Here is a 55,178-nt window from a genome sequence, read left to right on the forward strand (position 1 = left end):
GAGGGCACGCTGGCGGGTTCCCACCTCGACATGGCCGGAGCGGTCCGCAATGCCGTGAACATGCTCGGTGTGCCGGTCGCGACGGCGCTGCAGATGGCGAGCGCCAATCCGGCCGCGTATCTCGGGATCGCCGCGACGCACGGGCGGATTGCAGCCGGTTTTCGCGCGGATTTCGTCGCGCTGGACGCGGGGCTGCGGTGCGTCGCGACGTGGGTTTCGGGTGAAATGATGTCGACATGACTGCAGCCAGGTGAGGGCCGCCATCGGCACTGAATAGCTGGGGCCTATTCCGCTGGCGGGATTAGGCTTCCATCGTGACGAGCGATCTCCGATTACCGGCCTATCTGATAATCAGTCGCAATAATCTTGCGTCCGCGACGCAATAGCGACTAAGGGCGACCCCTGCCGTCTGCCTGGCACGAGGATATCTGCCGATGAAGTCGCTGGCTTGCCGCCTGCTCGTGTCCACTGCCTTGCTGGCTCCGGCCGCTCGTGCCGTGGCTGCGGACGCCGCCGATGCGGCCGCGAACAGCGACATCGTCGTGACGGCGGCCATCGACGAGGTGACCTCCGCAACCGGCCTGGCGCTGACGCTCAAGGAGACGCCGCAATCGGTCACTATCGTCGACCGGGAGCGAATCCGCGACTTCGCCCTGACCAACATCAACGACCTGCTCGATCATGTGCCCGGCATCAACGTCGAGCGGGTCGAGACCGACCGCACCGAGTATAATTCGCGCGGTTTCGACATCACCAACTTCCAGGTCGACGGCATCGGCCTGCCGCTGATCTCGGCGCTGCAGTTCGGCGACCTCGACACCGTATTGTGGGAGCGCGTCGAGATTGTCCGCGGTGCCAACGGCATGATGGCCGGTGTCGGCAACCCGTCGGCGACGATCAACTATATCCGCAAGCGACCGACCGCGACGCTGCAGGCGTCCGTCACCGCCCAGCTCGGCTCGTTCGACGACAAGCGCGTCGAGGCCGACGTCTCCGGGCCGCTCAACGCGTCGGGCACGGTCCAGGCGCGCGCCATCTTTGCGCACGAGGATCGCAATTCCTACCTCGATTTCAACAAGGTCAATCGCAACGTCTATGGCGTCTTGCTGTCGTGGGACGTGGCGCCGCGGCTAAAGGCGACGGTCGGCTACAGCCGCCAGCAGAACGACTCCGACGGGGTGCTGTGGGGGGCGCTGCCGCTGAGCTATTCGGACGGTTCGCAGATCAAGGACTACCCGGGCTCGGCCTCGACCTCGGCCCCGTGGACCTACTGGAACATCCGGGACCAGACCGCTTTCGCCGAGCTCGCCTACAACTTCGACAACGGCTGGGCGGTGAAAGGCATCTACACCCGCCGCCGCTTCGAGGAGCATGCCAAGCTGCTGTACGCCTTCGGTTATCCTGACCGCGACACCGGCCTCGGCATCGTCGGCATGTCGGGCATCTACCCGTCGGACTACAAGCAGAACCTCGCCGACCTCTACGCGTCGGGCCCGCTCCACCTGTTCGGCCGCGAGCACCAGCTGGCGTTCGGCGCTTCGTACGGCCGGTCGGTCGGCAAGGATTACGAGGCCTTCTCCGAAACCACGATCGACTATCCGGACTACCGCACGCTGGGTGGTCATACGCTGATCCCGGAGCCGGATTATCCCGACGCGACGCTCCAGTCCAACACCACCGACAAGCTGCTGCGTGGCTATGCAGCCGCCCACCTGAACTTCAGCGACCGGCTGAAAGGCGTCGTCGGTGCCAGCGTCGCGCAGCTCAAGTCGAGCGGCTCGTCCTACGGCACCGACCAAGCGCGCAACAATTCCCAGGTCAGCCCGTATGTCGGCGCGCTGTACGACCTGACGAAGAACGTCACGCTGTATGCGAGCTACACGGGCATCTTCAATCCGCAGGTCGAGGTCGATGTCACCAACCGCAAGCTCGCGCCCGCCAAGGGCAATAGCTACGAAGCCGGCATCAAGAGCGAGTGGTTCGACAACCGACTCTATGCCACCGCCTCGCTTTTCCACGTCAAGCAGCGTGGGTTGGCGACCTACGCCGGCACGTTCGAGGACGGCGACCAGGGCCAGATCGGGTCGAGCTATTACACCGGCGTCGACACCACTTCGAAGGGTTTCGAGATCGAGATCGCCGGCAAGATCACCGACCGCTGGTCACTCAGCGGCGGCTACACCGGCTTCAAGCTTTCGGGCGGCGAGACGACCGGAAGCCCGCGTCCGTATCTCCCGAACCGCACGCTGAAACTGTCGTCGACCTATGCCGTACCGGAGCTACGCGACCTCAAGCTCGGAGCCGAACTGCGCTGGCAGGATGCGATTCACTATGTCGACGGCGGCGTGCAGGATAGCGACGGCAACGACGCCGTGGTGCGCCAGAAAAGCTATGCCGTCCTTGATCTGATGGCCGGCATCCGGGTCGTCGAGCATGTGCGGGCAACGCTCAACATCCGCAACGTCACCGGCGAGAAGTATCTCGGCAGCTTGCTCTGGGGGCAAGCGTTCTACGCCGCGCCACGCAACCTGACCTTTGCGCTGACGGTGGCGTACTGAGCAAGCCGGGCGAAACACCGCCGTAGTTGCTGGTCTCATCGACGACGGGCGGCGGGTTGGGTCGCTATGCGTCGGCGACGACTTCGAAGCCGCCGAGGATCATGCGCCTGCCGTCGAGTGACATCGGCTGTCCGTCAGGCGCCATGCGCGGGTCGTGCCTGACCTTCGCCATGCCGGCGTCGCGCGTCGCCTTATCGGGCCAATCGATCCACGAGAACACCACCGTCTCGCCGTCGCCGGCCTGAACCGCGCAGCGGAAATCGGTCAGTGTGCCATCGGGAATGTCGTCGCCCCAGCAATCGACGACGCGGGTGGCACCGTGGTCCTTGAAGATCGGCGCGGTCTTGCGTGCAAACGCGGGGCGTCAATGGCGGGCGTCAGTGTCCGATCGGCTCCGCCATCAGCTCGACCAGTACGCCGCCCGAGTTCTTGGGGTGGACGAAGATCACCGGCACGCCGTGGGCGCCGATCCGCGGTTCGCCGGTGCCGAGCACGGTCGCGCCCTTCGCCCGCATCGCGTCGCGCGCGGCGATGATGTCGGGAACCTCGAAGCAGATGTGGTGCTGTCCGCCGCTCGGGAATTTCTTGAGGAAGCCCCACACCGGCGAAGCCTCGCCGAGCGGCTCGATCAGCTCGAGCTGGCTGTTCGCAAGGTCGATGAAGGCGACCGAGACGCCCTGCTCGGGCAGCGCGAACTTGGGTCGGCTGACGGTCGCTCCGTAGAGGTCGCGGTACATCGCCAGCGTCGCGTCGATGTCGGGCGTCGCGATGCCGACATGGTTCAGGCGTCCGATCATCGAGCCTCCAGCTGCAAGAGCAATTCGTCCATCGTCGAAACCACCGCGGCGGCACCGGCGTCGTGCAGTTCCTGCGGGTCGTGATAACCCCAGTCGACGCCGATCGCGCGGACGCCAGCGTTGCGGGCCATCGCGATGTCGAACACCGTGTCGCCGATCATCACCGCGTCCTCGAGCGCACATCCGGCTTCTGCGAGCGCGGCGTAAAGCATCGCCGGGTGCGGCTTCGAGGGGTGCCGGTCGGCGGTCTGCAGGGTGACGAAATGATGCGCGAGGCCATGATGCTCGAGGATCAACGCCAGCCCGCGGTCCGACTTCCCGGTCGCAACGCCGAGCAACCAGCCGGCCTCGCCAAGTGTCGCCAGCCCCTCGGCGATGCCCGGATACAGGGGCTCAGGGTCGAGGCGCTTGTCGCGCCGCCGGTCCCAGAACGCCTGCTTGTAAGCGGCGGTCAGGCGCGCGTGGAGCGCGGGTGAAGCTGCCGGAACCAGCACTTCCATCGCCTCGATCAGGCTGAGCCCGACGATGCGTCTCGTGGTGTGGGCATCGGGCGGTGCAAGCCCCGCCGCCTCGAACGCATCGACCATCGCCAGCAGGATGTTCGCCTGGCTGTCGACCAGCGTCCCGTCGCAGTCGAAGACGGCAAGGCGTACGCTGGACGTTCCGGGGCTCACTATTCGCGCTGGCCCCGGGACCGGCGCTCGCCGCGGTGGGCCTTGCGCCGGGCTTTGGCGTCGGCGGTCGCGAGCTTCTTCTTGCCCTCCGGCGTGTCGGAGAACTTGACCGGGTCGAGGATTGCGCCATCGCCGTCGGCGGCGTCGAAGCCGAGCATCTTGAAGCTCTCGACGAAGTGCGAGGGCAGGTCGGCGACAATATCGAGGTGGCCGCCGTCGGGGGCCTCGATGCGCAGCCGACGGGCGTGGAGGTGGAGCTTGCGGCTGATCCCGCCGGTGAGAAAGGCGTCGCGGCCGCCGTATTTGGCATCGCCGACGATCGGGTGGCCGAGTGCGCTGGCGTGGACGCGAATCTGGTGGGTACGGCCGGTCTGCGGCTGGAACTCGACCCAGGCGGCCTGCGTCGCGGCGTGGTCGATGACCCGGTACAGGGTCCGCGCGCTCTGCCCGGTCTCGGGGTCGACGTGCATCTTCTCGCCGCCGGTGCCGGGTTGCTTCGACAGCGGCGCGTCGATTTCGCCCGCTTCCGGCTCGGGCTGGCCGACGGTCAGCGCCCAGTAGACCTTCTTGGCGGTGCGTCCGGCGAACGCCTTGGAAAAGAACGCCGCGGCGCGAGCGGAGCGGGCCAGCAGCAACACGCCGCTGGTGTCCTTGTCGAGACGGTGGACGAGCTTGGGCCGGGTGTTGGTGTCGAACATCAGCGCATCCAGCAGCCCATCGACGTGGCTAAGCGTGCCGGTGCCGCCTTGCGTCGCGAGGCCGGGGGGCTTGTTGATGACGATGGCGTGCGCGTCCTTGTGGATCACCAGGCTCTGCGCGAACTCGATCTCGGCGGGGCTCAGTGGCTTCGCGGGCCGCGATACAGGGGCACCCTCGGGGGCGTCCTCGGCGGGCGGCAGGGTCAGGACCTGGCCCGCAACGAGGCGTGCGCCGGGGTCGGTCTTGGCGCCGTCGAGGCGGAGCGTGCCGGTTCGTGCCCAGCGCGACACGACGTTGAAGCTGGTGCCGGGCTCGTGGCGCTTGAACCAGCGGTCTAACCGAATGCCCTCATCGTCGGGCTGGATGGTGATGCTGCGCGTCATGTGGCTACGGCCCGGATCAGGTAAAGGCCGGCGAACAGCGCCAGCATACTGCCGGCGACCGACGAGACTGCATAAGCAGCAGCGAGCGCGAAGTCGCCCTGCACCGTCATTTCGACCATCTCGAGGCTGAACGCCGAAAAGGTCGTGAAGCCGCCAAGGACGCCGACGCCGAGCAACAGGCGCAGCGGCTCGTCACCGGCGGTGCGTGTCGTCAGCCAGCCGGCCAGCAGCCCCATCGCGAAGCCGCCGAGGATGTTGACCGCCCACGTCCCGAACGGCAGGCCGGGGCCGAGCGTCGTCACTGCCCAGCGTCCGACGCCGAAGCGCAGGCCGGCACCGATGCCGCCTCCGAGCATGACCAGGACGAGCGGGGGCAGGGCGGCAAGCGGGAACATCGGCGTCGTGTAGCGGTCGCGGGCCGATTTGTGAACCGCGGGGCTTCACGCCAGGCCGAAGGTCCAGCCCTCGGTCGCGGCGATCGCCGGGGTCAGGCCCGGCGGCGCCCAGGTGAGCGGGTCGGTAGCCACCACGCGCATGCCCGCCGCGGAGATCAGTGCATCGCCGATGTGGTCGTCGAAGTGCTCGGGGACCGTATCGCCGCAGGGCGGGCTGCCGAGCTTGAGCAGCGCCGTGTCCAGCGCTGCCCGACTGCGCAGCTTGCCGCGCGCTCCCCCGAGCTGCGCGAACAGGCGGCAATAGATCTCGACAAGCAGCGGGCCTTGCTCCGGCCGCGGGTCCATCGGCCAGACCTGCACGTTCTCCAGCTCCGCCAGCAGCCGCATTCCCGACAGGCTCGCCTTGCCGCATTGTGCTGCGCCGAGCAGCACGAACATCGACGAGGGCGTGTTGCCGCGCGCCTTGTCGGCCTGCTCGACGACCCGCAGCCGAGCCCGGTCCGCGCGTGGCCCGTCGCCAGCACCAAGCCAGAAGTGCCGGCGGCGATGCTCGACGTAGCTGTGGGCGGCATGGTGCGGGTCGGTGGCAGCGGCCGTCTCGACCTCCTGCCAAAGTGAGCGGGCGTCGCTGGGGCTATCGGGATCACCGGGGAAGTATGTCCCCGCATCGGCGAACGGCAGCCCGAAGCACATGTCGATCCCGAACAACGCCCGCTCGCCTGCATCGCGCGCGGTCGCGACCAGCGCAAAGACCTCGGCACGGGACCAGCGGTGCCCGGCACGGACGAGGCGTGGCGGACCTGAGGCGCCGGCTTCGGCGACCGCAATCGCGCGATGCCGCTCGCCGACCGCACCGGTCCAGTCGATGGCGACGAAGCGGTCGAAGTTCATACGAGCAGACTTAGCCGCGCGTTACGCCCGCTGATACGTTGCCGTCAGCAAGCCCTTGGCGATCCCGTGCTTGACGACCGCGGCATCGACAGCGTCGCGGCCGGGGTGCTCGCCGAAGCCGGGGTCGGCGCCGAGGGCGTAGACCTGGAACAGATAGCGGTGGACGCCGTGTCCGGTCGGCGGATCGGGCGGCAGCCAGCCGGTGCGGAGATAGGAGTTGCGCCCGGTCGGAAAGCGCGGCGGGTTGGCCGACAATGCGCGCTCGGCAAATCCGCCGTCGCGGCCGGGCAGGTGGTGCGCGATAACGTGGACCAGCGGGCGCGGCGTCGGCGAGTCCGCGTCCTCGACCAGCACCACGACGCCGACCGCGTTCAGCGGTACGCCGCGCCATTCGAGCGGCGGCGATACCCCGGCACCGTCGGCGGTAAACCGCGCATCGAACGCGCCGCCGTCGAGCAGCGCCAGGCTGGTTACCGAAATGCTCGCCGGCACCGCCGCCAGCCGCTCGTCGTGGAACAGCGTCTTCTCGACGCCGGGACGAATGCTCTTGAGGGCGCGACCGAAGACGTGGGGTAGTTTTTCAAGCATCCTCCCTCAACCCCTAACGACGGCAAAGGGTTGCTCGCAGTGCCGGACGTTACGGCTGCTTCATCGCACGGAGCTGTCGCCAGTGGTCGATCCGTTCGGCGATGCGCTTCTCGTGGCCGCGGTCGGTCGGGGTATAGAAGTCCTGCGGCTCCATCTCGTCGGGCCAGTAGTTCGACCCCGAGAAACCGCCCTCGGCATCATGGTCGTAGGCATAGCCCTTGCCGTAGCCGATGTCCTTCATCAGCCGGGTCGGGGCGTTCAGGATGTTCGCCGGCGGCATCAGCGAGCCGGTCTCCTTCGCCGACCGCCACGCGCTTTTCTGCGCCATGTACGCGGCGTTCGATTTGGGCGCGGTCGCGAGGTATAGGCAGGCGTGCGCGATCGCCAACTCGCCCTCGGGGGAGCCGAGGAAGTCGTAGCTCTCCTTCGCCGCCAGCGTCACCACCAACGCGTTCGAATCCGCCAGGCCGATGTCCTCGCTGGCGAACCGCACCAGCCTACGCAGCACGTACAGCGGTTCCTCGCCCGCCGTCAGCATCCGCGCCAGATAGTAGAGCGACGCGTCGGGGTCGGAGCCGCGCAGGCTTTTGTGCAGCGCCGAGATCAGATTGTAATGGCCCTCGCGGTCCTTGTCGTAGACGGCGACGCGGCGGTGGAGCAGGTCGCGGAGCTGCCCTGGCTCGAGGGGCGCGTCGACGTGGATCGAGAACAAGGTCTCGGCCTGGTTGAGCAGGAAGCGGCCGTCGCCGTCGGCGCTGGCGACCAGCGCCTCGCGTGCGTCGGGAGTGAGCGGCAGAGGGCGTTCCTCGATCGCCTCGGCCCGGTCGAGCAGCTTTTCCAGCGCCGCCGCATCGAGACGGCGGACGATCAGCACCTGCGCGCGGCTCAGCAAAGCCGCGTTCAGCTCGAAGCTCGGGTTCTCGGTCGTCGCGCCGACCAGCGTGATCGTGCCGTCCTCGACATAGGGCAGGAAGCCGTCCTGCTGGGCGCGATTGAAGCGGTGGATTTCGTCGACGAACAACAGGGTGCGCTGGCCGGCACGGGCGGCGGTGCGCGCCTCGGCGAACAATTTCTTCAGGTCGGCGACGCCCGAGAATACTGCCGAGATCATCACGAAGCGCAGCCCCACGGCGTCCGCGAGCAGCCGTGCGATGGTCGTCTTGCCGGTGCCGGGCGGTCCCCACAGGACCAGGCTGGCGAGCTTGCCGGCAGTCACCATCCGCCCGATCGCGCCATCGGGGCCGGTCAGATGCTCCTGCCCGACAACCTCGTCGAGGGCGCGCGGGCGCATCCGCTCGGCCAGCGGCTGGCCGGGCAGGGGAGCGACGTCGGGGCCTGGGTCGGCGGCAAAAAGATCGGCCATGCCCCGACTTAGGCGCAGCAGCGAGCAGCGCAAGCCGCGGTCGCGGAACGAATATCAGCGGGCTGCCGTTCGGGACGCGAAGGGAATTTGCATGGCGCGCCAGTCGCAGGGTCGGAAACCGCAAGCCGCGCCGCCGACGAAAGGCGCCGCGCCCGGCACGCCGGCATCGAAACTGTCGCCTGAGGAGGAGCGGGAGGTCGACAAGCGCGGCCTCGCCAACCCGCGTATCGTGCATGAAGTCGTGCGCCTGCAGGGCGAGGAGGAGCTCGACCGGGGCTGGACGTCGCTGGTCGCGTCGGGCGTCGCGGCGGGCGTGTCGATCAGCGCCTCCGTGCTGGCGAAGGCATTCCTGCTGGCCGGTCTGCCGAAGGACGCGGCGTGGACCCCACTCGTCGCGGCGTTCGGTTACACGGTCGGGTTCGTCATCGTCATCATGGGGCGGCTGCAGCTGTTCACCGAGACCACGGTGACCGCGGTGCTGCCGGTCGCGACGCAGCCGACACTGGCCAACCTGGGCCGGCTCGGGCGGCTATGGGGACTGGTTCTGGTCGCGAACCTGACGGGCTCGCTTTTCGTCGCGTTCCTGATCGCCAAGGGCTTGATCCTCAGCCCGGAGCACCGGACGGCGGTGCTGGAGCTGTCCCGCGCGGCGCTGGCACACGACGTGCCGACGCTGATCCTGCTCGGCATTCCGGCCGGATTCCTGGTTGCGTCGATCGCATGGATCCTGCCGAATGCGCAGGGACAGGAGATCTGGATCATCATCCTGATCACCTGGGTCGTCGGCATCGGCGACTTCAGCCACGTCGTCGCCGGCTCGACGGAGGCGTTCGTGTTGTGGTGCAGCGGCGAGATCGGCTTCGGCCAGACCTTCGGCGGGTTCATCCTGCCGGCCCTGCTCGGCAACATCATCGGGGGGACCGGGCTGTTCGCGGTGCTCGCGCACGGTACGGTGCGCGGGGATCTTTAGCAGGGTGCCACGACTGAGTTGTCATCCCGGGCTTGACCCGGGACCCAGCTAACCACGGAGTCCGAGCCCGGGGTTAACTGGGTCCCGCGCGGGATGACAATTTGGCCTGCGCGCGGTTCAACCCGACGTGAACGTCAGCCCTCGACGTCCTTGAACCACGGCTCGACGGTGCCCTTCTGCTTCAAGGTGATCGGGTTGCCGTGGCGGTCGCGGGTCTTGCCGACGGTCATCCGGACCCAGCCTTCGGAGACGCAATATTCCTCGACCGTGGTCCGCTCGATGCCGTTGAAGCGGATGCCGATGCCGCGGGCCAGGATCGCCTCGTCGTAGAACGGCGTGCCCGGGGTCGCGCTGAGCCGGTCGGGAGGCGTCTCGCTGGCGGCTACGGGGGCAGCGATGTCGTCGGGCATGTCGTCGTCGGTCATCGGGATCGACCCTATCTCTAACGTGTCATCCCGGCGAACGCCGGGACCCAGATTTTCCACATACTCGATCGTCGAGCTTGCGATGCAACTGGGTCCCGGCATGCGCCGGGATGACAAACGTGTACGTGAGCGTGTTGAGCGTTAAGCCTCGTCGTCGTCCGGCGTTGCCTCGGCGATACCCTCGGGAGCCTGGGCGACCGGGGCGTCCGACTGGATGCCGGGTTCGGCATTCGGGTCGTAGGCCTCGGTGAAGCCGGCGTCGTCGCGCTCGAACATGTCGGCAGTGACGTCGACGCCCTTGGCCTGCAGTTCGGCCTCTTCCGGCGAACGCGCGATGTTGACCTTGATCGACACCGTGACCTCCGGGTGGAGGCTGACGCGGACTTCGTGGATGCCGAGCGCCTTGATCGGCTTGTCGAGCACGATCTGGTTGCGGGTCACCTTCATGCCGTCGGCGGCGAGCGCGTCGGACAGGTCGCGAGTGGCGACCGAGCCGTACAGCTGGCCGGTGTTCGACGCCTGACGGATCAGGATCACGGTCTTGCCGTCGATGCCCTGGCTGTCGGCCTTGGCTTCGTCGCGACGCTTGGCGTTATCGGCCTCGATGACCGAGCGGTTGGCTTCGAAACGCTTGCGGTTGGCTTCCGACGCACGGAGCGCCTTGTGCCGTGGCAGCAGGAAATTTCGCGCGAAACCGGGCTTAACATTGACGACGTCGCCGATGTTGCCGAGCTTTTCGACGCGCTCGAGCAGGATCACATCCATGGACTCGCTCCCTTACTTGACGAGGTAGGGCAGGAGCCCGAGGTGACGCGCGCGCTTGATCGCCTGGGCGAGTTCGCGCTGCTTCTTGCCGGAAACGGCGGTGATGCGGCTCGGTACGATCTTGCCACGCTCGGACACGAAGCCCTGCAGCAGGCGCACGTCCTTGTAGTCGATCTTCGGAGCATCGGGACCCGAGAACGGGCACGACTTACGGCGGCGGAAAAATGGACGTCCCATGGTCTCAGCCCTTCCTTAAGCCGTACGCGGGCGGAAACCGCCACGGTCGCCGCCGCCGCCACCGGCACCCCGGTCACGGTCGCCGCCGAAGCCACCACCGCCACGCGGACGGTCGCCGCGATCGCCACGGTCGCCGCGGTCACGGTCGCCGCCGCCGCGGCCATCACGGTCGCGCTCGCGGCTTTCGTTGCGACGCATCATCGCCGACGGCTCGGTCTCGTGCTCGTCGACCTTGACGGTCATGTAGCGGAGGATGTCCTCGTTCAGCGCGACCTGGCGCTCGAGCTCGGCGACCGCGGGGGCCGGAGCGTCGATGTTGAACATCACGTAGTGCGCCTTGCGGTTCTTCTTGATCCGGTAGGCGAGGGTACGCAGGCCCCAGTATTCGTTCTTGGTGACGGCACCCTTGCCGTCCGAGATGATGCGGGTGAAGGTCTCCGTCATCGCTTCGACCTGGGCTGTCGCCAGGTCCTGTCGCGCGAGGAAGACATGCTCGTACGCCGGCATGTTTTGCTGTCCTTGTCGGCCGATCGTTGACGCCGCACCGTGCGACGCCCCTCCGGCTGGCTTAAAAGCAAACGGCGAGGGACTTGCCCCCGCCGGTGCTTCGAGTGGCGGCTGTTAGGTCAGTCCACCCTAGACGTCAAGGAAACTCCGCATCTTGCGTGAGCGCGACGGGTGCTTCAGCTTGCGCAGCGCCTTCGCCTCGATCTGCCGGATGCGCTCCCGGGTGACCGAGAACTGCTGGCCGACTTCCTCGAGCGTGTGGTCGGTGTTCATGCCGATGCCGAAGCGCATGCGCAGGACGCGCTCCTCGCGCGGGGTCAGCGACGCCAGCACGCGGGTCACCGTCTCCTTGAGGTTGGCGTGGATCGCGGCATCGACCGGGATGACCGCATTCTTGTCCTCGATGAAGTCGCCGAGGTGGCTGTCTTCCTCGTCGCCGATCGGGGTCTCGAGACTGATCGGCTCCTTGGCGATCTTCATCACCTTGCGGACCTTCTCGAGCGGCATCGACAGGCGCTCGGCAAGCTCCTCCGGCGTCGGCTCGCGGCCGATCTCGTGGAGGATCTGGCGGCTGGTGCGGACCAGCTTGTTGATCGTCTCGATCATGTGGACCGGGATGCGGATGGTCCGGGCCTGGTCGGCGATCGAGCGGGTGATCGCCTGCCGGATCCACCACGTCGCGTAGGTCGAGAACTTGTAGCCGCGGCGGTACTCGAACTTGTCGACCGCCTTCATCAGGCCGATGTTGCCTTCCTGGATCAGGTCGAGGAACTGCAGCCCGCGGTTGGTGTATTTCTTGGCGATCGAGATCACCAAGCGCAGGTTCGCCTCGACCATTTCCTTCTTGGCGATACGCGCCTCGCGCTCGCCCTTCTGGACCATGTTGGTGATGCGGCGGAACTCGCCGAGGTCGACGCCGGTGGCGTTGGCGATCTCGGCGGCTTCGGAGCGGATGCGCTCGACGGTCTCGGTCTCGGCGACGGCAAAGGCGGCGAAGCGCTTGTCGATCGCGCCGACGCGGACCATCCAGCCCTCGTCGAGCTCATGCCCGACATACTCGTCGAGGAACTGCTTGCGGTTGATCTTGTGCTTGTCGGCAAGCTTCATCATGCCGGTGCCAAGCACCAGCAGGCGGCGGTTATAGCCGTACAGCTGGTCGACGAGATATTCGATCTTGCCGTTGTTGAAGTGGATCGCCTGGACGCTGCGGGTCAGGTCCTCGCGCAGCTTCTGGTAGCGACGCTCATCGGAAAGCGAGAACTCGCCAGCGTTACCGAGAGCATCGAGGCGGCCGGCCTGCAGCTTCTGGAACTTCTTGTAGGTCGCGGTGATCTCGGCAAAGCGCTCCAGCGCCTCGGGCTTGAGCTGCTCCTCCATCTGCGCCAGTGACAGGGTGTTGTCCTCGTCGTCGTCGTCGGGGATCGCCAGCTGGCCGTCGGGACGCAGGCGTGGCGAGTCGCCGCCCGACTCGTCGTCGGAATCCTCGGCACCCGCCTTGTGCTCGGGCGCCTCGTCGTCCTTGTACGCAGCACCGGTCGGAAGCTCGGCACCGGTGACCGGAGCATCGGCATTGGCGACGTCGGCATCGGTCGGACCCTTGGCGAGCATCGCGTCGAGATCGAGGATCTCGCGCAGCTGCATACGTCCTTCGTTGAGCGCGTTCGACCAGTCGATCATCGCGTGGAACGTCATCGGGCTCTCGCAGAGCCCGGCGATCATGGTGTTGCGGCCGGCCTCGATGCGTTTGGCGATGGCGATTTCGCCTTCGCGGCTGAGCAGCTCGACGGCGCCCATTTCGCGCAGGTACATGCGCACCGGGTCGTCGGTACGGTCGAGCGGCGCGGCCTTGGTGACGGGCGCAGCGGCGACTGCGGGGTCGGCCTCGGCCTCCTCCTCGTCATCGTCGGCAGCGGCGGCCGCTGCGGGCTCGGTACCATCTTCGGCGGGCTCGTCGTTCTCGATGACGTTGATGCCCATCTCGCTGAGCGACGCCATCACGTCCTCGATCTGCTCGGACGACATCTGGTCCTGCGGAAGTGCCTCGTTCAGCTCGTCATAGGTGATGTAGCCGCGTTTCTTGGCGCGAACGAGGAGCTTCTTGACCGACGCCTCGTTGAGGTCGAGCAACGGCGCGCCGTCACCCTCGGGCTTGGCTTCGGTTTCGACTGTCGCACCGTTCGTCTTCGCCATATGTTTCGTTCCTACCCGCGCTTGCGCGCTGTTCTTGCGATCCAACAACGGCGTTTGCGCGCCGCCTCATCAATGCGTCGCGACGCCGAAGCGCCGCTAGATATCGAGCTGCGCCTCGCGCGCATCCTCGGCCAATTTCATCAGTGCCGCGTCGACTTGAGCCCGCTCGGCGCGCAACCTTTGCTGCGCGTTCCAGTCGGCCTCACTTGCCGTTTGAGCGAAGCGGGCCGTGGTGGCCGCGAGTTCGCCCTCGATACGCGTCCGTGCGAGCACGGTGTCGACCACGGCCGCGAAATCGCGTTCGACCTGGGCGACATGGCCGGAACCCTTGTCCGGAGGCGTCGGCCTGGTAAACGAGAACCCGAGGCGGTTCGAAGCACGGACCTCTGCCGCGATGGCTGACAATCCGTGAGCCTGCAAATCGGTGGCAAGTGCAGCTTTGTCAAGGTCTGGTTCGTGCGTCAGCGCCGATAGAATCGCGTCGAGCAAGCGGGTTAGCGGCGCTTCGCCGGCATCGAGTGTCGCCAGTTGCTCACCATGCCGGTCGGCCAGCCCCGGGTGCTCGAGCAGCCCGACGATCACCGCGAGGATTTCGCCCGCCCCGGCCCCGCGCGCGTGCAGCGCCTTCAGCCCATCCGAAGCGTGGGGCGACACAAATACCTGCCCGCGCTTGCCGCCCGTTCGCGCCCCAAAGTCGCGCTTCGGCAGATACAGCGTATCGAAGCGTGACCGGAACTCGGCATCGTAAAGCGCCCGCACCGACCCGTCCTGGATCGCCTGCGAATGTTCGCGCAGCCGCTCGCGAACACCGGCGCGACGCTCCGGCGTGCCGGTGTCGATGCCCTCGGTCTCGGCGCGCCACAGCCGGTCGATCAGCGGCTCAGCCTTGGCCAGCAGCATCTCGAACGCCGCCGACCCTTGCGTCCGCACGATGTCGTCGGGGTCCTGCCCGGGCGGCAGCGTCGCCAACCGCAGCGAACGACCGGGTTCGAGCAAGGGCAGGGCGCGCAATGCTGCCCGCAGCCCCGCCCGCTGGCCCGCCGTGTCGCCGTCGAAACACAGCACCGGCTCCGGCACCACCCGCCACAACAATCCAAGTTGTGCCTCGGTCAGCGCCGTCCCGAGCGGCGCGACCGCCTCGACGAACCCCGCCTGCGCCAGCGCGATCACGTCCATGTAGCCCTCGACGACGATCAGCCGCCCCGACTTCCGCGCTGCCGGCCCCGCCTTGTCGAAGTTGTACAGCGTCCGCCCCTTGTCGAAGAGCGGCGTGTCGGGCGAGTTCAGGTACTTCGGCTGCCCGTCTCCCAGGATGCGCCCGCCGAACGCGATCACCCGCCCGCGCGGATCGCGGATCGGGAACATCAGCCGCCCCCGGAACCGGTCGTAGGTGTCCCCCTCGTCCGGCGTGACCAGCAGCCCCGCCTCGACCAGCTTCGCCTCGCCGACACTGTCGAGCGCCGCCTTGAGCCTGGTCCGCGCATCCGGCGCCAGCCCCAGCCCGAACGCAGCGACGGTCGCCGCCGTTAGCCCTCGCTTTTCCAGATATCCCCGCGCCGCCGCGCCGCCCGTGCTCGCCAGTTGCTCCCCGAACCACGAGGCCGCCCGCGCGCAGACCTCGTGTAGCCCCGCGGCAGCCTTGGCGCGCTCCTGCCCCTCCGGCGATTCGAGCGGCATCTCCAGCCCCGCCTCGACCGCCAGCGTCTCGATCGCGTCGCGGAAAGCGAGCCCGTCCTGCTTCATCACCCAGTCGATGACGCTGCCGTGCTCGCCGCAGCCGAAGCAGTGGTAGAATGCCTTGTCGTCGTTGACGTAAAAGCTCGGTGTCTTCTCGTTGTGAAACGGGCAGCAGCCCTTCATCTCGCGCCCCGCGCGGGTGAGTTTCACGCGCCGCTGGACGACCGAGGACAGGGTGACCCGGGCGCGGAGCTCGTCGAGGAAGGCGGGGGGTATGGTCAATACGGCACTTCGAAATCGAGGGAGTGTTCCCCACAAGGGGGTCCCCCTCCCGGTACGGGAGGGGCTAGGGGTGGGCACTGTAGGCAAGCGACCACAATAATCCGAAGCACCCCGTCGATATGGTCGAGAACATCGCGGTTGGTGAACCTCACCACGGTGTGCCCCTCGCGCTCCAGCCACCGCGTCCGCCGCTGATCCTCAAGACCGCCATGCTGGCTGCCATCGAGCTCGATCACCAGCTTGCGCGACCGCGCCACGAAGTCAGCAATAAACGGCCCGACCGCGATCTGCCGACTGAACTTCACGCCATCCAGCTGGCTGTTCCTCAGGTGCCCCCAAAGCTTCCGCTCAGCGGGTGTAGGCGCGCTGCGCATGGCGCGGGCGCGTTGCTTCTGGAGGTCGGGAATGGTGCGAACGCCCACCCCTAACCCCTCCCGTACCGGGAGGGGGATCCGCTTGCGGCGGCTACTCCTTTCACTTCACTACCCCAGCGCCGCCTTCACCATCGCGCTCGCGCTCCCCATGTCGAGCTGCCCCGCGAACCGTTCGCGTACCACCGCCATCACCCGGCCCATGTCCTTGAGCGACGTCGCCCCCAGCTCCGCGACGAGCTCCCGCACCTTGGCCTGCGCCTCGCCCGCGGACATCTGCGCCGGCATGAAGCCCTCGATCACGCCGAGCTCCGCACGCTCGGCATCCGCCAGCTCGGGCCGCCCGCCGGTGACGTACATCTCGATCGATTCGCGGCGCTGCTTGGCCATTTTGGACAGCACGTCGGCGACCAGCACGTCGTCGTCGGTCGGCGCGGTGCCGGTGCGCAGCTCGATGTCCTTGTTCTTCAACGCCGCCGAGATCAGCCGCAGCGTGCCCAGCCGGACACTGTCGCGGGCCTTCATCGCGGTGATCGTCGCGGCCTGGATGTCGTCGCGGATCATACGCGCCCCTCGCTTTTTGTGAGCCTCTAGGCTAGGCCATCGGTTCGCGAATGAACAGATTGACGGGCGGCGGGCCAACCCCTACCTCGCCCGGCGTTTGCCTGCCCGAAACGCTCCCAAAGGAACCGCCTTGCCCGAAGCCACCGCCCCCGCGCAGCCCCTAGGCGCGACGGGAGTATTGGTTCTGGCGGACGGCACGGTCGTCTGGGGCCGGGGCTGCGGGGCCGAGGGCTCGGCGGTCGGCGAGGTCTGCTTCAACACCGCCATGACCGGCTATCAGGAGGCGATGACCGATCCCTCCTATGCCGGTCAGATCATTGCCTTCACCTTCCCGCACATCGGCAACGTCGGCGCGAACGGCGAGGATGTCGAGGCGACCAACCCCTACGCGCTCGGCTGCATCCTGCGCGAAGACATCTCGGAGGCCGCCAATTTCCGCGCCGAGCGCAGCTTCGACGACTGGCTCAAGTCCTGGGGCCGCATCGGCCTGAGCGGTGTCGACACCCGCGCGCTGACCCGCCGCATCCGCGTCCTCGGCGCACCGAACGCCGTGATCGCGCACTCCGCAACCGGCGAGTTCGACCTCCCGGCACTTCTTTCCGAGGCGCAGGCGTGGCCCGGCCTCGAGGGCATGGACCTCGCCAAGGAGGTCAGCGCCACGCAGAGCTACGGCTGGAGCGACGGCCTGTGGACGCTCGGGCAGGGCTACGCGACCAGCGCCGCCAACCCTGAGGGACCGCACGTCGTCGCGGTCGACTACGGCATGAAGCGCAACATCCTGCGCAACCTCGTCGCCGCCGGCGCGCGTGTCACCGTCGTCCCCGCCACCGCGACCTACGACGAGATCATGGCACACGAGCCCGACGGCATCTTCCTGTCGAACGGCCCCGGCGACCCTGCCGCGACCGGAGTCTATGCGGTCCCGACGATCCAGGCGCTGCTCAACTCTGGCAAGCCGCTGTTCGGCATCTGCCTCGGCCACCAGATGCTCGGGCTGGCGGTGGGTGCGAAGACCTTCAAGATGCACCAGGGCCACCGGGGGGCGAACCACCCGGTCAAGCGGCTGGACGACGGGCGGGTCGAGATTACATCGATGAACCATGGGTTTGCGGTCGATGCGGAGACGCTACCGGCGAATGCGAAGGCGACGCACGTGAGCCTGTTCGATGGGTCGCTGGCGGGGCTGGAGCTGACGGACCGGTCGGCGTTCAGCGTGCAGTATCATCCGGAGGCGAGCCCGGGACCGCAAGACAGTCACTATCTGTTCGCGCGGTTCGTTACGAGTTTGAGAAAAGTAGGATGACCTTCACTGATTTCGAGGAAAAGATACTGATCGGCCTCTATCAAGAAAGAACAGTATTTGGTGTATCGGACATGCTCCCTTTCCAGGACCTTGTTGATAAATATGGTCTGGATAGTCAGACGGGATGGCTAATCGAGGCGCAAAAGAACCTCCTTACTCAGGGACTAATTACGGGTCCACGAAACGGATATAACGACCAGATGGCGCTTGGTCTAATTGCAGGGCCTGGCATGAAGCTGATCGAGCAGAGATACGGCGATAAAGATGGTGTCGGGATGATACTCGGACCCATCACCGCTGTTCGAACTGGCGGGGGCGTTAGAGATACTCCGACGACAGAGCCATCGTTTCTCACATTAGAGACGGGTGGTCTCATCGAACTTGAGGGACAGAATCTTGCAATCGATAGTACGGCTTGGACCGGTGTATCAGAGAGGCTAAGAGCCGACCCGATCAAGGTTCAGAATATAACTACAAAAATACGTGAGCTAGATCAACTAGTGGACGGCTCCGGCCTGACAAACACGCAGGTAGCGCGGGTTAAGGCGATTACTGAATCACTAGTAAAATTAGTTGAATCCCCTGAACCTGAGTGGGAAGCCATAGCGCTTTTGCTGAGATCGCCGACATTGCAAACAGTTCTAGGTCTTGCAGGCGTCACCCAGTTGGTCCTCAAAATCATGTTTGGTATCGGCTAATGCCCAAACGCACCGACCTCTCCTCCATCCTCATCATCGGCGCCGGCCCCATCATCATCGGGCAGGCGTGTGAGTTCGACTATTCGGGCACCCAGGCGTGCAAGGCGCTGAAGGCCGAGGGCTACCGGATCATCCTGGTCAACTCGAACCCGGCCACCATCATGACCGACCCCGACATGGCGGACGCGACCTACGTCGAGCCCATCACGCCCGAGGTCGTCGCCAAGATCATCGCCAAGGAGCGCCCTGACGCGGTGTTGCCGACGATGGGCGGGCAGACGGCGCTCAACACCGCGCTGGCGCTGGCTCGCGACGGCACGCTGGAGAAATACGGCGTCGAGCTGATCGGCGCCGATGCGGAGGCGATCGACAAGGCCGAGGACCGGCTCAAGTTCCGCGACGCGATGACCAAGATCGGGCTCGAGAGCCCGCGCAGCCTGATCGCGCACAACATCGCCGAAGCGCTGGAAGGTCTTGAGTTCGTTGGTTTGCCGACGATCATCCGGCCGTCGTTCACGATGGGCGGCACCGGCGGCGGCATTGCCTACAACCGCGAGGAATTCCTCCACATCGTCGGCACCGGGCTCGACGCCTCGCCGACCACCGAAGTGCTGATCGAGGAGTCGGTGCTCGGGTGGAAGGAGTTTGAGATGGAGGTCGTGCGCGACCGCAACGACAACGCCATCATCATCTGCGGCATCGAGAATATCGACCCTATGGGCATTCATACCGGTGACTCGATCACGGTCGCGCCGATGCTGACGCTGACCGACAAGGAATACCAGATCATGCGCAACGCGAGCATCGCTTGCCTGCGCGAAATCGGTGTCGAAACAGGCGGTTCCAACGTCCAGTTCGCAGTCAACCCGAAAGACGGACGGCTGGTGGTCATCGAGATGAACCCGCGCGTGTCGCGGTCCTCGGCGCTGGCGTCGAAGGCCACCGGCTTTCCGATCGCCAAGGTCGCGGCGCTGCTCGCGGTCGGCTACACGCTCGACGAGGTGATGAACGACATCACTGGCGCAACGCCGGCCGCGTTCGAGCCGACGATCGACTATGTCGTCACGAAGATCCCGCGCTTCGCCTTCGAGAAGTTCAAGGGCGCGGAAGCGACGCTCGGCACCGCGATGAAGTCGGTCGGGGAGGTCATGGCGATCGGCCGCAACTTCCACGAGAGCGTCCAGAAGGCGCTGCGCGGCCTGGAGACCGGCCTGACCGGCTTCGACGAGGTCGAGGAGCTCGCGGGCGCGAGCGAGTCCGAGATCGAGGCGGCGCTGAGCATCCCCGGGCCTGACCGGCTGCTGATCGCGGCGCAGGCGATGCGCGAAGGCTTCACGATCGAGCGGATTAACGCGATAACTTATTACGAACCGTGGTTCCTCAACCGGATAGCCGAGATTGTTACGGCGGAGGCGGAGGTTCGTGCGAACGGGTTTGGCAACCTCGCCAAGCTCAAATCCATGGGCTTCTCCGATGCCCGCCTCGCCACGCTGACCGGCCGTTCCGAGGCCGACGTCTCCGCGGAGCGCCGCGCCCTCGGCATCCGTCCGGTGTTCAAGCGCATCGACACCTGCGCCGCCGAGTTCGAGGCGAAAACCCCCTACATGTATTCGACCTATGAGGCGCCGAGCTTCGGGACGCCCGAGTGCGAGAGCCACCCGACCGACGCCCGCAAGGTCGTCATCCTCGGCGGCGGACCGAATCGCATCGGTCAGGGCATCGAGTTCGACTATTGCTGCTGCCACGCCTGCTTCGCGCTCGCCGACGCCGGCTACGAGACGATCATGATCAACTGCAACCCGGAGACGGTGTCGACCGACTACGACACGTCGGACCGGCTCTACTTCGAGCCGCTGACCGCCGAGGATGTGCTGGAGGTGCTGTCCAAGGAGCAGGAGAACGGCACGCTGGTCGGCGTCATTGTCCAGTTCGGCGGGCAGACGCCGCTCAAGCTGGCGCGGGCGCTGGAGGCCGCGGGCATTCCGATCCTCGGCACCACGCCCGACAACATCGACCTGGCGGAAGACCGCGAGCGCTTCGCCGCGATGGTCGAGCGCATCGGTCTGCTCCAGCCCAAGAACGGCATCGCCCGGTCGCGCGACGAGGCGATCGCGGTGGCGGAAGACGTCGGCTACCCGGTACTGATGCGCCCGTCCTACGTGCTCGGCGGGCGTGCGATGGAGGTCGTCGAAGGCCCCGCGCACCTCGACACCTACATCAGGGAGGCCGTGCGCGTATCGGGGGACTCGCCGGTGCTGATCGATCAGTATCTCCGCGATGCGGTCGAGGTCGACGTCGACGCCATCGCCGACGGCGAGACGATCTTCGTCGCCGGCGTCCTCCAGCATATCGAGGAAGCCGGGGTCCACTCGGGCGACAGCGCTTGCTCGATCCCGCCGTACAGCCTGTCGGACGACATCATCGCGGAGATCGAGCGGCAGACTGCAGTGCTCGCGAAGGCGCTCGACGTGCGCGGCCTGATGAACATCCAGTTCGCGGTCAAGGACGGCCTCGTCTACCTGATCGAGGTCAACCCGCGCGCCTCGCGGACCGTGCCCTTCACCGCCAAGGCGACGGGGCTGCCGCTGGCCAAGATCGCAGCGCGGGTGATGGCGGGCGAGAGCCTCGCCAGCTTCAACCTGGTGCGCCCGAAGTGGGACCATATCGCGGTCAAGGAGGCGGTGTTCCCGTTCGCGCGCTTCCCCGGCACCGACCCGGTCCTCGGCCCGGAGATGAAATCCACCGGCGAAGTCATGGGCATCGACGCCGACTTCGCGATGGCGTTCTACAAGAGCCAGCTCGGCGCAGGAACCCGGCTACCCGACAGCGGCACGGCGTTCATCTCGGTCAAGGAGACCGACAAGCCGGTGATCCGCGACATGGCGATCGAGCTTGTCGCGCTGGGGTTCACGGTGCTCGCCACCGACGGCACCGCAAAGTATCTGGCGGAGCAGGGCGTCGCCGTGACCGCTGTCAACAAGGTCGCACAGGGCCGGCCGCACATCGTCGACCGGATCAAGGACGGCGCGATCGACTTCATCTGCAACACCACCGGCGGCGTCCAGTCGATGAAGGACAGCCAATCGATCCGGGTCGCAGCCTTGTACGGAAAGGTACCGTACTTTACGACCGCAGCGGCTAGTATAGCCGCCGTCCGGGCAATTGCTGCCGCGCGCTCGCGACCGCTTGAAGTAAGGTCGCTGCAGTCATATTATTCTGCATTGGCGTAAAGCAGGCGCCTATCCGGATAGCGACAGCCGGCTGCGGGGGATCAATCCACCGGCGGTCGAACCGTCCGGCAGGGAAGGAAAGAGAATACGATGGCGACGGTCGACAAGCTGCCGATGCTGGCTGAAGGGCACACCGTGCTCGTCACCACGCTGCGCCGCCTGAAAGAGGAAGAGCGTCCCGAGATCGTGCTGATGATCGAGGAGGCACGCGCGCACGGCGACCTCAGCGAGAATGCCGAATATCATGCCGCGAAGGAGCGCCAGGGCCAGGTCGAGGCGCAGATCTTCGACATCGAGGATCGTCTGGCGCGCGCCGTGGTCATCGATCCGCTGACGCTGTCGGGCGACAAGGTCGTGTTCGGCGGCACCGTCCACCTGCTCGACGAGGACGAGAAGCCGATCAAGTACCAGATCGTCGGCCAGACCGAGGCGGATGCCCGCATCGGCCGGATCAGCTATTCGTCGCCGCTCGGCCGTGCCCTGATTGGTCGCCGCGTCGGCGAGGAGGTCGAGGTCACCACGCCGTCCGGGGACAAATACTACCAGATCGAGAAACTGGAGTTCATCTGACGCCCCGCGGCGTCGGGGTCCCTGAATGAAGCCATTCAAGCCGCCGCCGGCACCGGTGACGCGGGCGATCATCATCGCCTGCATCGGCGTGCAGGTCGCCGCGACCCTGCTCGGCACGCACTTCGCCAACATGCTGGCGGAGACGGCGGGGCTGATCCCGGCGCGGCTGGTCGACGGTATCGCGCCGGGAGTCGCTGGCGGCGGCGTCCCCGCGCCCCTCACGCTGGTGACGGCGCTGTTCCTTCACGCCGGCTGGCTGCATCTCGGGCTGAACCTCGTCTTCCTCGGCTGGGTCGGGAAGTATGTCGAGTGGGTGTTCGGTCCCTGGCGCTTTGCCGGGCTGTACCTGCTCGGCGGTGTTGCGGGTAACCTGCTCCAGGTCGCCGTCGACCCGCATTCGACCGGTGTCGTCATCGGGGCGAGCGGCGCGATCGCGGCGATCTTCGGCGCCTACGCCGTGATGTTCGCCGGCAGTCGGGCGAGCGGCCGGCGCGTGCTTGGCGTCGCGGTCTCGTCGGAGGCGGCGACGGCCTTGTGGTTTGCTGCGGTGTGGATCGGGCTGCAGCTTGCCACCGGCTACCTGTTCCGCGTCGACGGGCAGGGGATCGCGATCTGGGCGCACATCGGTGGCTTCATAACAGGGCTGATCTTCGCGCAGCCGTATCTGAAAGGCCCACGGGTCTAGCTCAGGCGTCGGGTTCGAGTAGCCGGTGCAGGTGGACCACCACATACTTCATCGCGGCATCGTCGACGGTGCGCTGGGCGTTGGCGCGCCACGCCGCCTCGGCGGCGGCGAAGTCGGGGAAGATACCGACGATGTCGAGCGCGCTCGGATCGACGAAGTCCGTGCCGCGCGGGTCGCTGACCCGGCCGCCGAAGACGAGATGGAGCTTGGAGGTCGGGGTCGCGGGTGTAGCCATGGCGGCTGCGCTTAGCGGGCCGGACCCTCGGCGGCAACCTCGGCGCTGATCCGGGCGAGGGTCTCTGCCATCCACGCCTCGAATTCCGGGCCGTCCCAGGCGCGATGATCGCCACGCGAGTAGGCGAGGGCGTTGCGATGGTAAAAGGCCGCGTTGACCCGGTTCGGGATGCGGCTGTCCACCGTCCGGATGACCTTGGCGGGCGACCCGACGACGATCGAGTTCGGCGGCACCATGGTCCCGTCCTTGACGTAGGCGTGCTGCCCGACGATCGACCCGGAGCCGATCACAGCGCCGCCGTAAACCGTGGCGTTGATGCCGATCAGGACGTCATCGCCGACCGTGCAGCCGTGCAGCGTGGCGTGGTGGGTGATCGAGCAGTTCGCGCCGATTACCACCGGACGGCCCGGGTCGGTGTGGATCATGACGAAATCCTGGACGTTCGTATTGCGCCCGATCTCGACATGCGCGGCTTCGCAGCGGATCACCGCGTTGCACCAGATCGAACTGCCCTCGCGCATCGCGACCCGACCGTAGATCAGGGCCGTCGGGTGGATATACGCGGCTGCGTCGAGGTCGAGATCGCTCTCCCGGTCGGGGACGCCGATCAAGTCGCCGCCTTCGCGTTCGACGACTTCATGAACGATACCAGCGCGTCGAAGCCGTTCTTGGCGATGTACGACGAGAAGTCGGCCTCCTGGGTCAGCGACAGGTTGATGCCCGAGATCGTCAAGTTGATGATGCGGAAGCCGCTGCCGTCCTTGCGCACCGTCCAGATCGCGTCGAACGGGTCGCGGTTCGGCACCGTGACGCGGCTGTAAACGTCGACATCGCCCCGCGCGCCGCGCGGCACGGTACGCACCGGTGTCACGGTCGCGTTGGCATAGTTCATCAGCCGGTCGCCGTAGGCGTTGATCGCGAACTCGGGAAGCGCCGCCTGATAGGCCGCGTACTGCGCCGGGGTGATCTGGTTGCGGTAGCGCCGGATCAGGCGGTTGCCGATATCGTCGAGCGCGAAGGCGTCGCGCAACATGACCCGGAACTTGGCCCGGATCTGCGACTTCGACAGCGACTTGTCCTTCAGCAAGGTGAACACTCGGACCGAAAGGTCGTCGACGAACTTGCTCGCGGCCTGGCTATCGGCGGGGGAGGCGGCCTGCGCCATCGCCGGCGCTGAAACCGCAAACGGCGCCATCGACAAGGCCAGCAGCGAAACGGAAATTCGGGTCAAAACACGCATTGCAAGGTCCTGGAAATAGCGGTGCCCGACATGGGCGAGGCGGCGACCTAGACCACCGCCCCTGCACCGCAGCTTAATCGGATCAAGTCGTTCTGTGGCCGCCGAGCTCGTTCTTTGCGGCGTCGACAACCGACTGCACCGCAGACTTGGCCTGCCCGGTCAGGTCGTCCACTTTCTCGCGCGCCGCATCCGCCAACCGGTGCCCGGTGTCGCCGAGCAGGCGGCGCTCGCTCTCGGTCTCCGGGAACAGCGCGCCCATCAGTGCGCCGGCGGCAAGGCCAACCAGTACGCCGACGAACGGGTTGCCGCCGAACGACGTGTTCGGCCCACGCAACAGAGCGAAGCGCTCGCTCGCCGGCTCGGAGCGACGATCCTCGTAGCTGTCGTCGTAGTCACTGTATGATTCCGAATCGTCGCCGAAGTTGACGCGCGCACTGCGCAACCGGGTCGTGCCGAGCAGCGCCAGCCCGATCGCCAAGCCTCCAGCGGCAAGCGTCACCGGGTGACCGCGCACGAGGTCGCGGCCCGACTTGAGCAGGTCGGCACCACCGGCCTGCACTGAATCGACCGCTTCACTGACGATGCGCCGCGGGTTGAGCCGATCCTGCAGCTCATCGAGGGTGGCACTGATGCGCTCGCGGGTATCCTCGGCTTCTCCGGCAATTCTGGAGGTGTCGTCGGCGGCCATCGATCAGTTTCCCTTCAAGGTCTTGGCGTCCTGCCTGACCGACGCGATCGTGCGGTCGGGGGACAGGCTCGCGGCGCCGAGCTTCTTGGAGCCGACACCGAGTGCGATCACGCCGATCACCGCCGACGCAACCGCCACGATGAGCTCAGCCCAGCCGTGGCCAACGATCGGAATCAACCAGCCGACGAACGCCGCGAACAGCGTGATCAGCGACGCGAGCATCAGCGTCGCGCCGAAGCCGATCAGGATTGCGCCGGTCTTCAGCCCGGAGACGTTGCTCCGCACCTCGGCCTGGAACAGCCTCAGCTCCGTGCGAAACAGGTGCTGAACGTCTTCGATGAGCTGCCGCAGCAAGTCGCCGATCGACTGGTCCCGGTCCGATTGTGTCGCCATTAAAACTGCTCCGAGCCAGCGTATCATCAAGCAGAGTATCGCCCGCCGCTTACCTTCAGCAAGCGGGTCAACACGAAGCCCGCAGCGACCGCGATGCCGACCGCCATGCCGGGCTGCTGCCGGATAAACTCGCGTCCGTCATCCATCAGGTCCTCGACCGACTTGTCCTTCACCGTCGATGCCCAATGCTCGAGGGTATCGGCGGCGGTTATCGCGTAGGCACCGAGCGGACCGCCCTTGTCGCCGATCCGGTGGGCGATCTCGCGCGCGGCGTCGACCAGCCCGTCGAGCGAATTGGTGACCTGCTGCTTGCCTTCGTCGGCGACGCTGCGAAGCTTGTCGGTCGCCTGGCTGCGCAGGTTCATCGTCTGCTCCCGGAAGCTGCTGGCACCGCTGGAATAACGGCTGCCTGTTCCGCCGGCACCCGGGTCCTGACCGAAACTGCTTTCGCTGACGCCGTCGCGTCCGAAGTCACGCTGGCCGAGCGGGTCGTGAAGGGTGGAGTCCGCCATGTCGCTCATCGTTCAATCCTTGTCCCGATTCTCGAACGACCTCTGAACGGTAACGCGGCACCGCGGTTCCGCGGGCACCCGCGTTGATGCAATTCGTTTTGGTGACTAGTAAGGCCACCTGCAAGCCCCCCGTAACGCTGCCGAAAGGTTTTCCGCGCCATGACCGCGATCGTCGACATCCACGCGCGCCAGATCCTCGACAGCCGCGGTAACCCTACCGTCGAGGTGGACGTCCTGCTCGAGGATGGCAGCTTCGGACGTGCCGCGGTCCCGTCGGGCGCCTCGACCGGGGCTCATGAGGCGGTCGAACTCCGCGACGGCGATGCTTCACGCTACGGCGGCAAGGGCGTCCTGAAGGCCGTCGCCGCGGTCAACGGCGACATCTTCGACGCGCTGGCGGGTATCGACGCCGAGGAGCAGGGCGAGCTCGACGCCGCGATGATCGCGCTCGACGGCACCCCGAACAAGTCGCGGCTCGGTGCCAACGCCATCCTCGGCGTCAGCCTCGCCGCCGCCAAGGCTGCGGCCGAGGCCCGCGGGCTGCCCTTGCACCGCTACATCGGCGGTATAGGGGCACATGTCCTACCAGTTCCGATGATGAACATCATCAACGGCGGCGCGCATGCCGACAATCCGATCGACTTCCAGGAGTTCATGGTGATGCCGGTCGGCGCGCCAACCCTCGCCGAGGCCGTGCGCTGGGGGGCCGAGATCTTCCACACCTTGCGCAAGGAGCTCAGCGCCGCCGGCCAGTCGACCGCGGTCGGCGACGAGGGCGGCTTCGCACCCAACCTCCAGGGCACCAATGCCGCGCTCGATTTCATCATGCGCTCGGTCGAGAAAGCCGGTTTCCATCCCGGCGAAGACGTCTTCATCGCGCTCGACCCGGCCGCGTCGGAGTTCTTCAAGGACGGCCGCTACGAACTGGTCGGTGAGGGCAAGTCGCTGGCCCCGCACGAGATGGTCGACTATTACGCCGACCTGTGTGCGCGCTACCCGATCCTGTCGATCGAGGACGGCATGGCCGAGGACGACTTCGAGGGCTGGAGGGCGATCACCGACCGGCTTGGCGCCACGCACCAGCTCGTTGGCGATGATCTGTTCGTGACCAACCCGGAGCGACTGCGCGACGGCATCGGCCGCGGCCTGGCGAACTCGTTGCTGGTCAAGGTTAACCAGATCGGAACACTTACCGAGACCCTGCAAGCTGTGGAAATGGCCCACCGGGCGCGCTATACCAGCGTCATGTCGCACCGTTCCGGTGAAACCGAGGACTCCACAATCGCCGATCTGGCCGTCGCGACCAACTGCGGGCAGATCAAGACTGGCAGCCTGGCGCGCTCCGACCGGTTGGCCAAGTACAACCAGTTGATCCGCATCGAGGAGGAACTGGGCGAGACCGCAGTCTATGCCGGTCGCGCAGTGCTGCGCCGACAGTGAAATAAACGCTTGAATCCCGTGCCGTAGCGTGATTCAACGGGCTGTGAGCGACCGCAGCACTCTTCTCGACCTCGCCCAGCGGGCGGCGATCCCGGTCGCGACGCTCATCCTGATCGGCTATTTCCTGTTCCACGCCGTCGCCGGTAACACCGGCCTGCTGGCATGGCGCGAATACCAGGTCGAGCACCGGCAGCTCGAGGCGCAGGCGCGTGAGGTCGCGTCGCGCCGCGAAGTGCTCGAGCGGCACACCAAGCTGCTCGATCCGCGGCGGGTCAACCCCGACTTCGCCGACCAGCTGGCCCGCGAAAACCTTGGCGTGCTCGGCCCCGACGAGGTCATCATCGACCTGCCGCCGCCGCCGGCCTGACGCTTCGGATCGCAGCCGCACAATTGCACCGGCGGTCGCATGGACGGGCCCGGGGCTTGAACCGCTGCCCGCACGGGTCTAGCGATGGCCGCGTCCGAACCCATTGAGGCGCGTATCTTGGCAAAAGCCGCCACCCGTATCCCAGTCGACGCCACCGCTGCACCTGTTCGCGAAAGGCCGCCTGAACCGCAGCGGTACAACGCGACCGGCGAGGAACTGCTCAAGTTTTACGGCCAGATGCTGCTCATCCGCCGCTTCGAGGAGCGCGCCGGGCAGCTTTACGGCATGGGGCTGATTGGCGGCTTCTGCCACCTCTACATCGGTCAGGAAGCGGTGGTCACCGGCATGCAGGCGGTGATCAAGCCGACCGACAGCGTCATTACCGGCTACCGCGACCATGGCCACATGCTGGCCGCCGGCATCGACCCCAAGATCGTCATGGCCGAACTGACCGGGCGCGCTGCCGGGATCAGCAAGGGCAAGGGCGGCTCGATGCACATGTTCTCGGTCGAGCATGGCTTCTACGGCGGCCACGGTATCGTCGCGGCGCAGGTCCCGCTTGGCACCGGCCTCGGCTTTGCGCACAAGTACAAGAACGATGGCGGCGTCGCTGTGACGTATTTTGGCGACGGGGCGTCGAACCAGGGCCAGGTCTACGAGAGCTTCAACATGGCCGAGCTGTGGAAGCTGCCGGTCGTCTACGTGATCGAGAACAACCAGTACGCGATGGGCACCAGCGTCAACCGCTCGTCCTCCGAGGACCAGTTGTACCGCCGCGGTGAAAGCTTCCGTGTCCCCGGGCTTCAGGTCGACGGCATGGACGTGCTCGCGGTGCGCGGTGCTGCACAGACCGCGGTCGACTGGGTCCGCGCCGGCAAGGGCCCGATCCTGCTCGAGATGAAGACCTACCGGTATCGCGGTCACTCGATGTCCGACCCGGCCAAGTACCGTAGCCGCGAGGAAGTCGCCGCTGTTCGCGAGAAGTCCGACCCGATCGAACATGCGAAGGCGCGACTTATCGAGATGGGAGCCGCCGACGAGGCGAGCCTGAAGAAGCTCGACCAGGACATCCGCGCCCAGATCACCGCCGCCGCCGACTTCGCCGAGACCGCGCCCGAGCCTGCGCCCGGCGAGCTTTACACCGACGTGCTGGTGGGACGTTACTGATGCGCGCTGCCGCCGTCATGCTGGCGCAGGCCAGCACCCATTTCACCGCGAACCCGACCAATCGAGTGTGCTCGACGGTGGGTGCTGGCGTTCGCCAGCATGACGGGAAGTAAGAGACCATGACCGAGATCAAGCTGCCCGCCATGTCCCCGACGATGGAGGAGGGCACCCTCGCCAAATGGCTGGTGAAAGAGGGCGACACCGTCAAGCCGGGCGACGTGCTGGCCGAGATCGAGACCGACAAGGCGACGATGGAGCTGGAGGCCGACGACGGCGGCGTGGTCGAAAAATTGCACGTCGCGGCGGGCTCCGATGGGGTCAAGGTCGGGACGCTGATCGCCACGATCCGGGGTGAGGACGACGTGGCGGCTCCGAAGGCTGAGCCTGCAGCTGCAACCCCACCCCTAACCCCTCCCGTACCGGGAGGGGGATCCGCAGGCGCCAAGGTCTCCCCTCCTGCCAATGAGGGGCATAGCACCGACGCGGGGGTCCCCCTCCCGGAACGGGAGGGGCTAGGGGTGGGCATTAGGCCCGAGGCCCCCACCCAAACCGACGCCACCCCCGCCCCGACAAAGGCCGAAACCTCCGCCAAGCCCAAAGACGGCGAAACCCCCGCGTCCCTCGCCGTCCAGCCGCAGGTCGCCCCCGGCACCAAGCTCAACCGCCAGACCGTGCGCGAGGCCCTGCGCGACGCCATGGCCGAGGAAATGCGCGCCGATCCAATGGTCTTCGTGATGGGCGAGGAGGTCGCCGAGTACCAGGGCGCCTACAAGGTCACGCAGGGTCTGCTCGAGGAGTTCGGCCCCGCGCGTGTGGTCGACACCCCGATCACGGAGTACGGATTCGCCGGGCTCGGGACCGGCGCGGCGATGGGCGGGTTGAAGCCGATCGTCGAGTTCATGACCTTCAACTTCGCCATGCAGGCGATCGACCACATCATCAACTCGGCCGCCAAGACCAACTACATGAGCGGTGGCCAGATGCGCTGCCCGATGGTCTTCCGCGGCCCCAACGGCGCCGCCTCGCGCGTCGCGGCGCAGCATAGCCAGAACTACGCGCCGTGGTACGCCAGCGTGCCGGGGCTGATCGTCATCGCGCCGTACAGCGCCGCCGACGCCAAGGGCCTGCTCAAGTCAGCGATCCGCTCGCCGGACCCGGTGGTCTTCCTCGAGAACGAACTCCTGTACGGCCACAGCTTTGACGTGCCGGAAGGCGACATCGCCATCCCGATCGGCAAGGCAGCAGTCGTCCGCGAGGGCAAGGACGTGACCTTGGTCAGCTATTCGATCGGCGTCGGCGTCTGCCTCGACGCCGCAACCAAGCTGGCCGAGGCGGGCATCGAGGCCGAGATCGTCGACCTCCGCACGCTGCGTCCGCTCGACAAGGCGACGGTCCTCGCCAGCCTCAAGAAGACCAACCGCATGGTCGTCGTCGAGGAGGGCTGGCCGACCTGCTCGATCGCCTCCGAGATCATCGCGATCGCGATGGTCGAAGGCTTCGACGACCTCGACGCGCCGGTGCTGCGCGTGACCAACGAGGACGTGCCGCTGCCGTACGCCGCGAACCTCGAGAAGCTGGCGCTGCTCAAGGTCGAGGACGTGATCGAGGCGGCGAAGAAGGTTTGCTACCGCTAGTTCGGTAGAACGAGGACACACAAGAATGCCCATCGACATCACCATGCCCGCGCTGTCCCCGACGATGGAGACCGGCACCCTGTCGAAGTGGCTGGTCAAGGTTGGCGACACGGTCAAGTCGGGCGACGTGCTCGCCGAGATCGAGACCGACAAGGCGACGATGGAGGTCGAGAGCATCGACGAGGGCGTCGTCCTCGAACTGCTGACCGCCGAGGGTACGGACGGCGTGCCGGTCGGGCAGGTGATTATGCGGCTGGGCGGGGAGGGGGAAGCTGCGGCACCTGCTCCGGCGAAGGCCCCCGAGGCGAAGGCTCCGGTGGAGCCTGAAGCGAAGGCCCCCACCCCCGGGGCCGACGCGAAGAGCGTCGTCTCTCCGCGCCCCTCCCCTGAAGGGGAGGGGGAGACTGCACCCTCCCCTTCAGGGGAGGGTCCGAGAGACGGCGCAGCCGGCCCGGGGGTGGGTTCTGCCCCCGCGGTCACACCGCCGCCCACCGCCTCCGCCGCCGACCGTGTCAACGCCTCCCCCCTCGCGCGCCGCCTCGCGCAGGCCCAGAACATCGACCTCGCCGCGGTAAAGGGCTCCGGCCCGAACGGCCGCATCGTCAAGGCCGACCTTGAAGGCGCGCCGGTCGCGAAGTCCAAGGGCAACGTCGACGCGGCGTTCCTGCGTCGCGCCGTCGACACGCCCACCGCCGCTGCGCCTAAACCCGAGGCCGCGCCCTCGCAGCCGAGTGCTCACGCCCCCGCCGCCAAGCCCGCCGCGCTGCCGCCCCCCGAGGGTGTCCCCGCCGAGGCGATCAAGCTCAGCAACATGCGGAAGACCATCGCGCGCCGCCTGACCGAGTCGAAGCAGACGGTTCCGCACTTCTACCTGACCGTCGACGTGCGCCTCGACGCGCTGCTCAAGCTGCGCGGTGAGCTCAACAAGTCGCTCGAGGCGTCGGGCGTCAAGCTGTCGGTCAACGACCTGGTGATCAAGGCGGTCGGCCTCGCGCTGACCCAGGTGCCGGACGCCAACGTGCAGTTTGCGGGTGACACACTGTACAAGTTCGGCCGCGCCGACATCTCGGTGGCGGTCGCGATCCCCGGCGGCCTGATCACGCCGATCATCCGCGACGCCGCCAACAAGCGCCTCAGTGTCATCGCCGCCGAGATGAAGGACCTCGCCGCCCGCGCCAAGGACGGCAAATTGCTGCCCGACGAATATAACGGCGGCACCGCGTCGATCTCCAACCTCGGCATGTTCGGCATCAAGCAGTTCGACGCGGTCATAAACCCGCCGCAGGGCCTGATCCTCGCGGTCGGTGCGGGCGAGAAGCGGCCCTATGTCGTCGACGATGCGCTCGCGATCGCCACCGTGATGAGCGCCACCGGCAGCTTCGACCACCGCGCCATTGACGGTGCCGTCGGGGCGCAGTTCATGGCGGCGCTGAAGGCGTTGATCGAGGCCCCGATGGGGATGCTGGCGTGAGCGAGACCTTCGACCTCGTCATCCTCGGTTCCGGTCCCGGCGGCTATGTCGCGGCCATCCGTGCCGCTCAGCTCGGCCTCAAGGTCGCGATTATCGAGCGGGAGCGGCTGGGCGGGATATGCCTCAACTGGGGGTGCATCCCGACCAAGGCGCTGCTGCGGACGTCTGAAATCTACCACTACATGCAGCACGCCGACGCCTACGGGCTGAAGGCGGACAACGTCAGCTTCGACCTCCCCAAGGTCGTCGAGCGGTCGCGCAAGGTTGCGGGGCAGCTCAATTCCGGCGTCAAGTCGCTGATGAAAAAGAACAAGGTCACCGTCGTCGAGGGCGAGGGGCGCCTGACCGGGGCGACGCAGGTCACGGTCAAGACCGGTGACCAGGAGCGGGTGCTCGACGCCAAGAATATCATCGTGGCCACCGGCGCGCGGGCGCGCGACCTGCCGGGCCTGCCGGCGGACGGGGTGCGAATCTGGACCTACCGCCACGCGATGGTGCCGCCGGAGATGCCGACCAAGCTGCTGGTCATCGGGTCGGGTGCGATCGGGATCGAGTTCGCCAGCTTCTACAGCGACATGGGCGCCAAGGTGACCGTGGTCGAGATGCTCGACCGCGTGCTTCCGGTCGAGGACGCCGAGATCTCTGCGCACATGCTGAAAACGCTTACCAAGCAAGGCATGACGCTCATCACCGGTGCGAAGGTCTCCGACGTCAAGCCGGGCGCGGACAGCGTTTCCGCGACGATCACCGGGGCCGACGGCAAGGCCGCGACGGATACCTACAGCCACGTCATCGTCGCAATTGGCATCGTCGCCAACACCGAAAACATCGGGCTGGAAGCGCTCGGCGTGAAGGTCGACCGCGGCCATATCCTCGTCGACCCCTACGGCCAGACCAACGTGCCCGGCCTGTGGGCGATCGGCGATGTCACCGGCCCGCCGTGGCTGGCGCACAAGGCGAGCCACGAGGGCATCGTCGCGGTCGAGAAGCTGGCGGGCGGCACCCCTCACGCCTTCGCGACCTGGAACATCCCGGGCTGCACCTACTCGCGCCCCCAGGTCGCCAGCGTCGGCTTGACCGAGGCGGCGGCCAAGGAAAAGGGCCACGAGGTCAAGGTCGGCAAATTCCCCTTTATCGGCAACGGCAAGGCAATCGCGCTCGGCGAGGCGGACGGCTTCGTCAAGACGGTGTTCGACGCCAAGACCGGTGAGTTGCTCGGCGCCCACATGATCGGGGCGGAAGTCACCGAGTTGATCCAGGGCTATGTCATCGCCCGCGAGCTCGAGACCACCGAGGCGGAGCTGATGGAAACCATCTTCGCGCATCCGACGCTGAGCGAGATGATGCATGAGAGCGTCCTCGGTGCGTACGGCCGCGCGCTGCACTTCTAGGCGCACGGCTCGTCGCAAAGTTGGCGAAACAGCCTTGCCGGTCTGCGCCAAAACCCTAGTTTGAAGGAGCGGACCGGGCCCCTCTGGCGTGCCTTCCCGGGCACGTGATGTCGGACCGCATCGGGTAGAACCGGTGCCACGCGTCGACGCCGGAACTGCCCTCCACTTCTGAGGAGAGGCGTTATGAACATCAAGCTTGTCGCGAAACTTCGGGCCCTGCACTTCCGGTTCGACCGGGAATTGCGCGCCGAGATCGCGCGTCGGATACCCGACGGCCGGCGCATCGCGACGCTCAAGAAACTCAAGCTGGTGATCAAGGACCAGCTTAGCCTGATCACGCCGCCGCGACCCGTTATGGCCTGACGCGCGGCCCGTGCTAGCTTCCTCGCCTCGCCACTCAGGCGGGGAGGGGAGGCGATGCGCGGTCCGATTGCCTGTCTGCCGATGTTGCTGCTGCTGACTGCGGCGGGCCCGGTGTCGCTTTCCGCCGTTTGTCCGAAAGCCAAGGGCGACGAGATCATCGTATGCGCCGATCCCGAGCCGCGGGAGTCGCCGTACCGGGCACCTTTGCGCGGCGGCCCACCGGAAGCGGGGACACGCGCCGCAATGAGCGTCAGCCGCGAGCGCAATGCCCTGTTCGACTACGACGCCGGCGGCAGCGTGCTGTGTTCGAACGTCGGCGCGGGCGGTATCTACGGCTGCGCCTTCAAGTCGTTCAAGGCCGGAGTCGAGCAACGGGCGAACGCGCGCGACTATCGCGGGCGGGTCTACGATGCGGACGGGAAATGAGCGATGCGGTCACCGTCCGCGATGCTGTCGCCGATGACATCGCGGCAATCACCGCAATCTATGCGCACCACGTCCTCACCGGCACCGCGACCTTCGAGATCGACCCACCCGACGCCGCCGAAATGGCGCGGCGCTGGCGGCAACACGCCGACCACGGCTGGCCTTATCTGGTCGCCGAACGCGGTGACGTCGTTGTCGGCTATGCTTATGCCGCACAGTTCCGCGACCGCGCGGCATATTCGCACACCGCGGAGACCAGCATCTACCTCGACCACCGCGGAATCCGGCGCGGCGTCGGGCGGATATTGCTTGGGGCGCTGCTGGAGCGGGGCACCGACTGTGGCTTCGATCAGTTCGTGGCGGTGATCGGCGATAGCGCCAACGCCGCTTCGATCGGACTCCACGCAGCCTGCGGTTTTGGGCACGCCGGAGTGCTGACGGCGGTGGGACGCAAGTTCGGGCGTGCGCTCGACGTCGTCTACATGCAGCGGGGCACAGGAACCGGAGGTGAAACCGCGTCGTTCTAGTGGCTTAGCTGCACGAGGCACGGTCATGGACACGCAAAGCACGCTCGGTTCGCTCAATCTTTTTACGCTGGTCGCGGTCTTCGTGGTCGTGCTCGGGATCGCGTTGTGGTACTTCCGCAAGAAGGAAAACCGGCATCCGATGGGCGAGAACGAGGGCATCAAGACCGACCTCGATGCCGCTGCCGCGAGGAACGAAGATCCGCCCCGCGCGCGCGACGCACGCTAGGTCGACACCCGATCCTTAAGCGTGGTGGTCGCCACCACGCTCTGATGCGTGAACAACCTCGAACCGCCCGCTCGCTTCATCGAGCACGCGCAGCGTTCCCTCCGCGATGCTGAACCATGCGCCCCGCAAGGTCAGTCGGCCCGCCGCGACGGCTTCGGCGACGAACGGGAAGCTCATCAGGTTGTCGAGGCTCAACCGGATCGCGGCCATTTCCAGCACTTGCTGGGCGTCGACATCGGGGTGTGCAGCGGCCGCGCGGACGGCGTCGGCGCGGGCTGGTTCGATCATTGCCATCCAGCTGTCGATGAAGCCGCCTTCGCCGGCCTTGGCCCCCTCGAAGCGCCCGCTGAGCGAGGCGGCGATGCCGCCGCACTGGCCATGGCCGAGCACGACGATCTCGGCGACCGCAAGCTGCGTGACCGCGAACTCGATCGCGGCGGAGGCGCCGTGCTGGCCCCCATCGGACTCGTAGGGCGGGACCAGGTTGGCGACGTTCCTCAGCACGAAGACCTCGCCCGGTGCGACGTCGAAGATGCGCGTCGGGTCGACCCGCGAATCGCTGCATGCGACGATCATTACCGGTGGCGACTGGCCCTCGAGGGCGAGCTTGTCGAAGCGGCCGCGCTGGATCTGGTATTCGCCGCCCCGAAAGCGCCGGTAGCCGTCGATGAGGGTGCTGAATGCGGTCATGATCCGCGGCGTTAACAGTCTTCGCGGGTCCCGCCAACTAGCGTAATAGCGCGACGCCGCAGTGGTTGGCAGGGGCGGGCACGCTCGCTATCTAGGGGCCGATGACCGAGCCCGTTCCAATCCCGATCGCCGCCCCCGCCGAGCCGCGCGCCCGCAAGCCCGACTGGCTGCGCGTCCGCGCGCCGACCTCGCCGGCGTTCGCCGAGACCCGCAAGCTGATGCGCCGCCTCAACCTCAATACCGTGTGCGAGGAAGCGGCCTGCCCCAACATCGGCGAGTGCTGGACCCAGAAGCACGCGACGGTGATGATCCTCGGCGACACCTGCACCCGCGCCTGCGCCTTCTGCAACGTCAAGACCGGCATGCCGCAGCCCGTCGACCTGATGGAGCCGATCCGCGTCGCCGAGGCTGCCGGCGAGCTTGGCCTGCAGCACATCGTCATCACCTCGGTCGACCGTGACGACCTGGCGGACGGCGGCGCGTCGCAGTTCGTCGCCGTCATCAACGAGCTGAGGAAGCGCGCCCCGAAGACCACTATCGAGATCCTGACGCCGGACTTCCGCAACAAGGCGGCCGCCGCGGTCGAGCGCATCGTCGGTGCGCGGCCCGACGTCTACAACCACAACCTCGAGACGGTGCCGCGCCTGTACCCGACGATCCGCCCGGGCGCGCGCTACTACGCCAGCCTGCGCCTGCTGGAGAGCGTCAAACGCCTCGACCCGACGATCTTCACCAAGTCCGGCCTCATGGTCGGCCTGGGCGAAGGCCGCCACGAGATGCATCAGGTCATGGACGACATGCGCTCCGCCGACGTCGATTTCCTGACCTGCGGCCAGTACCTCCAGCCCACCCCGCGCCACGCCAAGGTCATCGAGTTCGTCACCCCCGACACCTTCCGCGCCTACGCCAGCATCGCCCGCGCCAAGGGCTTCCTGCAGGTCGCGGCATCGCCGCTGACCCGGTCGAGCTACCACGCCGGCGACGACTTCGCGGTCATGAAGGCGTCGCGCGACAAGGCACTGACGAGCGTTCCCGCAAATGCCGCGGCATAGCGAGACGCGGGCGCTCCCGTACTCGGCGCAGCAGATGTTCGACCTCGTCGCCGACATCGGGCGCTACGACGAGTTCCTGCCGTGGGTGCAGGCGACGCGCATCATCGGGCGCGAGGCCAACATCGTGACCGCCGAGCTCATAGTGGGCTTCAAGATGGTCCGCGAGCGCTTCACCAGCCGTGTCACCCTCGACCGCCCGGCGCACATCCACGTCGACTATATCTCCGGCCCGCTGCGCTATCTCAAGAACGAGTGGGCCTTCCGCGACACTCCCGGAGGCTGCGAGATCGATTTCACCGTCGACTTCGAGTTCCGCTCGCGCCTGTTCGAGCGGCTGGCCGGCGTTTTCTTCGGCGAGGCCTTCCGGCGCATGGTCGCGAGCTTCGAGGCGCGCGCGAAGGCGGTGTATGGGGTCCCGGGCGGGGCGGTGGCGAGCGCGGGGTAGCGCACGTCGGTTCGCCGTCGAATTTCGAGTATCTCCGGGTTTGAATGGGGAACGGACGGGCCGCTATCGGGAGGCAGGTGGCTACCAGCAGACGCTCATTCATCGAGCCCGCAGCGTCCGATTTGCGCCCATTCTCGATATCGGCAGGCGCTGCCGCCGATCCCGAAAGCGGCCGATCGTTCACCCATGTGGCTTGTCGCTGAAGTATAACGAGTTAGTGCTAAGGCCATTGGAGCGGGCTGGGTAAGGCTGGTAGAGCGCGTTGGCGGAAAAGATTGCCGGTTTGGGGACAGGCGGAAGGAATGCGATGAACTCTGATCAGCCGTCCGACGAAAAGATAGCCTCTCTTTTTCGCTACAGACAACGTGTTATTTTGATGTCTTTCGATCTCTCTTATGGTCGATCTACAGCGCGAAGGCCTTGGACTACCGTATTTGGCATTACGGTCTTTCTGATATCCGTCGCTCTAGCTAGTATTCCTGCTAGCGCTACATCACCGCCACTTGAAGGAACATCACTAACGCGCGATTGCAGGACTTACGTAAGGCGGGCAAACCGGTTCGAAAAGCGAGACTTTGGCTTCAGGTTTGCCGAACGATCTGCTCTGAGCTTTCAGTTTCGCATAGAAGGCGAACCACTTGAACTAAATAAATACCCTGTAGCACTGACCCCAGCAGCCAGACTAGATTTAGCGAGTCGTCTTCGACGCGATGGACAACTCCGTGGCCCAGAGAGATCCCAGAGATTTGCTGACGTCGCCGGCCGGTTTAGTGGATGGATTCTAAGTGGAAAGATCGACTGCGGTTATGATGACATCTTTGATCGCGCTACCTTGATTACAAAAGTCATCTCTATAGTGCCTCATCAGCATAAGTCACGTCCTTAAAAGTCAACACCTCGATGCACTAATCGCCACAACAGTTTTCCGATTTCTTACTCGCCGCGTTTATGTCTACCTACTCGCCTCCCGACCGGCGGCTCAAATGTAACCGAGATTAGCCGGACCGAAATTTCGAAATCCCATTTTTGGAATTTAGCAGCGCTGCCCATTGAAACATGGACGGTCTTAGGTTCAAGATGTCATCAATGTGCGTTTCGCGCCGTCAGCAGCTTAGTCGAACCAGTTCGGATCCGCCGACGTGCAGATGTCTGCTTTTGCGAGTCGCCTTCTCGAAAGCCAACGTTCCGCTTACGGCCCCATTCCAGCCGCTGATCGACACCTGAACGAACGTCTGATGCTGGGAAGCGCTTGGGTCGGCGCGAACGTCCACCTGTGGGCGCAAGCGGACATCAACGAGCAAGCACTCTGCCCGGCAAACGATCCTTGCAATGTAGGAACCCATATGGTGTCTACTCGCCCATGACACACACCCTTACAGCCGCACCGGAAACCGTAACCCCGCTCGCCGTGCCCGACACGCGGGGCACCGCGCTGGGTACGCCGCTGACTCCCGCGACTTTGGCGGCGATGCTCGCCAATCGGCGGAAGCAGGACAATGGCTGGACCCCGATCAAGGTCGCGGCCTTCATCGAGGCGCTTGCCGAGACGTGCAGCGTCGTCAAGGCGGCGGCCTACGTCGATATGTCGACCGCTGCGGCCTATAAATTACGCAATCACCCCGACGCGCACGCGTTCCGCGAGGCGTGGGACGGCGCCACCGCGCCGCGCTTTGAGGAATTGACCGACATCGCCATGGGGCGAGTGCGCAACGGCGTCGACAGGAACCGCTGGTGGCACGGCGAGCTGGTCGGGGTCGACACCGTCTACAGCGACCGCTTGCTCATCCACATGCTGAACCGGTGCGATCCCGACCGGGTCGCCGCGCTGCGGGCCGCGGCCGACGCGGTGCCCGCACCGGCGTCGCTGCCGATGACCGAGGATTTCATCGTCGCCGCCGCCACCGCGACCGGTGCGCTCGGCTGGGACCCGGAGGCCGATGTCGACAACCTGGTCTACGACGACGACCTTGAGGCCGCGATGGTCGAGCAGCGCGTCGTCCGCGAGGCTGCAGCCACCGAGGCGGTGCGGCTGCGCGCGCTGTGCGATGCTTCGCCGAAATGCGAACCGGAGGACACGCGGCGCGCCGAGTTCAGGGCCGCGCAGAACCGTGTCGCGGTGGGCGAGCCCGGTAGCGGCGATTTCGACCGCATGCTCGTCGAGGATGCGGAGTTCGACCGCGAAACCGACCGCCTCTCGCGGCTGCTTACTCTGACAACTCTCGGCCACGGTCGGCCTCAGCCCATGAAATCGAGCAGCGCCGACAGCGTCTCCTCGGGGGCTTCCTCGGGCAGGAAATGACCGCCCGGAACGCCGTGGCCGCGGAGGTCGGGGGCATAGGCGCGCCACACCTCCAGCGGGTCGCCATAGGCTTGCCCGACGAGCCCGCGCTTGCCCCATAACAGCAGCACCGGGCACTCGATATGGCGGCCCGCGGCGAGGTCGGCGGCATCGTGCTGGCGGTCGATGCCGGCTCCGGCGCGGTAGTCCGCGCAGCTCGCGTGGACCCCCTCGGGCGTGCCGAAGCAGCGGTGGTATTCGGCCAGAGCTTCGGAGGTGAAGGCTCCCGACGCGCCCGACCAGGCACCGAACACGGTGTCGAGCCAGAAGCCCGGGTCGGCACCGATCATCGTCTCGGGCAGCGGGCGCGGCCGGGCGAGGAAGAACCAGTGGAAGTAGGCCGCAGCGATATTGGCGTCGATGCGGTCGAACACCGTCTTGGTCGGCACGATGTCGAGCAGGGCGAGGCGTTCGACGCGCTCCGGGCTGTCGAGCGCCATGCGGTAGGCGACCCGCGCGCCGCGGTCGTGCCCGGCGACCCGGAAGCGGTCGTGGCCGAGGTCCGCCATCACCGCGACCATGTCGGCGGCCATGATGCGCTTGGCATAGTTGCCACCGCCGCTGTCGACCTGCTCGGGCTTGGCGCTATCGCCGTAGCCACGCAGGTCGGGGGCGACGACGGTGAAGCGCTCGGCGAGGCGCGGCGCGATCCGGTGCCACATGGCGTGGGTCTGCGGGTAGCCGTGGAGCAGCAGGAGCGGGGGCCCGGAACCGGCGATGGCGGCGTTGATCTCGACGCCCTCGGCCTCGAAGCGCCGCTCGGTGAACCCGCTGAGGAGGGTCACGCCTCGACCAGCCGGAGCAGCTTACGCTCCATCGGAGCGAGTACGGCGCGGAGTTCATGTCCGCGCTTGAGCACCGCGCCGGCCTCGCCGATCAGGGCGTATTCACCCTGCTTGAGGCGGAGCGACGGGTCCTTGACGACCTGGACCTCGGGCCGCTCGCTGGCACGGCGGAAGGCCGAGAACACCGCGCGGTCGCGGCCGAGCTCGATGGCGTAGTCGCGCCAGCGCCCGGCGGCGACCATGCGGCCGTACAGGTCGAGGATGACGTTGAGTTCGAGACGGTCGAAGACGGTCTGCCGCGCGGGCGTAACCGGCAGAGGCACGATGTTCGACAGCTTCAGCCGGCCTGGCGCTGGTCGTCGTTGGTGCCGCTGGTTCCGTCGCGCGTGAGCTGGTCGAGCCGGCCGCGCAGCGTCTCGAGCTCGCAGCGCAGGATCTCGAGCTTCTGGGTCTCGGGGTCGAAGCGCTGGCTGCACGGGGTGCCGTAGGGCATGAACGCGGTGTAGGTCTCGGCATCGACGACGACGGCGCGCGCCGGGATGCCGACCATCGTCGCGCCCTCCGGCACGTCGCGGGTGACGACGGCATTGGCACCGACGCGGGCGCGTGCGCCGACGTCGATCGGCCCGAGCACCTGCGCGCCCGAGCCGATGATGACGCCGTCGTTGAGGGTCGGGTGGCGCTTGCCGGGGATGCCGTTGGCCGGGTCGGTGCCGCCGAGCGTGACGCACTGGTAGATGGTGACGTTGTCCCCGATCACAGCGGTCTCGCCGATGACGACGAAGCCGTGGTCGATGAACAGGTTGCGGCCGATGGTGGCGCCCGGGTGGATGTCGATCGCGGTCAGGAAGCGGGCAGTGTGGTTGACGACGCGGGCGATGAAGAACAGGTCGGCGCGGTAGAAGGCATGCGCGATCCGGTGCATCCCGAGCGCCCAGACTCCGGGGTACAGCAGGATTTCCCAGCGCGAGCGGGGAGCAGGATCGCGGGCCTTCACCGAGGCCAGATAGTCGCCGAGCGCCATGTCTTGTCTCCGCCACGTACCCACGTTGGGCCGCCGCATTCGCGGGTCAGCATAAAGGCTTGCAGACCGTTCCGCCAGTGCGGCGAAGAGAGGAACGTCGGACCGGCCCAGGGGTTCATTAGGCAGCCGATCAAGGCTTCGAATTTTAGGAGGTTGCGATGAACGATGACAAGCGTTTTGGGCAGCAGCAGAGCCAGACGGGCAGCGATACGGACGGCCGCAGCCCCGAGTACCGTGACAACCTGACCGTGCAGGACGAGACCAAGGCGGCCGGCAGCAGCGGCCTCGGTGGAGCGACCGTCGGCGGCATCGACCAGCCGTCGACCGACTTCAACGACACCGCAACCGGCGCACATGCCGGGGGCACCGGCGCGGCGACGACCGGCGCATGGTCGACGGACAAGGACCGCCCGGCGACGACAGCCAGCGGCACGTCGGGCGGCTATGGCAGCGGGAGCACCGGCACCGGCCTCGGTGGTACCAGCGCCACTAGCACCGGCATGGGCGGCCGTGACACCGAGACCGACCTAACCACCGGGCGCGACTACGAGTCGGCGGACACGGCCGGTCTGTCGGGCCGCGATCCCTCCGCCCGCGAGTTCGGCGACAACATCGATGGGCTCGGCCGCGACCAGACGGACCGCGTCACCGCCGACGAGACCGGGACGCTGATCTCAGCTGACAAGGTTCAGGGCACCGCAGTCTACGACGGCAACGGCGAGCGCCTCGGCACCATCGACTCGCTGATGCTCAACAAGCGCTCGGGCAAGGTTGCCTATGCGGTGATGTCGTTCGGCGGCTTCCTCGGCATCGGCGAGCGCTACCACCCGCTGCCGTGGGACAAGCTGACCTATGACATGGACAAAGGCGGTTACAACGTTGGCGCAACGCAGGACGAACTGCGCTCCGGCCCGACCTACACCCGCGACGAGCTTGACGACTTCGGCGACAATGGTCGCCGCGACGAGGTCGACGACTATTACGGCGGGTCGGCGCTCGACGGCGGCATCACGCGCTCGGGCGGCATCCCGATCGTCTGAACTTCGGACTGCGTTGACGGGGAAGGCCGCTCCTTGAAGGGGCGGCCTTTCTCGTTTCAAAAGCCGTGGCTATGGTGCCCGCCAATCGATTGGGGAGATACCGATGAAAGCTGTGCTGTGCGTCGAACATGGGCCACCCGAAAAGCTGGTGGTGCGTGATGTCCCGACGCCCGAGCCCGGCCGCGGCCAGGTCCGCATCAAGGTCCATGCCGCCGGCGTCAACTTCCCCGACACGCTGATTATCCAGAACCTCTACCAGTTCAAGCCGGCCCTGCCGTTCACCCCCGGCGGGGAGGCGGCCGGCGTCATCGATGCGGTCGGCGAGGGCATCGAGGACCTGAAGGTCGGCGACCGCGTCGTCGCGATGATCGGCAACGGTGCCTTCGCCGAGGTCGTTGTCGCCAACCGCGCGCAGGTGGTGCCGATCGCCGGCGACATGCCCTTCGACGTCGCCAGCGGCTTCACCATGACCTACGGCACCTCGCACCACGCCCTCAAGCAGCGCGCCCGGCTCCAGCCCGGCGAGACGCTGCTGGTGCTCGGCGCGGCCGGGGGCGTCGGGCTGACCGCGGTCGAGCTCGGCAAGCTGATGGGCGCCAAGGTCATCGCCGCCGCCTCGACCGAGGAGAAGCTCGCCGTCTGCCGCGAGTACGGTGCCGACGAGACCATCAACTATGCCACCAGCAACCTCAAGGACGAGGTCAAGCGCCTGACCGGTGGCAAGGGCGTCGATGTCGTCTACGACCCCGTCGGCGACCGCTTCGCCGAACCCGCCTTCCGCGGCATAGCCTGGAACGGCCGCTACCTGGTCGTCGGCTTCGCGGGCGGCGAGATCCCGTCGCTGCCGCTCAACCTGCCGTTGATCAAGGGCGCGTCCATCGTCGGCGTGTTCTGGGGCGCCTTCACCCAGCACGAGCCTGCGCTCCACCGCGAGAACATGGCCGAGCTGCTCGGCTGGTTCAACGCGGGCAAGCTCAAGCCCCACATCAGCAAGCACTTCAGCCTCGACGACGGTCCGAAGGCGATCCGGTGGCTCATGGACCGCAAGGCGACGGGGAAGATCGTGCTGGACGTGGGCTAGGCTACCACCGCGCCGCCGCCGCGTCGTCGCTCGCCTTCGCCTCGACCCAGCCGGCGCCTGCCTCATGCTTCCAGAACGGGGCGCGGGTCTTGAGCCAGTCCATCAGGAAGTCCGCCGCCTCGAACGCAGCCGCACGGTGCGAGGCGGCGACCGCGACCAGCACGATCGGGTCGCCGGGGGTCAGCGTGCCATAGCGGTGAATGACGGTTCCGCCGAGCAATGGCCAGCGCGCGTCCGCCTCGTCGGCGACGGCGCGTAGCTGAGCCTCCGTCATCCCGGGATAATGCTCGAGGGTCAGTGCGACGTCGCGAACCAACCCGGTGAAGGTTACGACAGCGCCGATGTCGGTGCGCCCTGCGGTCAGGGCGGCGGCCTCGAACCCGAGGTCGAACGGCTCCACCTGAACCCGGACCTCGATCATCCGCCGGTCACCGGCGGGAAGATGGCTATCTCGCGGGCTCCCCCAATCGGCGTGTCGGCGCGGGCGAAGGCTTGGTCGACGCCGACCCGGACTGCGCTGCGGTCGGCGAGCGCCGCAGCATGCCCAGCCGAGCGCTCGGCCAACCAGTCAAGCAGGTCGGCGACGGTGCGCAGCGCCGCGGGCAGCGCAAGCTCCTCCTCCGACACCCCGATCCGCTCGCGGACCCAGGCGAAGTACAGCAGCTTCGTCACGCCATGTGCTTGAGGCCGACGCGGAGGTAGTCGTACCCGGTGATCAGCGTCAGGCCCGCCGCCAGCCACAGGCAGACCAGTCCGACCTCCATCGCCGGCAGCCACGCCAACTGCGGGAGGCCGTGCGTGCCGGCCAGGATCAGCGCCCCCAGTGCGACCATCTGGAAGGTCGTCTTCCACTTCGCCAGCGCGCTGACCGGCAGCGACACCTGCAGGCTCGCCAGGAACTCGCGCAGGCCAGAGACGGTGATCTCGCGGAGCAGGATGATCAGCGCGGCGATCACCGACCAGCCGTGGACGATACCGCTGTGGACCAGCATGACGATCGTCGCGGCGACCATGATCTTGTCGGCGATCGGGTCGAGGAACTGGCCGAGCTTGGACACCGTCCCCGCCGCCCGCGCCAGGTAGCCGTCGAGATAGTCGGTCGCGCCCGCGACGCTGAATACCACGAACGCCGCCAGCCACGGACCCCAGCCGGGCGTCCACATCAGGACGACGAGCAGCGGTACCGCGAAGATGCGGCTGAGCGTCAACAGGTTCGGCAGGCTGGACAACACCGGGCTCGCATAGGCTAAGGGACAGGTCGGCTCAAGGTTCGGGCGCAAGGTTCGGGAGAGATCATGCTGGTCAGCGAAGCAGTGGCGTCGCGACGTTCGGTCCGCGGCTTTCTACCAACGCCAGTCGACCCGCTCGTGATCCACCGCGTCATCGAGCGCGCCGGGCGCGCGCCGTCGGGCGGCAACCTCCAGCCGTGGCATATCGATGTCGTCGCGGGCGCGCCGCTGGACGCGCTTAAGACGTTAATGATGACCAAGGTCGCCGAGAACCCCAAGGGCGAGCCGACCGAGTACGACATCTACCCGAAGGAACTTCCCGAACGGCACAACCGCTACCGCTTCGAGGTCGGCGAGGACCTGTACGGTGCGCTCGGCATCCCGCGCGAGAGCAAGCGCGAGCGGCTGATGTGGTTCGCCCGCAACTTCCAGTTCTTCGGTGCTCCCGTCGCGCTGTTCTGCTCGGTCGCCCGCACCATGGGGCCGCCGCAGTGGAGCGACCTCGGCATGTACCTGCAGACGGTGATGCTGCTGCTCCGCGAGGAGGGCCTCGACAGCTGCCCGCAGGAATGCTGGGCGATCTATCCCCAGACCATCCGCGCCTTCCTGGACATTCCGGAGGAGCGGATGCTGTTCACCGGCATGGCGATCGGCTTCAAGGACACCGCCGACCCGGCCAACTCCATGGTGCCGCGGCGCGCCGACGTCGCCGAATACGCGACCTTCCGGGGGTTTTGAGCATGACCGCTGAACTCTGGTCACGCCTCGGCGTAGCGCGTGACCGGCTGGCGAACGCATCGCTGCCGGCGCTGTTTGAGAGCGAGCCCGACCGCGTCGCGAAGATGTCGGTCGACGTCGCCGGGCTCCACCTCGACTTCTCCAAGCTCGCGCTCGATGCCGCCGTCGTCGCCGATCTCGCCGCACTGGCCGAGGCGAGCGGCCTCGCCGACCTGCGCGCTCGCCTGTTCGCGGGCGAGGTCGTCAACCCGAGCGAGAACCGCGCCGCCACCCACCCGCACGAGCGCGGCAGCGGCTCCGGCCCGGCGCTGGCTGTTGCCGCCGAGGGCAAGGCGGCGATGCGAGCGGTCGTCGAGCGTCTGCGCGGCGACGGTACGCGGCACATCCTCCACATCGGCATCGGCGGCTCCGCGCTCGGCCCGGCGCTGCTGGTCGATGCCCTCGGCCACGGCGGTGACGGCCCCACCATCGAGATCGTCGCCAACATCGACGGCGTCGCCCTCGAGCGCGCCGCCGCCCGATGCGACCCGGCGACGACGCGGATCATCGTCGTCTCGAAGACCTTCACGACGCAGGAGACGATGACCAACGCCGCCTCCGCGCTCGACTGGCTGGCCGCCGCCGGCATCGCCGAGCCACGCTCGAAGGTCGTCGCGGTCACCGCCGCGCCCGACAAGGCCAGGGCCTGGGGCGCCGCCGACGTGCTGCCCTTCGCCGAGACTGTCGGCGGGCGCTATTCCCTGTGGTCCGCGGTCGGCCTGCCGCTCGCACTGCGCTGCGGCTGGAGCGCGTTCGAGGAGCTGCTCGCGGGGGCTGCCGCGATCGATCGTCACTTCGCCGACGCCCCGTTCGAGCGCAACGCTCCGGCGCTGGCGGGAGCCTTCGATGTCTGGGCCGCGAGCGTGCTCGGGCAGGGCGCACGCGGCGTCTTCGCCTACGACGAGCGCCTGCGCCTGCTGCCGTCGTTCCTGCAGCAGCTCGAGATGGAGTCGAACGGCAAGCGCGTCGCCCGCGACGGCCGCCCGCTCGACCGCCGCACCGCCCCCGTCACCTGGGGCGGCACCGGCACCGATGCCCAGCACGCGGTCTTCCAGCTCCTCCACCAGGGCAGTCTCAGCGGCCCGGTCGAGTTCGTCGCGGTCAAGGAGCCCGGCCACGCGCTCGGCGGCGACCACCACGCCCAGCTGCTGAGCAACTGCTTCGCGCAAGGCGCGGCCCTGATGCGCGGCCGCACCCATGAGGAAGCACTGGCCAAGTCCGGCGGCAACCCCGCGCTGGCGGCGGCGAAGACCTTCCCCGGCAATCGGCCCTCGACGACGATCCTGCTCGACCGCCTCGACGCCCGCACGCTCGGCAGCCTGCTCGCCTTCTACGAGCACCGCACCTTCACCGCCGCCTGCCTGCTCGGGATCAACCCGTTCGACCAATGGGGCGTCGAGCTCGGCAAGGAAATGGCCAACGCGATGGGCGAGGGGGGTGAGTTCGATGCTTCGACGACGGCGCTGATGCGGCGGGCGGGCTTGTAGGGGGCAGTCCAGATCCGCTTTCGCCCAATGGCGGACCTTAGCCTGTCGAGATAATGATCAAATATGATCGACCTGCTGCATGAGTATTGGGCAAACGACGATGGTGACAGCGAGTTCGGCCCAGTTCGCGAACGAACCGACCAGCTACGTCCGACACTAACCCCAGGAGCGCGGCTTGTTTTTAGCCTCCAAGCGTCTTCGTGGCACCAAGCGATGCAGCTGTATAATGAGCGGCTTGGTTACGGAGAATATCAGCCCACCCAAGGAGTGCCTGACCACCTTTATTCCGACGACGAAGCGGCGGAGCAGGCCGCTTACCTTCGGGGCCGCAGCGTCAGCTAACCACTCACTAACGGTCACTCGATCTGGATACTGACAGAAGCCGATCGCGAACCTTGTGTCCTACAAATGTACTGGAGTGGTACACGAGGGGATGATACATCAAGCCAAACTCCCTCGGCTCGCCTCCCTCTCCATGGGGTTGGTGAGCGCGGAGCTCTTGTTGCCGTGCCGCGGAAGAGCTTGCGAAGTGGTTCGCACCGATCAAGCTTCCCGAAGAAGGCAGGGGCAGGAAGATGGTCGCACAACAAAACTCTCGCTGGGCGTGGACTAGTGTCAACGTTGACCCGCTACTCGGAGTCGAATTTGCCGCTCGCCGGCTCCTGCCGGTGACGCCCGCCCTGCTCAGTCGTCGAGCGCCGCGTACACCATCGTCCGCACCTCGCGCCGGACCGGGTAGGTCGAGCTCGGGATCAGCTGGGTCATGAACACCACAGCGAGGTCCTCGACGGGATCGCACCAGAAGAACGTGCTTGCGGCACCGCCCCAGAAATAGTCGCCGTCGCTGCCCGGCATCAGGGTCTTCGACGCCCTGGTCGAGGTCGCGAAGCCGAGGCCGAAGCCGACGCCCTCGTACTGCGCCTCGCTGAACAGAGACACCGAAAGCGCCGGCAGGTCGACGCCGCCGGGCAGGTGGTTGGCGGTCATCAGGTGGAGCGTCTTGCGGCTGATCAGGCGCTCGCCCGACGCGGTCTTGCCGCCGGCCAGCATCGCCTGAGCGAACTTCATGTAGTCGCCCGCGGTCGACACGAGCCCGCCGCCGCCCGAGACGAACCCCGGCGGCTGCAGGTACGAGGAGGTCGCCGGATCGTCCTGGAGTTCGAGCCCGCCTTCCTTGGTCGGCTGGTAGCAGGCGGCGAAGCGGTGGCCCTGGCCCTCGGCGACGTTGAAGCCGGTGTCGGTCATGCCGAGGGGGTCGAGCAGGCGCCGCTGCAGGAACGCCTCGAACGGCTCGCCCGCGACCTTGCCGACGAGATAACCGACGACGTCGGTCGCGACCGAGTAGTTCCACTTGTCGCCCGGAGAGAACTCCAGCGGCAGCCTGGCCAGGTTGGCGATCATGTCGTCGAGGGTGCCGGCCTTCTCGATCTCGCCGATCTTGGCGGCGCGGTAGGCGGCGTCGACGTTGGTGCGGAGCTGAAAGCCATAGGTCAGGCCCGCGGTGTGGCGGAGCAGGTCGACGACCAGCATCGGGCGCTTGACCGGGGTCGTCTGGAAGCCGGTGCGGTGAGTGCCGGCGGCGAACACGCCGAGGTTCTTCCACTCGGGGATGTAGCGGTGGACAGGGTCGTCGAGCGCGATCTTGCCCTCCTCGACCAGCATCATCAGCGCCACCGAGGTCAGCGGCTTGGTCATCGAGTAGATCCGGAACAGCGTGTCCTCGGCGAGTGCCACGCCGCGCTCGACGTCGGCCATGCCCCTGACCCCGAGGTGCGCGACCTCGCCGCGACGGGCGACCATCGTCAGCACACCGGGCAGGCGCCCGGTCTGGACATATTTCTGGTCGAGGAAGTCGTCGATCGCGGCGAGACGCTGGGGGTCGAAACCGAGTGCGTTGGGCATGGCGGTCCTGATGCTGCGGGCGGGTGCGGCGACGGCTGGCCTAGAGCGTCGGCTGGTCGAACCGGCGCGGCGAGACCTCGGCGTGGAGCTTGAAGATCGCGGTCGACCCGGTGGTCTTGCACAGCCCCGGCACGACAGCGTGGACAACGCAGGCCGCACTCGCCCGCGCCAGTTTGGCAGCGGTGCCAAGCGAGGCGCGCATGTGTTCGAAATAGCTCTCGCCGACGGTGCGCGGATGATCGACGAACAGGCGGGCAAGCATTGGCAGCTCCGGTGTCGGGCGTCCGCCTGCTATCGCCGATTGGCACACCGGTGCCAAGTGATGACAGCGGCGCGCGGCTTCGCTAGGACGGCGGCGCGGGCGATTAGCTCAGTTGGTAGAGCGCTTCCTTTACACGGAAGATGTCGGCGGTTCGAGCCCGTCATCGCCCACGTTCCCCGCGAGCCGATAGGACGAGTGCCGATACCGGAGCGCCATTATTGCGACTCCGTAAGGTCGATTAACACTCGTGAAAGTCTCCGTTGCAGCGCAGCAACACCCGGTGACGCTTGCAAAAACCCGATACGCAACGATCCGCAATTTGTCGCTCAACTGTAATATTTTCGAGCCAGATACGGGGCATCGAACGCAGCGACGGGCGGGGGCCGAGCTCCGCCCAAGCGCAAGAACAACAGTGTTTCAAGGGGCTTTACAGTGTGTAACCTTCGTCTTGGCTGCGCTTTAGCAGCCCTCCTCGTCGTGCCCGGAATGTCGCTGGCGCAGTCGACCGGCTCGCAGGCGCTTGACGAGATCGTCGTCACCGCAGCAAAGCGAGCAGAGACCGTCATCGTCGCTGAATCCGCGCCGAAGTCGCGCACCTCGATCGGCGCCGACTTCATCCAGAAGCAGCAGCCGGGCCAGAGCATCCTGCAGTCGCTCAACCTGACGCCGGGCTATAACTTCACCAATAACGACGCCTACGGCAACTCGGGCGGCAACGTCCGCATCCGTGGCTTTGATGGCGCGCGCATCTCGCTGACCCAGGACGGCATACCGGTCAACGACACCGGCAACTACTCGATCTACTCGGGCCAGCAGGTCGACCCCGAGCTGATCGAGCGCGCCACCGTCAATATCGGCACCACCGACGTCGACAGCCCGACCGCGAGCGCCGCCGGCGGCACCATCAACTACGTCACCCGCAAGCCGACCAAAGACCCGGGCGCGATGGTGCAGGGCACCTACGGCGAGGAGAACTACCGCCGCGTCATCGGCATCCTCGACAGCGGCGAGTTCGGCCCGTGGCACACCAGCGCCTGGGTCTCCGGCAGCTACGCCAAGTACGACAAGTTCAAGGGCCCGGGCAGCGAAGAGAAGTACCAGGCCAACTTCCGCGTCTACCAGCCGATCGGCAGCAGCGGCGATTTCGTCAGCGTGATCGGCAACTACACCCGCAACCGCAACAACTTCATCCGCAACCTGCGGCTCAGCGAGTATTTCACTGACCACGATATCGACCGTGTCGACACCTGCGTCCGCCCGACCCCCGGCGCGGGCGTCCAGGACGAGCGCCCGACCGGCAGCGGCGTACCCGTCGCGGGCAACAACGGTGCCAACAACCAGTCGTGCCAGGGCACCACGATCGGTGCCGACAGCGGCTACTACAACCTGTTCATCAACCCCTCGAACACCGGCAACATCCGCGCGCAGGGGCGCTTCACCCTTGCCGACGGGCTGACGCTGACGGTCGACCCGTCGTACCAGTACACACTGGCCAACGGCGGCGGGAACGAGGTCGTCGCCGAGACCGATCCGCGCCTGCAGGGCAGCGTCTTCAACGGCGCGACTGCTGCCACCCGCATCGCCCGCGGCGTCGACCTGAACGGCGACGGCGACATCAGCGACTTCGTCCGCCTGTACCGTCCGAACAACACCCAGACCAACCGCTACGGCGTCAATGCCTCGCTGATCTACGAGTTCAGCGACCAGCACCGCATCCGCTTCGCCTACGCCTTTGACTACGGCCGCCACAAGCAGACCGGCGAGTTCGGCTTCCTCGACCAGAGCGGCAACCCGGAAAGCGTCTTCGGCGGCCACGGCTCCGACCCGGTGCTGACCCTCGACGGCAATCCTCTGCAGAACCGCGACCGCTTCTCGATCGCCCAGCTCAACCAGTTCTCGGGCGAATACCGCGGCAAGTTCTTCGACGAAAAGGTGGAGGTGAACCTCGGCGTCCGCGCTCCTTTCTTCCGCCGCGAGCTTAACCAGCATTGCTACACGATCTCGGCATCGAACTCGACGCCGGGCGTTGCGCAGGCCTCGGGCTCGGGCTTCGCCTTCTGCACCGCGGCGGCCGAGGCGCAGCTGCTCAGCGCCGGCTACAAGATCGTCGACTTCGGCACCCCCAACACCGGCACCGCCGTCGGCGCGCTGCGGCGGCCGTTCAGCGCGGTGATCAAGTACGACAAGGTGCTGCCCAATGTCGGCGTCTCGTTCAAGCCGTGGGACGGTCACCAGATCTACGTCAGCTATGCCGAAAGCCTGTCGGCGCCGCGCACCGACGACCTGTACGACATCCAGCTCTCGCTGGTGAAGCCGGAGACTACCAAGGCCGTCGACCTCGGCTACCGCTACCAGCGCGGCGCCGTGCTGGCGAGCGGTGCGATATACTACAACCGCTTCGACAACCGCATCGTCCGCGCCTTCGACCAGGACCAGGGCATCAACCTGGTGCGCAACGTCGGCCGGGTCGACTTCTACGGCTTCGACGGCCAGGCGGGCTTCGAGCCGATCAAGCACGTCTCGCTGTATGGGACGTTCTCGTACACCCACACCGAGGTCAAGAGCGACTTCCAGTCGGGCGTCACCTCGGCGGCACTCGGCAGCCTGCCGATCATCGTGCCGACCAAGGGCAAGCAGCTCGTCGAAACCCCCAAGTACCAGTGGGGCGCCCGCGCGCAGTACGAAGGCCGGGTGTTCGAGATCGGCCTCGACTTCAAGCACGTCGGCAAGCGCTTCGGCACCGACGTCAACGACGAGGTCGTCTCCGGCTACAACGTCGTCGACCTCGACGCCCGCCTGAAGCTCGACAAATACCTCCCAGGCGCCTTCATCCAGGTCAACGTCAGCAACCTGTTCGACGAGAAGTACCTCGGCTCGATCAGCAGCACGACCAACGTCAACCCGATCGCGGCCACGGCGACCACCGGAGCGGTGTCGGCCGGCGGCTTCCCGACCTACGCGGTCGGCTCGCCGCAGACGGCTTCGGTGACGCTGCGGGTGGCGTTCTAGGGGGGACGCCGCCGCGATCGTCATCCCCGCGAAGGCGGGGACCCATCACCACTGACTGCTGGGGTGATGGGTCCCCGCCTTCGCGGGGATGACGGCGGTGGATGGAAAGGCGAACTCGCCCCGCGACCCCCGCGACCCCCGCGACCCCCGCGCCCTATCGCCCCGCCGACCCCCCGCGCTATAGACTGGCGCAATGTCCGACCCCGCCTCCCTCGCCGAGATCGCCGCCGCGCTCGCCGGCCAGCGCCTGCCTCCGGTCGAGAGCTGGCATCCGACCCACTGCGGCGACAGCGACATGCGGATCGCCGCCGATGGCACCTGGTTTCACGCCGGCACGCCGATCGGCCGCCGCGAGCTGGTCAAATTGTTCTCTACCATCCTCCGCCGCGAGCCCGACGGCGGCTACGTTCTCGTGACGCCGGGCGAGAAGCTCGACATTGCGGTCGAGGACGCTCCGTTCATCGCAGTCGCAGCCACCGTCGAAGGGGAGGGAGAAGGCGTGCAGATCGCGCTCCGCCTTAACACCGACGACCATGTCATCGCAGGACCCGGCCATGAACTCCGCGTCGAGACCGCCACCGACGGCACGCCGCGCCCTTATGTCCATGTCCGCCGCGGCCTCGATGCTCTGGTCAACCGCGCGACCTTCTACCAGCTCGCCGACCTCGCGCTCGCGGTCGATCCGCCCGGCGTCTGGAGCGGCGGCATGTTCTTCCCATTCGGCCCCGCGGCGTGAGCCTCAAATCAAAAGTGCCAGCGTGAGCTTGGCCGAACGGTTGCGCCCAGCGGTCGGGCCGGGTCTGGCGAGCTATGGCGGCGACTGGGCCGTCAGCGCCGAGCGCGTCGAGAAAGGCCGCATCCTGACCGATGCCGCGGTTCTGATTGCCGTCATCGACCGGCCCAATCCGACGCTGCTGCTGACCCGGCGCGCCGCGCACCTGCGCCGTCACGCCGGGCAGGTCGCTTTCCCCGGCGGCCGCATCGACCCTGAGGACGACGGCCCCGTCGCGGCTGCGCTGCGCGAGGCGTTCGAGGAAGTTGCGCTGCCCACCGACCGCGTCGAGGTCGTCGGTATCACCGACCTCTACGAGACCGGCACAGGCTATTCGATCACCCCGGTACTCGCGGTGATCCCGCCCGACCTGCCGCTGGTCGCCAGCCCCGACGAGGTTGCGGCACTGTTCGAGGTCTCGCTCGACCACGTCCTTGACCCCGCCAACCACCAGCGCCGCACCGGAGAATGGCAGGGCCGCGAGCGGCGCTTCTACGTCATCGCCGCTGACGGCCATGAGATCTGGGGCGCGACCGCGGCGATGCTGGTCAACCTGTCGCGGCGGCTGGCGTGACCGTGCCGATCCTCCCCGAGCAGCCTTGGCTATCGGCTCCGGCGACCCGCGCGGTGGTCGCCGCGCTGGGCTCCGGCAATGCCCGCATCGTCGGCGGCGCGGTCCGCGATGCGCTGCTCGGCCTGCCGGTGCAAGACGTCGACATAGCGACCCCGCTGGCGCCGGGCGAGGTCATCAAGCGGCTTACCGCGGCCCGGCTCAAGGCAGTCCCGACCGGCATCGCCCACGGCACCATAACCGCGGTTGCGCTCGGCCACACCTTCGAAGTCACAACGCTGCGCCGCGATGTCGCTACCGATGGACGTCATGCGACCGTGGCCTTCTCGACCGAGTGGCGCGAGGACGCGGCGCGGCGCGACTTCACCATCAACGCGCTCTACGCCGACCCCGATACCCGCGAGATCAGCGACTGGTTCGGCGGGCTGGGCGACCTCGAGGCGCGCCGTGTCCGCTTCATCGGCGATCCCGAGACCCGCATCGCCGAAGACCATCTTCGCATCCTGCGCTTCTTCCGCTTCCACGCCCGCTTCGGCCGCGGCGAGCCCGACGCCGAGGGGCTGGCCGCCTGCACCGCTCACGCCAACGATTTGCTCGCTTTGTCGCGCGAGCGCATCCGCGACGAGGTTTCCAAGCTTCTGGCCGTCGTCGACCCGGTGCCGGTGGTCGGCACCATGCTGCGCGCCGGTATCCTCGCCCCGGTGCTGTCGGAGATCGCCGATCTTGACCGCCTGCAACGCCTTATCGCTACGGAGGCCGGGCAGGGCGCTCCGGTGTCATGGCTGCGACGGTTGGCGGCGCTGCTGCCCGCCGACCCGATTGTCCTGGAGGACATTGCCATCCGCCTGCGCCTCTCGAACGTCGACCGGCGGCGACTGGTCGCGATGGCGGCGCCCGCCGGGCCCGACGTGCTCGCTGAGGCCTATTGGGACGGCATCGACGCCGCTCGCGACCGCCGCCTGCTCGCGGGTGCGGACGCCGATCCGCGGCTCGCGGGCTGGGCCCGGCCCAAGCTCCCCGCCAGCGGCCGCGCCCTCATCGCCCGGGGCCTCACGCCCGGTCCCGAGGTCAGTCACAAGCTCGGGTGGTTCGAGCGGCAATGGGTCGCGGCGGGCTTCCCCGCCGAGTTCGACGACCTCCTCGACCGCGCGGTGCGCGAGGGCTAGCACTCGACCCGACCATTCCCCGGGGGTGGGGGGAGCCGGTGAGCCTCGGTTGCTCGTACGCCCCCGACAGGGTAGCATCGCGCTCAAGTGACCGGTGCGGCAACCCCTGCACCGGCGAAGTCGAGGCGATGATCATGCCGATGTTTGCCGGGGTCGGCGGGGAGGTTCCCGCGCCCGGGGTCTTCTCGTCCGCGAAGGCAAGGTCGCGCACCTATGGCGCGCTCGATCTCGGTACCAACAACTGCCGCCTGCTGATCGCCCGGCCGTCGGGCAGCGGCTTCACCATTGTCGATGCCTTCTCGCGGATTGTCCGCCTCGGTGAAGGCCTCGTCCAGTCAGGCCGGCTGTCGGACGCCGCGCAGGACCGTGCCGTCGATGCGCTGCGCATCTGTGCCGACAAGCTTGGCCGTCGCGGCGTCTTCATCACGCGCAACGTCGCTACCGAGGCCTGCCGGCGCGCCTCCAACGGGGCCGCCTTCGTGGACCGCGTGTTCGACGAGACCGGCATCGCCCTCGACGTCATCACCCCCGCCGAGGAAGCGCGGCTGGCGGTGCTCGGCTGCCAGACCCTGATCCATGCCGACGGCCCGCCGGCGCTGGTCTTCGACATCGGCGGCGGCTCGACCGAGCTCAGCCTGGTCCGGCT

General features: G+C 67.0%; 62 protein-coding genes and 1 tRNA gene (2 of these 63 running past the window's edge). 32 read left to right on the forward strand and 31 right to left on the reverse strand.

Annotated elements, in window-relative coordinates:
• Both nagA and KX816_08125 read left to right on the forward strand, forming a co-directional pair.
• On the forward strand, positions 1-240 hold the final stretch of the coding sequence (gene nagA / locus KX816_08120) for an N-acetylglucosamine-6-phosphate deacetylase (protein ID QXQ07944.1). Its footprint begins 903 nt before the window's first position; 240 of the gene's 1,143 nt are visible here — the last part of the coding sequence; the start codon falls outside the window, past its left edge; it ends in the stop codon at positions 238-240.
• Between the two features lie 194 nt (positions 241-434).
• Positions 435-2,558 carry a TonB-dependent siderophore receptor gene (locus tag KX816_08125; GenBank protein ID QXQ07945.1) on the forward strand — a complete coding sequence of 708 codons (2,124 nt, stop codon included), beginning with the start codon at positions 435-437 and terminating at the stop codon, positions 2,556-2,558.
• A gap of 64 nt (positions 2,559-2,622) precedes the next feature.
• On the opposite strand, the gene KX816_08130 is transcribed toward KX816_08125, so the two are convergent.
• From KX816_08130 to KX816_08165, 8 genes are all read right to left on the reverse strand, one after another.
• The gene (locus tag KX816_08130; protein QXQ08458.1) at positions 2,623-2,892 is read right to left on the reverse strand and encodes a DUF1428 domain-containing protein; all 270 of its coding nucleotides are present in this window, start codon (positions 2,890-2,892) and stop codon (positions 2,623-2,625) included.
• Positions 2,893-2,935: 43 nt separating this feature from the next.
• Positions 2,936-3,355, reverse strand: a complete 420-nt coding sequence (gene mce / locus KX816_08135; GenBank protein ID QXQ07946.1) for a methylmalonyl-CoA epimerase — start codon at positions 3,353-3,355, stop codon at positions 2,936-2,938.
• Entirely contained in the window at positions 3,352-4,029 is a 678-nt protein-coding gene (locus KX816_08140; protein QXQ07947.1) for an HAD-IA family hydrolase, read from the reverse strand. Before KX816_08140 ends, mce begins: the two co-directional genes overlap by 4 nt.
• Positions 4,029-5,111 (reverse strand): RluA family pseudouridine synthase, encoded by a 1,083-nt coding sequence (locus KX816_08145; GenBank protein QXQ07948.1) that lies wholly within the window; start codon positions 5,109-5,111, stop codon positions 4,029-4,031. Before KX816_08145 ends, KX816_08140 begins: the two co-directional genes overlap by 1 nt.
• Positions 5,108-5,488 (reverse strand): fluoride efflux transporter CrcB, encoded by a 381-nt coding sequence (gene crcB, locus KX816_08150; protein QXQ08459.1) that lies wholly within the window; start codon positions 5,486-5,488, stop codon positions 5,108-5,110. Before crcB ends, KX816_08145 begins: the two co-directional genes overlap by 4 nt.
• A 63-nt stretch (positions 5,489-5,551) precedes the next feature.
• Positions 5,552-6,397, reverse strand: a complete 846-nt coding sequence (locus KX816_08155; GenBank protein QXQ07949.1) for a hypothetical protein — start codon at positions 6,395-6,397, stop codon at positions 5,552-5,554.
• Between the two features lie 21 nt (positions 6,398-6,418).
• Entirely contained in the window at positions 6,419-6,985 is a 567-nt protein-coding gene (locus KX816_08160) for a YbhB/YbcL family Raf kinase inhibitor-like protein (protein QXQ07950.1), read from the reverse strand.
• A gap of 49 nt (positions 6,986-7,034) precedes the next feature.
• Positions 7,035-8,348, reverse strand: coding sequence for a replication-associated recombination protein A (locus KX816_08165; protein ID QXQ07951.1), 1,314 nt, complete (start codon positions 8,346-8,348; stop codon positions 7,035-7,037).
• A gap of 91 nt (positions 8,349-8,439) precedes the next feature.
• Here KX816_08165 and KX816_08170 point away from each other — a divergent pair, with 91 nt between their 5' ends.
• A complete protein-coding gene (locus KX816_08170) occupies positions 8,440-9,318 on the forward strand; it encodes a formate/nitrite transporter family protein (GenBank protein QXQ07952.1) in 879 nt (292 codons plus the stop codon).
• Positions 9,319-9,452: 134 nt separating this feature from the next.
• Here the strand turns inward: KX816_08170 and KX816_08175 are convergent, their stop codons facing one another.
• The 8 genes from KX816_08175 to KX816_08210 form a co-directional block, all read right to left on the reverse strand.
• Complete coding sequence (locus KX816_08175) at positions 9,453-9,743, reverse strand: DUF3297 family protein (protein QXQ07953.1); 291 nt, start codon at positions 9,741-9,743, stop codon at positions 9,453-9,455.
• Between the two features lie 141 nt (positions 9,744-9,884).
• Complete coding sequence (gene rplI, locus KX816_08180; protein QXQ07954.1) at positions 9,885-10,508, reverse strand: 50S ribosomal protein L9; 624 nt, start codon at positions 10,506-10,508, stop codon at positions 9,885-9,887.
• Positions 10,509-10,520: 12 nt separating this feature from the next.
• Positions 10,521-10,745, reverse strand: coding sequence for a 30S ribosomal protein S18 (gene rpsR, locus KX816_08185; protein QXQ07955.1), 225 nt, complete (start codon positions 10,743-10,745; stop codon positions 10,521-10,523).
• A 15-nt stretch (positions 10,746-10,760) separates the two neighbouring features.
• Positions 10,761-11,252: a 30S ribosomal protein S6 gene (gene rpsF, locus KX816_08190; GenBank protein QXQ07956.1), complete on the reverse strand. Its 492-nt coding sequence runs from the start codon at positions 11,250-11,252 to the stop codon at positions 10,761-10,763.
• Positions 11,253-11,381: 129 nt separating this feature from the next.
• Positions 11,382-13,442, reverse strand: a complete 2,061-nt coding sequence (rpoD, locus tag KX816_08195) for an RNA polymerase sigma factor RpoD (GenBank protein ID QXQ07957.1) — start codon at positions 13,440-13,442, stop codon at positions 11,382-11,384.
• A gap of 96 nt (positions 13,443-13,538) precedes the next feature.
• Positions 13,539-15,401, reverse strand: coding sequence for a DNA primase (dnaG, locus tag KX816_08200; GenBank protein QXQ07958.1), 1,863 nt, complete (start codon positions 15,399-15,401; stop codon positions 13,539-13,541).
• Positions 15,398-15,775 (reverse strand): endonuclease domain-containing protein, encoded by a 378-nt coding sequence (locus tag KX816_08205; protein ID QXQ08460.1) that lies wholly within the window; start codon positions 15,773-15,775, stop codon positions 15,398-15,400. The genes dnaG and KX816_08205 overlap by 4 nt, the downstream gene beginning before the upstream one ends.
• 108 nt (positions 15,776-15,883) lie before the next feature.
• The gene (locus KX816_08210) at positions 15,884-16,336 is read right to left on the reverse strand and encodes a GatB/YqeY domain-containing protein (protein QXQ07959.1); all 453 of its coding nucleotides are present in this window, start codon (positions 16,334-16,336) and stop codon (positions 15,884-15,886) included.
• 130 nt (positions 16,337-16,466) lie between these two features.
• Here KX816_08210 and carA point away from each other — a divergent pair, with 130 nt between their 5' ends.
• From carA to KX816_08235, 5 genes are all read left to right on the forward strand, one after another.
• Positions 16,467-17,639 (forward strand): glutamine-hydrolyzing carbamoyl-phosphate synthase small subunit, encoded by a 1,173-nt coding sequence (gene carA / locus KX816_08215; GenBank protein QXQ07960.1) that lies wholly within the window; start codon positions 16,467-16,469, stop codon positions 17,637-17,639.
• A complete protein-coding gene (locus KX816_08220; protein QXQ07961.1) occupies positions 17,636-18,337 on the forward strand; it encodes a hypothetical protein in 702 nt (233 codons plus the stop codon). The genes carA and KX816_08220 overlap by 4 nt, the downstream gene beginning before the upstream one ends.
• The gene (gene carB / locus KX816_08225) at positions 18,337-21,567 is read left to right on the forward strand and encodes a carbamoyl-phosphate synthase large subunit (protein ID QXQ07962.1); all 3,231 of its coding nucleotides are present in this window, start codon (positions 18,337-18,339) and stop codon (positions 21,565-21,567) included. The genes KX816_08220 and carB overlap by 1 nt, the downstream gene beginning before the upstream one ends.
• Positions 21,568-21,657: 90 nt before the next feature.
• Positions 21,658-22,137, forward strand: coding sequence for a transcription elongation factor GreA (gene greA / locus KX816_08230; GenBank protein ID QXQ07963.1), 480 nt, complete (start codon positions 21,658-21,660; stop codon positions 22,135-22,137).
• A gap of 25 nt (positions 22,138-22,162) precedes the next feature.
• The gene (locus KX816_08235; protein QXQ07964.1) at positions 22,163-22,822 is read left to right on the forward strand and encodes a rhomboid family intramembrane serine protease; all 660 of its coding nucleotides are present in this window, start codon (positions 22,163-22,165) and stop codon (positions 22,820-22,822) included.
• A 1-nt stretch (position 22,823) separates the two neighbouring features.
• Here KX816_08235 and KX816_08240 read toward each other — a convergent pair whose 3' ends face one another.
• The 6 genes from KX816_08240 to KX816_08265 all read right to left on the reverse strand — a co-directional run bounded on the left by KX816_08240 (position 22,824) and on the right by KX816_08265 (position 25,899).
• Positions 22,824-23,057 (reverse strand): DUF4170 domain-containing protein, encoded by a 234-nt coding sequence (locus KX816_08240; GenBank protein ID QXQ07965.1) that lies wholly within the window; start codon positions 23,055-23,057, stop codon positions 22,824-22,826.
• Between the two features lie 11 nt (positions 23,058-23,068).
• Complete coding sequence (locus tag KX816_08245; protein ID QXQ08461.1) at positions 23,069-23,578, reverse strand: gamma carbonic anhydrase family protein; 510 nt, start codon at positions 23,576-23,578, stop codon at positions 23,069-23,071.
• A gap of 86 nt (positions 23,579-23,664) precedes the next feature.
• A complete protein-coding gene (locus tag KX816_08250) occupies positions 23,665-24,297 on the reverse strand; it encodes an ABC transporter substrate-binding protein (protein ID QXQ07966.1) in 633 nt (210 codons plus the stop codon).
• Between the two features lie 82 nt (positions 24,298-24,379).
• Positions 24,380-24,985, reverse strand: coding sequence for a DUF3618 domain-containing protein (locus KX816_08255; GenBank protein ID QXQ07967.1), 606 nt, complete (start codon positions 24,983-24,985; stop codon positions 24,380-24,382).
• 3 nt (positions 24,986-24,988) lie between these two features.
• A complete protein-coding gene (locus KX816_08260) occupies positions 24,989-25,378 on the reverse strand; it encodes a phage holin family protein (protein ID QXQ07968.1) in 390 nt (129 codons plus the stop codon).
• A gap of 26 nt (positions 25,379-25,404) precedes the next feature.
• The gene (locus KX816_08265) at positions 25,405-25,899 is read right to left on the reverse strand and encodes a hypothetical protein (protein QXQ07969.1); all 495 of its coding nucleotides are present in this window, start codon (positions 25,897-25,899) and stop codon (positions 25,405-25,407) included.
• Positions 25,900-26,049: 150 nt separating this feature from the next.
• Here KX816_08265 and eno point away from each other — a divergent pair, with 150 nt between their 5' ends.
• From eno to KX816_08315, 10 genes are all read left to right on the forward strand, one after another.
• On the forward strand, positions 26,050-27,330 hold the full coding sequence (eno, locus tag KX816_08270) for a phosphopyruvate hydratase (GenBank protein ID QXQ07970.1): 1,281 nt from the start codon (positions 26,050-26,052) through the stop codon (positions 27,328-27,330).
• A 43-nt stretch (positions 27,331-27,373) separates the two neighbouring features.
• Positions 27,374-27,697: a septum formation initiator family protein gene (locus KX816_08275; GenBank protein ID QXQ07971.1), complete on the forward strand. Its 324-nt coding sequence runs from the start codon at positions 27,374-27,376 to the stop codon at positions 27,695-27,697.
• Positions 27,698-27,781: 84 nt separating this feature from the next.
• Positions 27,782-28,864: a pyruvate dehydrogenase (acetyl-transferring) E1 component subunit alpha gene (gene pdhA / locus KX816_08280; GenBank protein ID QXQ07972.1), complete on the forward strand. Its 1,083-nt coding sequence runs from the start codon at positions 27,782-27,784 to the stop codon at positions 28,862-28,864.
• A gap of 119 nt (positions 28,865-28,983) precedes the next feature.
• Positions 28,984-30,498 carry a pyruvate dehydrogenase complex E1 component subunit beta gene (locus KX816_08285; GenBank protein ID QXQ07973.1) on the forward strand — a complete coding sequence of 505 codons (1,515 nt, stop codon included), beginning with the start codon at positions 28,984-28,986 and terminating at the stop codon, positions 30,496-30,498.
• 25 nt (positions 30,499-30,523) lie between these two features.
• Positions 30,524-31,969, forward strand: coding sequence for a pyruvate dehydrogenase complex dihydrolipoamide acetyltransferase (locus KX816_08290; protein QXQ07974.1), 1,446 nt, complete (start codon positions 30,524-30,526; stop codon positions 31,967-31,969).
• On the forward strand, positions 31,966-33,360 hold the full coding sequence (gene lpdA / locus KX816_08295) for a dihydrolipoyl dehydrogenase (protein ID QXQ07975.1): 1,395 nt from the start codon (positions 31,966-31,968) through the stop codon (positions 33,358-33,360). Before KX816_08290 ends, lpdA begins: the two co-directional genes overlap by 4 nt.
• 183 nt (positions 33,361-33,543) lie before the next feature.
• The gene (locus KX816_08300; GenBank protein QXQ07976.1) at positions 33,544-33,723 is read left to right on the forward strand and encodes a YdcH family protein; all 180 of its coding nucleotides are present in this window, start codon (positions 33,544-33,546) and stop codon (positions 33,721-33,723) included.
• A gap of 81 nt (positions 33,724-33,804) precedes the next feature.
• Positions 33,805-34,149 (forward strand): hypothetical protein, encoded by a 345-nt coding sequence (locus tag KX816_08305; protein ID QXQ07977.1) that lies wholly within the window; start codon positions 33,805-33,807, stop codon positions 34,147-34,149.
• Positions 34,146-34,676, forward strand: a complete 531-nt coding sequence (locus KX816_08310) for a GNAT family N-acetyltransferase (GenBank protein ID QXQ07978.1) — start codon at positions 34,146-34,148, stop codon at positions 34,674-34,676. Before KX816_08305 ends, KX816_08310 begins: the two co-directional genes overlap by 4 nt.
• 25 nt (positions 34,677-34,701) lie before the next feature.
• Positions 34,702-34,902, forward strand: coding sequence for a hypothetical protein (locus KX816_08315; GenBank protein QXQ07979.1), 201 nt, complete (start codon positions 34,702-34,704; stop codon positions 34,900-34,902).
• Between the two features lie 15 nt (positions 34,903-34,917).
• On the opposite strand, the gene KX816_08320 is transcribed toward KX816_08315, so the two are convergent.
• Entirely contained in the window at positions 34,918-35,592 is a 675-nt protein-coding gene (locus KX816_08320; GenBank protein QXQ07980.1) for a carbonic anhydrase, read from the reverse strand.
• 101 nt (positions 35,593-35,693) lie between these two features.
• On the opposite strand from KX816_08320, the gene lipA reads away from it, so the two are divergent.
• From lipA to KX816_08335, 3 genes are all read left to right on the forward strand, one after another.
• Positions 35,694-36,644 carry a lipoyl synthase gene (gene lipA, locus KX816_08325; GenBank protein ID QXQ07981.1) on the forward strand — a complete coding sequence of 317 codons (951 nt, stop codon included), beginning with the start codon at positions 35,694-35,696 and terminating at the stop codon, positions 36,642-36,644.
• Entirely contained in the window at positions 36,631-37,089 is a 459-nt protein-coding gene (locus KX816_08330) for a type II toxin-antitoxin system RatA family toxin (GenBank protein ID QXQ07982.1), read from the forward strand. Before lipA ends, KX816_08330 begins: the two co-directional genes overlap by 14 nt.
• Before the next feature lie 1,360 nt (positions 37,090-38,449).
• Positions 38,450-39,388, forward strand: coding sequence for a hypothetical protein (locus tag KX816_08335; GenBank protein ID QXQ07983.1), 939 nt, complete (start codon positions 38,450-38,452; stop codon positions 39,386-39,388).
• On the opposite strand, the gene KX816_08340 is transcribed toward KX816_08335, so the two are convergent.
• From KX816_08340 to KX816_08350, 3 genes are all read right to left on the reverse strand, one after another.
• Positions 39,325-40,089: an alpha/beta hydrolase gene (locus tag KX816_08340; protein QXQ08462.1), complete on the reverse strand. Its 765-nt coding sequence runs from the start codon at positions 40,087-40,089 to the stop codon at positions 39,325-39,327. The two genes, KX816_08335 and KX816_08340, sit on opposite strands and share 64 nt — an antisense overlap.
• Before the next feature lie 119 nt (positions 40,090-40,208).
• Positions 40,209-40,547 (reverse strand): DUF2794 domain-containing protein, encoded by a 339-nt coding sequence (locus KX816_08345; GenBank protein ID QXQ08463.1) that lies wholly within the window; start codon positions 40,545-40,547, stop codon positions 40,209-40,211.
• 2 nt (positions 40,548-40,549) lie between these two features.
• Positions 40,550-41,236: a serine acetyltransferase gene (locus KX816_08350; GenBank protein QXQ07984.1), complete on the reverse strand. Its 687-nt coding sequence runs from the start codon at positions 41,234-41,236 to the stop codon at positions 40,550-40,552.
• Positions 41,237-41,736: 500 nt separating this feature from the next.
• Here KX816_08350 and KX816_08355 point away from each other — a divergent pair, with 500 nt between their 5' ends.
• Together KX816_08355 and KX816_08360 are read left to right on the forward strand one after the other, a co-directional pair.
• A complete protein-coding gene (locus KX816_08355; GenBank protein ID QXQ08464.1) occupies positions 41,737-42,276 on the forward strand; it encodes a PRC-barrel domain-containing protein in 540 nt (179 codons plus the stop codon).
• 103 nt (positions 42,277-42,379) lie between these two features.
• Complete coding sequence (locus KX816_08360; GenBank protein QXQ07985.1) at positions 42,380-43,357, forward strand: NADPH:quinone oxidoreductase family protein; 978 nt, start codon at positions 42,380-42,382, stop codon at positions 43,355-43,357.
• A gap of 1 nt (position 43,358) precedes the next feature.
• Here KX816_08360 and KX816_08365 read toward each other — a convergent pair whose 3' ends face one another.
• From KX816_08365 to pgsA, 3 genes are read right to left on the reverse strand one after another with little or no spacing between them, the layout of a single operon-like run.
• Positions 43,359-43,778, reverse strand: a complete 420-nt coding sequence (locus tag KX816_08365) for a molybdenum cofactor biosynthesis protein MoaE (GenBank protein QXQ07986.1) — start codon at positions 43,776-43,778, stop codon at positions 43,359-43,361.
• A complete protein-coding gene (gene moaD / locus KX816_08370; GenBank protein QXQ07987.1) occupies positions 43,775-44,029 on the reverse strand; it encodes a molybdopterin converting factor subunit 1 in 255 nt (84 codons plus the stop codon). The genes KX816_08365 and moaD overlap by 4 nt, the downstream gene beginning before the upstream one ends.
• Positions 44,026-44,586, reverse strand: coding sequence for a CDP-diacylglycerol--glycerol-3-phosphate 3-phosphatidyltransferase (gene pgsA, locus KX816_08375; GenBank protein QXQ08465.1), 561 nt, complete (start codon positions 44,584-44,586; stop codon positions 44,026-44,028). Before pgsA ends, moaD begins: the two co-directional genes overlap by 4 nt.
• 66 nt (positions 44,587-44,652) lie before the next feature.
• Between pgsA and KX816_08380 the strand changes: the two genes are divergently transcribed.
• From KX816_08380 to KX816_08390, 3 genes are all read left to right on the forward strand, one after another.
• Positions 44,653-45,324, forward strand: a complete 672-nt coding sequence (locus tag KX816_08380) for a nitroreductase (GenBank protein QXQ07988.1) — start codon at positions 44,653-44,655, stop codon at positions 45,322-45,324.
• Positions 45,325-45,326: 2 nt separating this feature from the next.
• Complete coding sequence (pgi, locus tag KX816_08385; GenBank protein QXQ07989.1) at positions 45,327-46,850, forward strand: glucose-6-phosphate isomerase; 1,524 nt, start codon at positions 45,327-45,329, stop codon at positions 46,848-46,850.
• 63 nt (positions 46,851-46,913) lie between these two features.
• Positions 46,914-47,192 (forward strand): hypothetical protein, encoded by a 279-nt coding sequence (locus KX816_08390; GenBank protein ID QXQ07990.1) that lies wholly within the window; start codon positions 46,914-46,916, stop codon positions 47,190-47,192.
• A gap of 342 nt (positions 47,193-47,534) precedes the next feature.
• Here KX816_08390 and KX816_08395 read toward each other — a convergent pair whose 3' ends face one another.
• The gene (locus tag KX816_08395; GenBank protein QXQ07991.1) at positions 47,535-48,752 is read right to left on the reverse strand and encodes a beta-lactamase family protein; all 1,218 of its coding nucleotides are present in this window, start codon (positions 48,750-48,752) and stop codon (positions 47,535-47,537) included.
• A gap of 40 nt (positions 48,753-48,792) precedes the next feature.
• Entirely contained in the window at positions 48,793-49,014 is a 222-nt protein-coding gene (locus tag KX816_08400) for a hypothetical protein (protein QXQ07992.1), read from the reverse strand.
• 97 nt (positions 49,015-49,111) lie between these two features.
• Here KX816_08400 and KX816_08405 point away from each other — a divergent pair.
• The 6 genes from KX816_08405 to KX816_08430 all read left to right on the forward strand — a co-directional run.
• A tRNA-Val gene (locus tag KX816_08405) sits at positions 49,112-49,184 on the forward strand.
• Between the two features lie 262 nt (positions 49,185-49,446).
• A complete protein-coding gene (locus tag KX816_08410) occupies positions 49,447-52,023 on the forward strand; it encodes a TonB-dependent receptor (GenBank protein QXQ07993.1) in 2,577 nt (858 codons plus the stop codon).
• 193 nt (positions 52,024-52,216) lie between these two features.
• Positions 52,217-52,759: a DUF1285 domain-containing protein gene (locus KX816_08415; GenBank protein ID QXQ07994.1), complete on the forward strand. Its 543-nt coding sequence runs from the start codon at positions 52,217-52,219 to the stop codon at positions 52,757-52,759.
• Positions 52,647-53,369 carry a CoA pyrophosphatase gene (locus KX816_08420; GenBank protein ID QXQ07995.1) on the forward strand — a complete coding sequence of 241 codons (723 nt, stop codon included), beginning with the start codon at positions 52,647-52,649 and terminating at the stop codon, positions 53,367-53,369. The genes KX816_08415 and KX816_08420 overlap by 113 nt, the downstream gene beginning before the upstream one ends.
• The gene (locus KX816_08425) at positions 53,366-54,532 is read left to right on the forward strand and encodes a CCA tRNA nucleotidyltransferase (protein QXQ07996.1); all 1,167 of its coding nucleotides are present in this window, start codon (positions 53,366-53,368) and stop codon (positions 54,530-54,532) included. The genes KX816_08420 and KX816_08425 overlap by 4 nt, the downstream gene beginning before the upstream one ends.
• 128 nt (positions 54,533-54,660) lie before the next feature.
• A protein-coding gene (locus KX816_08430; protein ID QXQ07997.1) for a Ppx/GppA family phosphatase crosses the window boundary here: on the forward strand, positions 54,661-55,178 show its 5' portion. The gene runs 517 nt beyond the window's last position; the window shows 518 of its 1,035 coding nt (coding positions 1-518); its start codon is at positions 54,661-54,663; the stop codon falls past the right edge of the window.

Source organism: Sphingosinicellaceae bacterium (assembly GCA_019285715.1).
Classification (GTDB): Bacteria; Pseudomonadota; Alphaproteobacteria; order Sphingomonadales; family Sphingomonadaceae; genus Glacieibacterium.

What these genes read in the sequence shown, in the direction of transcription:
- KX816_08390 (QXQ07990.1), top strand. Translation starts at nt 46,914, where the DNA reads ATGATCGACCTGCTGCATGAGTATTGGGCAAACGACGATGGTGACAGC.
- KX816_08255 (QXQ07967.1), bottom strand. Translation starts at nt 24,985, where the DNA reads ATGGCCGCCGACGACACCTCCAGAATTGCCGGAGAAGCCGAGGATACC.
- KX816_08330 (QXQ07982.1), top strand. Translation starts at nt 36,631, where the DNA reads ATGCCGCGGCATAGCGAGACGCGGGCGCTCCCGTACTCGGCGCAGCAG.
- KX816_08365 (QXQ07986.1), bottom strand. Translation starts at nt 43,778, where the DNA reads ATGATCGAGGTCCGGGTTCAGGTGGAGCCGTTCGACCTCGGGTTCGAG.
- KX816_08355 (QXQ08464.1), top strand. Translation starts at nt 41,737, where the DNA reads ATGGGCGGCCGTGACACCGAGACCGACCTAACCACCGGGCGCGACTAC.
- rpsR (QXQ07955.1), bottom strand. Translation starts at nt 10,745, where the DNA reads ATGGGACGTCCATTTTTCCGCCGCCGTAAGTCGTGCCCGTTCTCGGGT.
- KX816_08245 (QXQ08461.1), bottom strand. Translation starts at nt 23,578, where the DNA reads ATGCGCGAGGGCAGTTCGATCTGGTGCAACGCGGTGATCCGCTGCGAA.
- rpoD (QXQ07957.1), bottom strand. Translation starts at nt 13,442, where the DNA reads ATGGCGAAGACGAACGGTGCGACAGTCGAAACCGAAGCCAAGCCCGAG.
- KX816_08170 (QXQ07952.1), top strand. Translation starts at nt 8,440, where the DNA reads ATGGCGCGCCAGTCGCAGGGTCGGAAACCGCAAGCCGCGCCGCCGACG.
- KX816_08380 (QXQ07988.1), top strand. Translation starts at nt 44,653, where the DNA reads ATGCTGGTCAGCGAAGCAGTGGCGTCGCGACGTTCGGTCCGCGGCTTT.
- pgi (QXQ07989.1), top strand. Translation starts at nt 45,327, where the DNA reads ATGACCGCTGAACTCTGGTCACGCCTCGGCGTAGCGCGTGACCGGCTG.
- lipA (QXQ07981.1), top strand. Translation starts at nt 35,694, where the DNA reads ATGACCGAGCCCGTTCCAATCCCGATCGCCGCCCCCGCCGAGCCGCGC.
- rplI (QXQ07954.1), bottom strand. Translation starts at nt 10,508, where the DNA reads ATGGATGTGATCCTGCTCGAGCGCGTCGAAAAGCTCGGCAACATCGGC.
- greA (QXQ07963.1), top strand. Translation starts at nt 21,658, where the DNA reads ATGGCGACGGTCGACAAGCTGCCGATGCTGGCTGAAGGGCACACCGTG.
- mce (QXQ07946.1), bottom strand. Translation starts at nt 3,355, where the DNA reads ATGATCGGACGCCTGAACCATGTCGGCATCGCGACGCCCGACATCGAC.
- KX816_08220 (QXQ07961.1), top strand. Translation starts at nt 17,636, where the DNA reads ATGACCTTCACTGATTTCGAGGAAAAGATACTGATCGGCCTCTATCAA.
- KX816_08415 (QXQ07994.1), top strand. Translation starts at nt 52,217, where the DNA reads ATGTCCGACCCCGCCTCCCTCGCCGAGATCGCCGCCGCGCTCGCCGGC.
- pdhA (QXQ07972.1), top strand. Translation starts at nt 27,782, where the DNA reads ATGGCCGCGTCCGAACCCATTGAGGCGCGTATCTTGGCAAAAGCCGCC.
- KX816_08240 (QXQ07965.1), bottom strand. Translation starts at nt 23,057, where the DNA reads ATGGCTACACCCGCGACCCCGACCTCCAAGCTCCATCTCGTCTTCGGC.
- KX816_08290 (QXQ07974.1), top strand. Translation starts at nt 30,524, where the DNA reads ATGCCCATCGACATCACCATGCCCGCGCTGTCCCCGACGATGGAGACC.
- KX816_08165 (QXQ07951.1), bottom strand. Translation starts at nt 8,348, where the DNA reads ATGGCCGATCTTTTTGCCGCCGACCCAGGCCCCGACGTCGCTCCCCTG.
- carB (QXQ07962.1), top strand. Translation starts at nt 18,337, where the DNA reads ATGCCCAAACGCACCGACCTCTCCTCCATCCTCATCATCGGCGCCGGC.
- KX816_08320 (QXQ07980.1), bottom strand. Translation starts at nt 35,592, where the DNA reads ATGACCGCATTCAGCACCCTCATCGACGGCTACCGGCGCTTTCGGGGC.
- KX816_08360 (QXQ07985.1), top strand. Translation starts at nt 42,380, where the DNA reads ATGAAAGCTGTGCTGTGCGTCGAACATGGGCCACCCGAAAAGCTGGTG.
- KX816_08250 (QXQ07966.1), bottom strand. Translation starts at nt 24,297, where the DNA reads ATGCGTGTTTTGACCCGAATTTCCGTTTCGCTGCTGGCCTTGTCGATG.
- KX816_08285 (QXQ07973.1), top strand. Translation starts at nt 28,984, where the DNA reads ATGACCGAGATCAAGCTGCCCGCCATGTCCCCGACGATGGAGGAGGGC.
- KX816_08350 (QXQ07984.1), bottom strand. Translation starts at nt 41,236, where the DNA reads ATGGCGCTCGGCGACTATCTGGCCTCGGTGAAGGCCCGCGATCCTGCT.
- KX816_08400 (QXQ07992.1), bottom strand. Translation starts at nt 49,014, where the DNA reads ATGCTTGCCCGCCTGTTCGTCGATCATCCGCGCACCGTCGGCGAGAGC.
- KX816_08300 (QXQ07976.1), top strand. Translation starts at nt 33,544, where the DNA reads ATGAACATCAAGCTTGTCGCGAAACTTCGGGCCCTGCACTTCCGGTTC.
- KX816_08340 (QXQ08462.1), bottom strand. Translation starts at nt 40,089, where the DNA reads ATGTGGCACCGGATCGCGCCGCGCCTCGCCGAGCGCTTCACCGTCGTC.
- KX816_08155 (QXQ07949.1), bottom strand. Translation starts at nt 6,397, where the DNA reads ATGAACTTCGACCGCTTCGTCGCCATCGACTGGACCGGTGCGGTCGGC.
- KX816_08260 (QXQ07968.1), bottom strand. Translation starts at nt 25,378, where the DNA reads ATGGCGACACAATCGGACCGGGACCAGTCGATCGGCGACTTGCTGCGG.
- KX816_08175 (QXQ07953.1), bottom strand. Translation starts at nt 9,743, where the DNA reads ATGACCGACGACGACATGCCCGACGACATCGCTGCCCCCGTAGCCGCC.
- rpsF (QXQ07956.1), bottom strand. Translation starts at nt 11,252, where the DNA reads ATGCCGGCGTACGAGCATGTCTTCCTCGCGCGACAGGACCTGGCGACA.
- KX816_08395 (QXQ07991.1), bottom strand. Translation starts at nt 48,752, where the DNA reads ATGCCCAACGCACTCGGTTTCGACCCCCAGCGTCTCGCCGCGATCGAC.
- KX816_08420 (QXQ07995.1), top strand. Translation starts at nt 52,647, where the DNA reads ATGCTCTGGTCAACCGCGCGACCTTCTACCAGCTCGCCGACCTCGCGC.
- KX816_08315 (QXQ07979.1), top strand. Translation starts at nt 34,702, where the DNA reads ATGGACACGCAAAGCACGCTCGGTTCGCTCAATCTTTTTACGCTGGTC.
- KX816_08210 (QXQ07959.1), bottom strand. Translation starts at nt 16,336, where the DNA reads ATGATCCGCGACGACATCCAGGCCGCGACGATCACCGCGATGAAGGCC.
- KX816_08305 (QXQ07977.1), top strand. Translation starts at nt 33,805, where the DNA reads ATGTTGCTGCTGCTGACTGCGGCGGGCCCGGTGTCGCTTTCCGCCGTT.
- KX816_08125 (QXQ07945.1), top strand. Translation starts at nt 435, where the DNA reads ATGAAGTCGCTGGCTTGCCGCCTGCTCGTGTCCACTGCCTTGCTGGCT.
- KX816_08265 (QXQ07969.1), bottom strand. Translation starts at nt 25,899, where the DNA reads ATGAGCGACATGGCGGACTCCACCCTTCACGACCCGCTCGGCCAGCGT.
- KX816_08145 (QXQ07948.1), bottom strand. Translation starts at nt 5,111, where the DNA reads ATGACGCGCAGCATCACCATCCAGCCCGACGATGAGGGCATTCGGTTA.
- eno (QXQ07970.1), top strand. Translation starts at nt 26,050, where the DNA reads ATGACCGCGATCGTCGACATCCACGCGCGCCAGATCCTCGACAGCCGC.
- KX816_08235 (QXQ07964.1), top strand. Translation starts at nt 22,163, where the DNA reads ATGAAGCCATTCAAGCCGCCGCCGGCACCGGTGACGCGGGCGATCATC.
- KX816_08160 (QXQ07950.1), bottom strand. Translation starts at nt 6,985, where the DNA reads ATGCTTGAAAAACTACCCCACGTCTTCGGTCGCGCCCTCAAGAGCATT.
- KX816_08335 (QXQ07983.1), top strand. Translation starts at nt 38,450, where the DNA reads ATGACACACACCCTTACAGCCGCACCGGAAACCGTAACCCCGCTCGCC.
- KX816_08310 (QXQ07978.1), top strand. Translation starts at nt 34,146, where the DNA reads ATGAGCGATGCGGTCACCGTCCGCGATGCTGTCGCCGATGACATCGCG.
- KX816_08205 (QXQ08460.1), bottom strand. Translation starts at nt 15,775, where the DNA reads ATGCGCAGCGCGCCTACACCCGCTGAGCGGAAGCTTTGGGGGCACCTG.